Genomic DNA, 48,300 nt, shown 5'->3' with positions numbered 1-48,300 from the left:
GGCTCCCGCGACCGCGGAGACCGCCGAGGCCACTGAGACTGCTGAGACCGCTGAAACGGTCGTTCCGGCCACGACCGGCGCCGCTGCCGAGGCCCCCGAGGCCGCCGAGGAGCCCGCGCCCGCCGGCCGCACCCGCCGCCGGGCCACTCGGCGCGCGTCCGCGTCGACCGGGGCTCCCGCGACCGCGGAGACCGCCGAGGCCACTGAGACTGCTGAGACCGCTGAAACGGTCGTTCCGGCCACGACCGGCGCCGCTGCCGAGGCCCCTGAGGCCCCCAGGGCTGTCGAGGAGCCCGCGCCCGCCGGCCGTACCCGCCGCCGGGCCACCCGACGTGCGTCCGCGCCCGCCGGTGCCCCGGCCCAGGTCCCGGTGAAGGCCGAGGACGTCGCGGACGTCGAGGAGGAGACCGAGGAGACGGCCGAGACGGCTGCCGCGCAGGCCGAGGTCGTCGCCGAAGCCGTCGCCGAGGCACCGGCCCCGCGCCGCCGCGCCACCCGGCGCGCCTCCGCACCGGCCGGTGCGCCGAAGGCCGCCGAGGCCCCTGAGACCGCGCCCGCCGCGCCGGCAGCGACCGCCGCAGCGCCCCCGGTCGCCGAGGAAGCCGCCGCAGCCGCCCCCGCCGCCGAGGCGGAAGCCGCCGCTCCGGCCGGTCGTACCCGCCGCCGCGCCACCCGCCGCGCGTCCGCGCCCGCCGGTGCCCCGGCTGCCGCCGAGGCCGCCGAAACCGTCGCACCGGCTGCCGCCACGGCCGCGCCCATGGCCGAGGCCGTGGCGGAGCCCGAGCAGCCCACCGAGGCCGCCGAAGAAGCCGCGCCGCGCCGTACCCGCCGCCGCGCCACGCGCCGCGTGTCCGCGCCCGCCGGCGCCCCCGAGGCCGCCGAGAGCGTGAAGACCGCTCCGGCCGTCGAGACCCCCGAGACCGCCGAGGCCGAGGAGCAGACCGCTGTGACCGAGACCCCGGAACCCGCCGAGACCGCCCAGGCGCCGCAGGCCCCCGCTGCCGAGGCGCCCGCCGAGGCCGCCGCGCCGCGTCGCCGGCGCCGGGTGGCGCGCCAGGCCGCCACCTTCTCCGCGCCCGCGCAGCCCGCCGCCGCGCCGGCCGAGGACGACGAGGCCGAGTCGCCGCGCCGTCCGGCCCGCCCCGCCGTGGCCGTGTTCCAGCCGCCGGTGTTCGCCGAGCCGAAGTTCCAGTTCCAGACCCCGCAGCGGGCCGCTGCCGAGGCCGCCGCGGAGGCCGCCGAGGCGGAGGAGCCCGAGGCGGCCGAGGAGAGCGGGACGTACGCCGAGGAGCGCGCCGAGAGCGGCTCCCGCCGTCGCCGTCGCCGCCGGGGCGCCGCCGCCGAGGAGCCGCAGGCCGTCGAGACGGCCGTGACCGCCGAGGCCGAAGAGGCGTACGAGGACGAGGAGGACGCCGAGAACCTCGCCGAGGGCGAGGACGGCGAGGAGGCCGAGGGCTCGGAGGAGGCCGGCTCCCGCCGTCGCCGTCGCCGGGGCGGCCGTCGTCGCCGCCGGGGTGACGCCGCCGAGGGCGAGGCCGGTGAGGGCGTCGACGCCGAGGCCGACGAACTGGCCGCCGAGCAGGCCGAGCAGGACACCGAGGACACCGCCGAGCAGGACGAGGAAGACGCCGAGGACGCCCGTGACGAGGCCGGCGGTTCCGCCTCCAGCCGCCGTCGCCGGCGCCGTCGCCGCCGCGCCGGTGACACCTCCGTCGACACCGAGCCCGGTGAGGGCGACCCGGAGCGCACGGTCGTCAAGGTCCGCGAGCCCCGCAAGGCCAGCGAGCCGTCCGACGAGGTGCAGTCCATCAAGGGCTCGACCCGTCTGGAGGCGAAGAAGCAGCGCCGCCGCGAGGGCCGCGAGCAGGGCCGCCGACGCGTCCCGATCATCACCGAGGCCGAGTTCCTGGCCCGCCGCGAGGCCGTCGAGCGCGTGATGGTCGTGCGCCAGTACGGCGAGCGCACGCAGATCGGCGTGCTCGAGGACGGCGTGCTCGTCGAGCACTACGTCAACAAGGAGCAGGCCACCTCGTACGTCGGCAACGTCTACCTCGGCAAAGTGCAGAACGTGCTGCCGTCGATGGAGGCCGCCTTCATCGACATCGGCAAGGGCCGCAACGCCGTCCTGTACGCCGGCGAGGTCAACTTCGAGGCGCTGGGCCTGGCCAACGGGCCCCGTCGTATCGAGTCGGCGCTCAAGTCCGGCCAGTCCGTGCTCGTGCAGGTCACGAAGGACCCGATCGGGCACAAGGGTGCGCGTCTGACCAGCCAGGTCTCCCTGCCGGGCCGCTACCTCGTGTACGTCCCCGAGGGCTCGATGACCGGCATCAGCCGCAAGCTGCCCGACACCGAGCGCGCCCGGCTGAAGACCATCCTCAAGAAGATCGTCCCCGAGGACGCGGGCGTCATCGTGCGCACCGCCGCCGAGGGCGCGAGCGAGGACGAGCTGCGCCGCGACGTCGAGCGGCTCCAGGCGCAGTGGGAGGAGATCCAGAAGAAGTCCAAGAGCGGCAACGCGCCGACTCTGCTGTACGGCGAGCCGGACATGACCGTCCGCGTCGTGCGCGACATCTTCAACGAGGACTTCTCCAAGGTCGTCGTCAGCGGCGAGGACGCCTGGGACACGATCCACGGCTACGTCTCGCACGTGGCCCCCGACCTGGCCGACCGGCTGTCGAAGTGGACCCCCGAGGTCGACGTCTTCGCCACCTACCGGATCGACGAGCAGCTCGCCAAGGCGCTGGACCGCAAGGTCTGGCTGCCCAGCGGCGGTTCGCTGGTGATCGACCGGACCGAGGCGATGGTCGTCGTCGACGTCAACACCGGCAAGTTCACCGGCCAGGGCGGCAACCTCGAGGAGACCGTCACCAGGAACAACCTGGAGGCGGCCGAGGAGATCGTGCGCCAGCTGCGGCTGCGCGACCTCGGCGGCATCATCGTCATCGACTTCATCGACATGGTCCTGGAGTCCAACCGCGACCTGGTGCTGCGCCGCCTGCTGGAGTGCCTGGGCCGCGACCGGACGAAGCACCAGGTGGCCGAGGTGACCTCGCTGGGCCTCGTGCAGATGACCCGCAAGCGGGTCGGCCAGGGTCTGCTGGAGTCCTTCTCCGAGACCTGCGTGCACTGCAACGGCCGTGGCGTCATCGTCCACATGGAGCAGCCGACCGCCGTGGGCGGTGGTGGCGGCGGCAAGCGCAAGAAGCGCGGCCGTGGCGGTGACGGGCATGTGCACGAGCACGAGCACGAGACGGCCGCCGTGGCCGTGGAGACCGGTGAGGCCGTCGAGCCCGAGGCCGAGACGGTCGCCGAGGTGAGCGCCGAGGTCGCCGCGCCGGTCGCGCTGCCCGCGCCGGACTTCGCGCCCGACGAGGAGCTGTACAGCAGTGTCGCCGAGGCGGAGGCGGCGGCCGGCCGTGGCCGTTCGCGGCGCCGTGCGAGCCGCCGCGCGTCCGCGCCGGCCGGTGCGCCGAAGGCGGAGGGCCGCAGGGCCGCGCGGGGGTCGGACAAGGCCGTCGCCGAGGCGGAGCCGGTCGCGGAGACGGTCGCCGAGGTGAGTGCCGAGGTGAGTGCCGAGGTTGCCGCTCCGGTGGCCGAGACCGTGGCGGAGGCGGTGACGGCTCAGGCCGTCACGGCGCCGTCGACCGAGGCCGTCCCGGCTGCCGTCGAGGAGCCGGCCGCGCCCGCGCAGGCCGCCGTCGAGGAGGCCGCGCCCAAGGGCCGTACGCGCCGTCGTGCCACCCGGAAGGTGTCGGCTCCGGCCGGTTCCCCGGCAGGGGCCGAGGCGACCGTGGTGACCGTCGCGGAGAGCGCGCAGGTGGCCGAGGCGCCGGTGGCCCGGCCCGAGCCGGAGGCCGCGGCCCCGGCCGCGCAGGAGCCCGCCGAAAGCGCGGCGGCCCCGGCCCGCCCGCGCCGTCGCGTCGTGCGCTCGACCACCGCGCCGACCACGTCCGAGGAGACGGCCGTCCTGGTCGTCCCGGCGGTCGCGTCCGAGGAGGCCGCCGCCGAGGCACCCGCCGCCGAGGAGACGGCCGGGGAGACGGTCGAGGAGGCCGCGCCGGCCAAGAAGACCGCCCGCAAGGCGGCCAAGAAGGCCACGGCGAAGAAGGCGGCCACCAAGAAGACCGCGGCCAAGAAGACGGTCGCGAAGAAGACGACGGCCAAGAAGGCGGCCAAGACTGCCAAGACGGCCGCCGCCAAGTCGACGGCGAAGAAGACCACCACGGTCTCCACGGCCGCCGACGAGAGCTGAACCCTCCCGGCGAGAGCCGGAACCCTCCCGGCGGGTGAGCGCCCGGTCCGTACGACGGCCGTACGGCGGTCTTCGTAAGGCCGTACAACGGTCTTACGACGGTCGCACGACGGTCGCACGACGGTCGCACGACGGCCACCGCTCACCCGCCGGACCCTGCCCCTCACCGGACGGCTTTCGCGGTGCCCGTCACCTGCGGAGCCGTTCGTGTGACGGGCCGCACAGCCGCGGGGCGCGGCCCGGTTTGACCCCTTCGGCCACCGCCCCGTAACCTTGACCGTCGGCGTGTCCACTGAGCACGCCACATCCCCGTAAACCTCTTCCTCCCGGGCGCAGGGCTGGCCGGGAGAGGTCGTCCGTGTTCGTCCTGGACGGCTGGCCTTCGGGGGTGCCGTGAGTTCGAGCGAAAGAGAGATCCGCGTGTACGCCATCGTGCGCAGCGGTGGTCGCCAGCACAAGGTTGCTGTCGGCGACATCGTTGAGGTTGACAAGATTTCCACCGCCCAGGTTGGCGACACGGTCGAGCTCTCGACCCTGCTCGTTGTCGACGGCGACGCTGTGACCAGCGACCCGTGGGTGCTGGCCGGCATCAAGGTCCAGGCCGAGGTCGTGGACCACCACAAGGGCCAGAAGATCGACATTCTGCGCTACAAGAACAAGACCGGCTACCGCCGTCGCCAGGGCCACCGCCAGCAGTACACGGCGATCAAGGTCACCGCGATCCCCGCGGCTGCGAAGTAAGGACTGAGGAGACATGGCACACAAGAAGGGCGCATCGTCCACCCGGAACGGTCGCGACTCCAATGCCCAGCGGCTCGGCGTGAAGCGCTTCGGCGGTCAGGTCGTCAACGCTGGTGAGATCCTGGTCCGTCAGCGCGGCACCCACTTCCACCCCGGCTCCGGCGTCGGCCGTGGCGGCGACGACACGCTGTTCGCGCTGCAGGCCGGTGCGGTGGCGTTCGGCACCCACCGTGGCCGCAAGGTCGTGAACATCGTTCCGGTCGCCTGAATCACCTGATTCAGCACCGAACGCTTTCGCGAGGCGGACCTCACTTCCCGGTCGGGAAGGCGGGTCCGCCTTTCGCGCGTTAAGAAGAGAAACACCCGCACTTACTGGAGGCACACACCATGACCACCTTCGTGGACCGCGTCGATCTGCACGTCGCCGCGGGTAACGGAGGCCACGGCTGTGCCTCCGTCCACCGGGAGAAGTTCAAGCCGCTCGGCGGCCCGGACGGCGGCAACGGCGGCCGTGGCGGCGACATCATCCTGACCGTGGACCAGTCGGTCACCACGCTGCTCGACTACCACCACTCCCCGCACCGCAAGGCCACCAACGGCAAGCCCGGCGAGGGCGGCCACCGCTCCGGCAAGGACGGCCAGGACCTGGTCCTGCCGGTGCCGGACGGCACGGTCGTACTGGACAAGGCCGGCAACGTGCTCGCCGACCTGGTCGGCCACGGCACCTCGTACATCGCCGCGCAGGGCGGCCGGGGCGGCCTCGGCAACGCCTCGCTGGCGAGCGCCCGCCGCAAGGCGCCCGGCTTCGCGCTGCTCGGCGAGCCCGGTGACCTCCGGGACATCGTCCTGGAGCTGAAGACCGTCGCCGACGTGGCCCTGGTGGGCTACCCGAGCGCGGGCAAGTCCTCGCTGATCTCCGTGCTCAGCGCGGCCAAGCCGAAGATCGCGGACTACCCGTTCACCACCCTCGTGCCCAACCTGGGTGTGGTGACGGCCGGTTCGACCGTCTACACCATCGCCGACGTGCCGGGTCTGATCCCGGGCGCCAGCCAGGGCAAGGGCCTCGGCCTGGAGTTCCTGCGGCACGTGGAGCGGTGCAGCGTGCTGGTGCACGTGCTGGACACCGCGACCCTGGAGTCCGACCGCGACCCGGTCACCGACCTCGACATCATCGAGGAGGAGCTGCGGCAGTACGGCGGCCTCGGTGACCGCCCCCGCCTCGTCGTCCTGAACAAGGTCGACGTGCCGGACGGCAAGGACCTCGCCGAGATGGTCCGCCCCGACCTGGAGGCGCGCGGCTACCGCGTCTTCGAGGTGTCGGCCGTCGCCCACATCGGGCTGCGCGAGCTGTCGTTCGCGCTCGGCGATCTGGTCGGCCAGGCGCGCGCCGCCAAGCCGAAGGAGGAGGCGACGCGGATCGTCATCCGTCCCCAGGCCGTGGACGACACGGGCTTCACGGTCACCTGCGAGGAGATCGACGGCGAGCCGCTGTACCGGGTGCGCGGCGAGAAGCCGGAACGCTGGGTGCGCCAGACCGACTTCAACAACGACGAGGCCGTCGGCTACCTCGCCGACCGGCTCAACCGCCTCGGTGTCGAGGAGCAGTTGATGAAGGCGGGCGCTCGCTCCGGCGACGGCGTCGCCATCGGCCCCGACGAGAACGCGGTCGTCTTCGACTGGGAGCCGACGGTCATGGCCGGCGCGGAGATGCTCGGCCGGCGTGGCGAGGACCACCGCTTCGACGGGGAGCGGCCCGCGGCCCAGCGCCGCCGGGACAGGCAGGCGGAACGGGACGAGTCGCAGCGCGAGTTCGACGACTTCGAGCCCTTCTAGGAGTCGGCAGTGCCCCTCTGGGACATCCCGGAGGGGCACTGGCATTCCAAAATGGTACAGACGTCGTGTAGTGGCAAATTGGTGGCGTCGCGGGAGTCCGCCTTCTTTAGCTACGGGATTCGCGGGGCCATCAGAGGAATTCTCACCAACAGAGTCATCTGATAGCTTAAATGCGAACCCAAGGCTGGAACGGAGGTGCGAGGGACTGGTCCGACCTAACGCGGTCTAGGGCGCACCCTCGGAAGCGATGCTGCAACTGCACAAGCTCGAGCGTTACAAGGACGATCAGGGAAATGAGATCGTCTACGACGGAGAAATCCGTGAGGACAAGATCGATATCCGGTTCAAGGGGTCGAACAATACCCTTGTGATCAGCCCCGAGGCGGATATACGAGACCTTCTCATCACCTTCTCGGGAAACGACGGGAAGATCGAGATCGGTCCGACCACGAAGAAGCGCGCCGGTCTCCGCTTCGAATTGCGCTGCGGGCACGAGTCCCGGATTTGGATCGGCGAGAACGTGGGCTGCGCGGGTCGCACCTTCATCTCCGCCGTCGAAGGCGTATCGGTGACGATCGGTGACGACGTGATGTTCGCCAAGAACATCGAGGTGCGCGGCGACGACACCCACCCGATTTTCGACGTGCGCACCGAGAAGCGTATGAACCCGTCCCAGTCGATCGTCGTGGGCGAGCACGTCTGGATCGCGAAGCACGCGGTCGTGATGGGCGGCGTCACCATCGGCAACGGCTCGGTGATCGGTTTCCGTTCCATCGTGACCTCGGCCATTCCCAACAACTGCGTCGCGGTCGGGGCACCGGCGCGTGTGGTGCGGCGCGACATCGCCTGGGAGCGCCCCGAGGTCGTACCGCGCCGTCCGAACGAGCAGTATCCGCGCAAGGGTGAGAAGTCCCCGAAGTACTGGAACCTCACCGATGACGAGGCGGTCATGGCGGCGCCGACCGTGCGGCCGCAGGTCAAGACGGCACCGCGGCGGCTGGCCCGACGCCTGCCGGCACCGGTGCGGCGGCTGGCCCGGAAGCTTCTGCCCTCCCGGAAGGCCTGAGCCTGGCATCTGACAGCAGATCACCCTGGTACGGATGAAGGTCCGTACCGGGGTGATCTGCTGTCAGATGATGATTCCCGCTGGTGCGCGGAGAGCTACGCCTTCTCGGCGACCGACTCCAGATGGGTCACCATACGGTGCAGCCCCGCCGGAAGTTCGACCACCGGGCGCCAGCCCAGGCCCGCCAGCCGGGCGCTGTCCAGGCCCTGCTTCTTGGTCAGGCTGTAGGAGCGCTCGTCGGACTCGTTGCTGAACCGCAGTCGCAGCCCACGCTCCGGGTGCACCTGGGTGAACAGCTCCGCCAGGCGCCGGATGGAGACCAGACCGGCCGGGTCCGCCACGTTGTAGGCCACCTGGTCACCACGGAGCAGCGCGTAGAACATGCCCGCGATGGCGTCGGCCACGTACGTGTAGGTCCGCACGCCGGAACCGTCGCTGTTGAGCACGATGTCCTTGCCGGCCACCACGTTCGCCGCGAAGTCGGCCTGCACCCGCCCGTCGTCCAGCGCCATCCCCGGGCCGTAGATGTGGCCGAACCTGACGACGCGGCAGTCGATGCCGTACTGAGCCTGGTAGCTCACGCAGATCGTCTCCGCGGCCCGCTTGCCCTCGGCGTAGCAGGCCCGCGGGTTGAGGATGTCGAAGCCGCCGTAGCTCTGCTCGTCGATCAGCTCGGTCTCCGGGACCTGGGCGCCGTAGACCTCCGCCGAGGACATCAGCACGAATCCGCGGCTGGCCTTCGCCACACACAGGTCGAGCAGATTGAACGTGCCGACCAGATTGGCCTTGATCGTCATGACCGGCTGGCTGCCGTGCAGGGCGGGCCGCGCGGCGCTCGCCCCGTGGATCACGTAGTCGACGGGGCCGTCCAGCTCCAGCGGAGCCGACACGTCCTGGACGACGAGGTGGAAGTCCGGGCGGTCGAGCACGTCCGCGAGCAGACGCCTGGCCTTCTCCTCGTTGCGCACCAGACCGTGCACGGTGATGCCCAGCCCGTGCCGGTCGTTCAGCGCCAGCAGGGTGTAGACGGCGTACGACGGCAGCATGCCGCTGGCGCCGGTGACCAGCACGGAGCAGCCGGCCAGCTCACTCCACGGCAGGTCACGGTCGAGGATCTCGTCGAGGTCGTGCGCCACGACGGCGCTGGAGACGGTGGTCACGGGACTCACATCCCACCGATCTGCTGGTTCTCGATGATCTCGAAGAACGTCCGGCACAGATAGAAGTCCTCGGCCGTCGTGATCTTTATGTTCGAGCGGGGGCCCACCACGCGGTACAGCTTGTGGCCGTACCGGTGCATGAGGGAGCAGGAGTCGATGGTGTCGTGCTCGCCCTCGGAGACCGCGCGGTCGTACAGCGACAGGATCTGGTTGAGGCGGAAGCTCTGCGGGGCCTGCGCGGCGTAGATGTGGTCGCGCGGGATCACGTCGTCGATGTGCTCGTCCGCGCTCGACACGACGGTCTCGTTGAACTTGGTGCAGGTGATGGCGGAGCCGTGCTCCTGGACGGTCTCGATGTTGGCGCTGATGAGGTTCGCGTCGATCAGCGGCCGCACGCCGTCATGGATCAGTACGACGGTGTCCTCGGGGCAGTCCGCGGCGACCGCCTTGAGGGCGTTGTGCCGCGACTCCTGACCGGTCCTGCCGCCGTCGACGACCCACCGGACCTTCTCGATCTCGTACCGCTTGAGCATCTTCTCCATGAGCTCGCGGTATTCGGGAAGGATCGCTATGGCGATGCCGTCGATATCCGGGTGCGCCTCGAAGTGCTCAAGGGTGTGGATGATGATCGGCTTGCCGTGGATCTCCAGGAACTGCTTCGGGAGGGCGCGGGAGTTCATCCTCGACCCGATGCCGCCTGCGAAAAGCAATGCAATGTTCACGGTTCATGCCTCCGACTGGTCGCTGAGCGGTTGGTCGCCCACCGCCGTGTCGTCCGGGGCGAGATCGAGCCAGTGATGGTCGCTGCCCGTCTTACTGTCATGGGGATCGCCGACCACCAGCCAGTCGATCACCCGGTCCGCCGAATTGGTGTCGACGAAGTCGAAGTTCTCCCGCCGGAACTCCGCGACCTTCGACGTGTCGTAGTCCTCGTCCTGTATGGCCTTGAGGAGTTCGTCGAAGGTCACGCAGATCTTGCCGGGAGCAACGGCGTCGTAGTCGCGGTGGAATCCGCGGATCACCGAATAGGTGTCCTTGTCGTACGCGTAGAACAGGATCGGCCGGTCGAGGAGCGTGTACTCGTAGATGACCGAGGAGTAGTCGGTGACGAGTACGTCGGTGACCTGGAGCAGATCGTTGGTGTCCGGGAACGACGCGAAGTCCAGCAGTCGGTCCGAGAATTCCGCGGGGATCGGCACGGGCTCCGATATGAAGTGGTGCATCCGGAAGAGTACGACGTACTTGTCCCCGCAGACCTCGTGGAGTTTCGCGAAGTCGATGCGGTCGTAGTCGTAGTGCGCGTCGCCGATGCTCTTCCCGCGGAAGGTCGGCGCGAACAGCACGATCTTCTTGCCCTTGAGCTTCGGGTTGGCGGTGTAGAAGTCCTCGACGACCTTGCCCGTCCGCTCCTTGTCGAGGAACGTGTCTATTCGGGGCAGGCCCGTCGGTATGACCGCCGATTCCTCGATGCCGAACGCCTCGGCGTACACCGGCACAAGATGCTTGGAGCCGGTGATCACGTACGTGTACTTGCGGTGGGCGTTCGTCAGCTTCGGCGAACCGTAACGCCCGAACCGGCTGTAGCCGACCGACTTGAACCCGCTGCCGGCGTGCCAGAGCTGGATGATCTTGGTCTTGGGGGAGATGCCCAACTGGGCGATGAGCCCGAAGTAGTCGTCCATCAGCACGACGTCCGACGTCGCCAGCAGGTAGATGAGCCGCAGCGTGCTCCACTTGTTGGCGGTGGTCGGAATCCGGAACGAGTGGCGGAACGTGTACTGCTTGTCGAGGCCCCGCTCGATCATCCGGTCGTGGACGCGCGCCAGGTTGCCGCCGAGTCCGGTGCGCATCTCGGAGGCGAACAGAATCTTGTTGCCGCGCGGCGGATTCAGGCGGCGCGAGAGGGTGTAGACGCGATTGGCGAGCTTGCGGCGCCGGGCCCGCGGAAACACCTTCAGCCCAAGTCGCTTGCCCAGCGGCGCCTTCGGGCCCTTCGGCCCCTTCGAACCCTTGCTCGGCCCTGCGCTGCGGAACAGCTGGTACGTCCGCATGAGGAACTCGGGGTTCTCGTCGTCGTCCGAGATACCGAAGGCGATGACGTACGCGGTGCGGTTGCGGTCGTAGAGGAAGGTACGGGAGTCAACGTCCAGGCGGTCAATGGCAGTCAGGTCGAAGTCCGCGGCCGGCAGCCGCTCCTCGCCGATCACCGGGACGATCCGCCACGTACCGTTGGGCACCTGACGGCGGTCCTGGAAGTTGGTGACGTTGATCTCCAAGCGGTGCTGTTCGGCGTCCATTTGCCGAGAATTCACCAGGAACTCACGCTCACCATCGACGATCAGGAAGCGGAGGGCACTAGAATCCCCAGTGAAGTCCGACACGATCGCCGTGAGTGAAAGGTGAACACGTTCCCAGGAAATCGCCGCTATCGAGCAACGCGCCATCGTTGTCCTTCCGTCTGTGGAACCGCCGCGCAACTATGAGGCCTGCGCGACGGCGACGAGGCCTGCCTGCGCCAGGTAGGGCGGCTGTGGGAGCATAGCCTACTGGTCCAGGGCAGCCCTAAGTCGTGACGGGGGCCACTGCCGCGCTGCCCTTGCCGCCTCAAGGGACCGCGTTCCGCGGGCTAATGCCCGCATTGGACGCCGGCGGCCCGGCCCGACTTAGTCATAAACCCGCCTTCGTACAGGACACGGAGCATAGCGGTTTACCGCCGGTCGCCATTGTCACCGAGGTGTCACGCTGCGTACGGACGTGCTCGCCGACCTGCCCTTTCTTCTCACGCTCCGCTGCCGCGCTTCGGGCGTGCTCTTCGTCACTGTGCCGACTGCGCTTCCGTCGAGGCCGCCATCTCCCGCATGGATCAGGGCGCTTGGACGTTGATCGCGTATCGCCGATAACGTATCGCCGATCCCTTGCGAACCGCATTTGTCACAGAAGCTCTTGCGGTCCGACATGGTTTCAGTGACTGCACCGTTACACCACAATCCGTCCGCATTCCCCCCTCGCGCGGCACTCGCCGATCTTCTACGAGAGGGCATTCGACGCGTCATCAACTACGGAGGCGCCCTCCGTGACCACGGTGACGTCCTCGGCGGGCACCCTCCGCGCGAACGTGTCCGAGCGGCCGGACGAGTGCCGTCCGTGTGCTGGACGAATGCACGGTAACCACCCCGACTCACGTAGATTCGGCACGTGGACAAGGACGTGCAGTTGAACGGACGCGAAGAGGCCGGCGGCGAGGTGGCGGGGGCGAGGCGGGCCGTGCGCGAGGCACGCAGGATCGTCGTCAAGGTGGGCTCCTCGTCACTGACCACCGCCGCGGGAGGCCTGGACGCGGACCGCGTCGACGCGCTGGTCGATGTCCTGGCGAAGATCCGAAACGAGGGGGCGGCCCGAAGGGCCTCGGTTGAGGGTGGTGGCGGGAGACGGGTGGGCGGGGGAGAGCGGGAGATCGTCCTGGTCTCCTCCGGTGCCATCGCCGCCGGTCTCGCCCCGCTGGGACTGCGTCGCAGGCCGCGGGACCTGGCCCGCCAGCAGGCTGCCGCCAGCGTAGGCCAGGGCCTGCTCGTCGCCCGCTACACCGCCTCCTTCGCCCGCTACGGCGTCCGTGTCGGCCAGGTCCTGCTCACCAGCGACGACATGAGCCGCCGCGCCCACCACCGCAACGCCTCGCGCACCCTGGACAAGCTGCTCGCGATGGGCGCGTTCCCCATCGTCAACGAGAACGACACCGTCGCCACCGACGAGATCCGCTTCGGCGACAACGACCGCCTCGCCGCCCTCGTCGCCCACCTCGTCCACGCCGACCTGCTCGTCCTCCTCTCCGACATCGACGGCGTCTACGACGGCGACCCCAGCAGGCCGGGCACCTCGCGGATAGCGGAGGTCCGCGGGCCCGAAGACCTCGCCGAGGTCGAGATCGGCAGCGCGGGCAAGGCCGGCGTCGGCACCGGCGGCATGGTCACCAAGGTCGAGGCCGCCCGGATCGCCGCCGCCGCCGGCATCCCCGTGGTGCTGACGAGCGCCGTCCACGCGGCCGACGCGCTCTCCGGCGGCGACACCGGCACCTACTTCCACCCCACCGGCAAGCGCTCCGCCGACCGGCTGCTGTGGCTCCAGCACGCCTCCACCCCGCAGGGCTCCCTCACCCTCGACGACGGCGCCGTCCGTGCGGTCGTCGAGCGGCGCACCTCCCTGCTGCCCGCCGGGATCGCCGCCGTCGACGGCGAGTTCAGCGCCGGCGACCCCGTCGAGCTGCGCGACGGCACCGGGCGCGCGGTGGCGCGCGGGATCGTCAACTTCGACGCCAAGGAGATCCCCCAGCTGATCGGGCGTTCGACCCGGGAGCTGGCACGCGAACTGGGCCCGGCCTACGAGCGTGAGGTCGTCCACGCCGACGACCTGGTGCTTCTGCACGCCTGACCGGCGCGGATCCGGCCGGGAAGCGGGATGGAAGCGGTACGGAGGCGGCCGGGAAGCGGGACGGAACCGCTGTGGAAACCGCCCGTGGAGCGGGCCGTGAGGACCGCCCCAGTGGGGGACGTTCCGTAAAACCGCCCCACGGAGCCTGGAGGCCTGCTCAACTTTGTCTCGGGGACATGTTGAAGGGACACGTTCCGTCAAGGGGCCATGCGTGAAGGAGGCCGTCGTGAGACGAGTCCGTCCTGGGGCGGCGTCCCGCGGTGCTCTGACGAGCGTCGCGGCCGGAGACGCCTACGAGGAGCCCAAGGACCTGCCCCGCCTGTGGCACGTCACCCTCAGTGTCGCCGGGGAGCGCGTCCCCGTGCAGGACCTGCGGCGCGCTCTGGAACAGCTCGCCCACGACCACCCCTTCCTGCTGACCAGCAGATACGCCGACGACCACGCGGAGATCCGGTACTGGGAGGAAGCCCGCGACCTCCACGACGCGGCCGCCGTCGCCCTGCGCCTGTGGGGCGAGCACCGGCAGAGCGCAGGCCTGCCGCCCTGGGAGATCGTCGGCCTGGAGGTCATCGACCGCGAGACCTACCACCAGCGCATCTCCGAGGGCTACGGCCCCGCACCGGCGACCCCCGTGGGCGTGCACCCCTTCTGATCCGCGGGCGACGCACGGGGCGGGCGGAGGCGGGTCGGGGCGGGCCGGGGTGGGCCGAGACGCACTGAGGCGGGTCGGGGCGGGTCGGGGCGGACCGAGACGCGCTGAGGCGGGTCGGGGCGGGCCGGGGTGGACCGAGACGCACTGAGGCGGGTCGGGGCGGGTCGGGGTGGACCGAGACGCGCTGAGGCGGGTCGGGGCGGGCCGAGACGCACCGTGGCAGGCCGGGGCGGACCGAGGCGGGCCGCGTATTCACCCCTTTGATCCCGTCTCGGGGTGTGGAACAGCTGATGAGGCGGCGCACCGCGCGCACTACCCTTCCCTCATGACCACGCTCTCGCCGTACGACTCGATGTCCCCGGTCACCCAGGCCGCCTACCGGTCCAAGGCCGCCGCCGCCGACCTCGCGCCGCTCCCGCGCGCCGTGAAGGACGACGCGCTGCTCGCCATCGCCGACGCCCTGGAAGTCCGCACGGCCGAGATCGTCGAGGCCAACGCCAAGGACGTGGCCAAGGCCCGGGAGAACGGCACCAGCGAGGCCATCGTCGACCGGCTCACCCTCACCCCCGAGCGGATCCGCGCCATCGCCTCCGACGTCCGCGACGTCGCGAAGCTGCCCGACCCGGTCGGCGAGGTCGTCCGCGGCTCCACCCTCCCCAACGGCATCGACCTGCGTCAGGTCCGCGTGCCCCTCGGCGTCGTCGGCATCATCTACGAGGCCCGCCCGAACGTCACCGTGGACGCCGCCGCCCTCTGCCTGAAGTCCGGCAACGCCGTCCTGCTGCGCGGCTCCGCCTCCGCTTACGAGTCCAACACCGCCCTCGTCCGCGTGATCCGTGACGCCGTCGGCGGCTCCGGGCTGCCCGCCGACGCCGTCCAGCTGGTGCCGGGGGAGAGCCGCGAGTCCGTGCGCGAACTGATGCGCGCCCGGGGGCTCGTCGACGTCCTCATCCCGCGCGGCGGCGCCTCCCTGATCCAGACCGTGGTCAGCGAGTCCATCGTCCCCGTGATCGAGACCGGCACCGGCAACTGCCACGTCTACGTCGACGCCCACGCCGACATCGACATGGCCATCGACATCCTGATCAACTCCAAGGCCCACCGGGTCAGCGTGTGCAACGCCGCCGAGACCCTCCTGGTCCACCAGGACATCGCCGCCGAGTTCCTGCCGCGCGCCCTGGACGCGCTGGCCGAGGCCGGCGTCACCGTCCACGCCGACGAACGGGTCATGGCCTTCGCCGAGGACTCCAAGGCGACCGTCGTGGAGGCCGTGCCCGAGGACTGGGAGACCGAGTACCTCTCCCACGACATCGCCGCCGCCGTCGTGGACTCCCTCGACAAGGCCGTCGAGCACATCCGGCTGTGGACCTCGGGCCACACCGAGGCGATCGTCACCACCTCCCAGCCGGCCGCCCGCCGCTTCACCCAGCTGGTGGACTCCACCACCGTCGCCGTGAACGCCTCCACCCGCTTCACCGACGGCGGCCAGTTCGGCTTCGGCGCCGAGATCGGCATCTCCACCCAGAAGCTGCACGCCCGCGGCCCGATGGGCCTGCCGGAGCTGACCAGCACCAAGTACATCGTCACCGGCGACGGGCACGTCCGCCGCTGAGATTCACCCCCTCGGCCGCGGCCCCGGAACCGGTCCCGCGGCCGAAAGGCGTCTTTCCGGGCAGACGAATTTCCATACCGTCTGCCCAAATTGACCCCCCAGGTCTACTCTGGATCCGTGCCGGAGGACGTGGGGGGCACGCCGTTTCCCGACGGCTGGGACCCCGACGACGACCACGACCGCGGGGTGTCGGACGAAGAGTTCGCCTCCGTGGTCTTCGACGAGGCCTTCGTACGGGCGGCCGCGGTCCACGAGCCGACCGCCGTCGAACGCCTCCTCGCCGCCGCCCAGGCACGCGCCGAGGCCTCCGAGGCCGAGGCCCGCCGCGCCCACGCCAGAGGCGAGCGCCACGACGACGCGTACGGCCCCGAGGGACCCGATTTCGGTCATGATCGGGACGACGGCGAACCGGACGACGACGAGCTGTACGACGGCTACGTCCTCGGCGATCACGACGACTTCTCCGGCCCCTACGGCAAGCAGGTCCGCTGGCACCGTCCGGTCGCCTGGGTGCTCGCGCTCGTGATGGGCATCGGCATGGTCGCCCTGGCCTTCGCCGCGGTCTACCGGGGCGGCTCCTCGGGCACCCGCGACCAGGTCCCGCCTCCCGCCTCCACCGGCCTGGAGCAGGGCACCGCCGCGGCCCCGTCCGTCTCCGCCGACTCCGCCCAGCCGGCCTTCTCGGCCATCCCGCGCTCCCCCTGAGCGCCCCGCGCACTTTTGGTGAGCACCTGTCAGAAGTTGTCGCGTACCAGCGCGTTTACCCGAGGCCCGTGAGACCTACTCTGAAAGTATGAGCGGGCTTGGAGACCCACCGGAGGGGACCCCCGAGGGCGGCCCCGGAGGTGCGGACGACGAATACCGATCCGTCGTCTTCGACGAGTCGTTCGTCCGTGCTGCCCGTCTCCAGGAGTACTCCGCCGAGGAGCGGATGGCCGACCACGCGCCCGCCGTGCGCCGCCGCCCGCCCCTGCGCCGCGGACTGACCTGGCAGCTCCTCATCCTCGCCATGCTCATCGCCGTCGCCTTCGTCACCGCGATCTACATGGGCGTCCGTCACCCCTACGGCCCCCCGCAGACCGGCCCTTCCACCGAGCCCCTGCGGATGACGGTCATCCCGCTCGCCCCGCAGGGCAAGGTGTCCGGCGCCGCCGACGCCGGCACCCTCTACCGGCACAGCCCCGCCGCCCAGTTCGAGGTCGGTGCCGCCGGGATCCCGCTGCCCGCCGCCCGCAGCACCGCGCACTTCTCCGACAGCCAGGTCACGGCCGCGCTGAGCATCGCCAGGAACTACCTCGTGCGGTCCTCCCTCGACCCCGGCGTGCTCACCGGCCGCCAGGTCCGCCCGGCCCGAGCCCTCCTCGACGCCGGCCAGCTCGACCAGTTCGACCAGAGCTTCGACCACCCCACCGCAGACGGCCGACACGCCCCCACCGGCTGGCTGGTCCGGCTGGACCCCTCCCGAGCCGAACTCGCCGACGACCGGATCCGCGTCCTGGGCACTCTCCAGGCCACCGAGACCGACTCGGCCACCCTGGAGATCGGCTCCGACAGCACCTTCGTCTACGCCCTGCGCGCCGTCGGCGCCGGGGACCACTCCCCGGTGTCCCTGTTCACCGTCCGCCGCACGCTGACCTTCCGCTTCGACGAGGACGACCTGCGCGTGGGCCAGACCCAGCTGGTCTCCTCCTACGCCCAGGCGGGCCCGCTGTCCTGCGCGGAGGACTCCGTCTCCTACCTCCGCCCCCTCCTGTCCGGCCAGAGCGCCCGTTCGGGCGGCCCGGCCGGCACCAACCCCTACGCCACGGACAGCGCACCGTCCCTGTGCGGCACCCTGGCGAACGAGGCCCAGCCGAAGGGGTGAGCGGTCCGGGCGGCGGGTGTGCGGTTCGTCGGGTAGGGGTGTGCGGGCCGGCCGGCGGTGTGAGCGGTGCGGGCCGGGAGGCGGCTCAGGCCTCGCCGGGGGTCGGCGTGTCGCCCGGAGCGTCCTTCGGCGGAGCCGGGCTGCGGAAGCCGTCGAAGCCCCGGCGGACCCGGCCGCCCAGGTCACCGGCACCGCCCGCGAGATCCGACACCAGCTTCATCAGCGGGTCCTTGGAGTCCTTCACATCGCTGGCGTAGCTCGCCGCGGACTCCCGGAAGGAGTCGCTGACCTTGGTGTCCTTGTCCTCGCCGCGCCGCGGGTAGTGGCCGTCCATGATCCGCTGGTAGTCCCGGGTCCCGGCCCACTTCTTCAGCTCGGCGGCCCGCACCGTGGTGAAGGGATGCGAGCGGGGCAGCACGTTGAGGATCTTCAGCACGGAGTCGCGCAGATCGCCCCCGGACTCGTACTCCTCGGCCTGCTCGAGGAACGCGTCCACGTTCATCTCGTGAAGATGGTTGCCGCCCGCGATCTTCATCAGGCCGCGCATCGAGGCCCGCAGATCCTGCCCCACCAGCAGCCCCGCCCGGTCCGCCGACAGCTCCGACTTGCGGAACCACTCCCGCAGCGCCGTCACGATCGCCATGACCGCGAGGTTGCCCAGCGGGATCCAGGCGACCTTCAGCGCGATCGTCGTCAGGAACAGCAGGATCGTGCGGTACACCGCGTGCCCGGACAGGGCGTGCCCCACCTCGTGCCCGACGACCGCCCGCATCTCCTCCTCGTCGAGCAGCTCGACCAGGCCCGTGGTGACCACGATGATCGGCTCGTCCAGCCCGATGCACATCGCGTTCGGCTGCGGATCCTGGTTGACGTACATCGGCGGGACCTTCTCCAGGTCCAGGATGTAACAGGCGTCCAGCAGCATGTCGTGCAGATGTGAGAACTGCCGCTCGGAGACCCGCACCGAGTCGGACAGGAACAGCAGCCGCAGACTGCGCTCCGGCAGCAGCCCGCTGAGCGTCTTGAAGACGGTGTCGAACCCGCTCAGTTTGCGCAGCGCGACCAGAGCCGACCGGTCGGACGGATGCTCGTACGCACGCGAGGAGATCTCCGGGAACCGCCTGCGCTGCCTGCTCGGCACGCGCTCGTGTCCGGTCTGCTCGTGGCCGCCGTCGGTCATGTCATCCCCCATGTGCGTATGAGTTCCCGCTGTGCCTGTGCCCCCGGAGCAGTGCCCAGCCTAGGCGGGGATACCGTGGACGGGCAGTACAGCCGAAGGAGCCACGCCATGGAGCACCACCCCGCAGCCGCCTGGCTGACCGAGGCCGCCACGAGCGCCGTCCAGCAGCACGGGGCGGGGAATCTGCTCCGTATCGTCCTGATCGTGATGGTCCTGGGCTGCGCACTGACCGCCTGGTTCCTGCTGCGCGGCTACAAGCGCAAGGACGACTGACAGCGCGGGAAAGTTCCCCGGCGACGCCCCGGAGAGCACCTTGTGCCGGCGGCTGCCCGCCTGTGCCCTCCCCGATGGAGGAGTCGGCGTGATCGCCGCCGGGTCGCCCGCTTACGATGAGCCGACGTCTTTATCCCGCCCACACGCGATAGGTCCTGCCGAAGATGAGCTTCCACAGCGCCGCTGCCCAGCTGGTCACCCTCGCCGCCGAGGGCGAGCACGGTGGCAACCACAACAGCCTGAACCCGGCCATCACCGGCGGAGGTGCCCTGGTCATCCTGCTGCTTCTGCTGTGGATCACCACCCGCTTCAACCGCGACCGCTGACCTGGACCCGGTCCCCGGCCGGGAGCCACAGGACGGGCCGGTAGGGTCTGCACGCATGGGAGAGCAGGACATGCCTACCGGTCCGGCGGACGAGACGGCCGCGCATGCGGCCGACGACGCGGCTCAGTACGCCGACGCGGCTCATGACGCCGACACGGCGACCGGCACGGTGAAGACCCCGTCGTACCCACCGGGTCTCGGCTCTGCCCACACGGGCAAGCGCCGGCTCGGCGTCATGGGCGGAACGTTCGACCCGATCCACCACGGGCACCTCGTGGCGGCCAGCGAAGTCGCCGCGCAGTTCCACCTGGACGAGGTGGTGTTCGTGCCCACCGGCCAGCCGTGGCAGAAGTCCCACCGCAAGGTCTCCCCGGCCGAGGACCGCTATCTGATGACGGTCATCGCGACCGCCGAGAATCCCCAGTTCTCCGTGAGCCGTATCGACCTCGACCGCGGCGGCCCCACCTACACCGTGGACACCCTGCGCGACCTGCGGGCCCTCAACCCCGACACCGACCTCTTCTTCATCACCGGCGCAGACGCCCTTGCCCAACTGCTGACCTGGCGCGACTCGGAGGAGCTTTTCTCCCTGGCACACTTCATCGGCGTCACCCGCCCCGGCCACCATCTGACCGACCCCGGCCTCCCGGAGGGCGGTGTCTCGCTGGTCGAGGTCCCGGCGCTGGCCATCTCCTCCACGGACTGCCGTGCGAGAGTCGCCAAGGGCGACCCGATCTGGTACATGGTGCCGGACGGAGTCGTGCGCTACATCGACAAGCGCGAGCTGTACCGCGGCGAGTGAGCCGAGAGGGGCACCGGTGAACGACCGATACGAAGCTGGGTACGGCGGCGACCAGTACGAGATCGTCGGCTACGACGAGTACGGCCGGCCTGTCTACCAGCAGGTCCCCGCACAACAGACTCCGCAGCAGGGCTACGACCCGTACGGCCGGCAGGACTATGGCTACGGCGGCTACGACACCGGTCAACAGCCGCCCGCCGCCCCCTCGTACGACCCCTACGGCGACCAGACCCCGCACGACCCGCGCAACCCCTACGTCCCGTACGACCCCTACGGCACCGGAGCCCCCCAGGGGTCCGACCCGTACGACCCCTACGGTCAGGCGGCGACGAGCGGGCAGCAGCCCCGGGTCACCGGGCAGAGCGCGCACATCCCGCAGCAGCCCGGCCCGGCCCAGGAGGCGTGGCCGCAGCCGCAGGCGCCCCGGTCCCCGCAGCCGGCCGAGGACCACTCGTCCGGTGGCGAACCGGACTACCGCACCGAGCAGTTCGCGTTCGTCGAGGAGCCGGACGGTGACTCCGAGGACGTCATCGACTGGCTGAAGTTCACCGAGAACCGCACCGAGCGCCGCGAGGAGGCCCGCCGCCGCGCCCGCAGTCGTGTCATCGCCCTCCTCGTCGTCCTCGCCCTCGTCGCCGCCGGCGGTGTCGGCTACCTCTGGTACGCCGGGAAGCTGCCCGGCCTGTCCTCCTCCGGCACCAAGGCGGGCACGGCGACGGCGGCCGGCGCCCAGAAACGCGACGTGATCGTCGTCCACCTGCACAACACCGGCAAGGGCGGCACTTCCACGGCCCTGCTGGTCGACAACACCACCACCAAGCAGGGCACCACCGTCCTGCTGCCCAACTCCCTCGCGCTGACCGACGATTCGGGCTCCACCACGACCCTCGCCAAGTCGGTCGACGACGACGGCTCCTCCGGCACCCGCGACCAGCTCGACACCGTCCTCGGCACCAGCATCCAGGGCACCTGGCGACTGGACACCCCCTACCTGCAGAACCTCGTCGACCTGGTCGGCAACATCGAGATCGACACCGACACCGACGTGCCCGACCCGGATGCCAAGAAGAAGGGCGCCTCCCCGCTCGTCCACCGGGGCAAGGCCCAGACCCTCAGCGGCAAGATGGCCGTCGCCTACGCCACCTACCGCGCCCCCGGCGAGGCCCAGAACGCGCAGCTGGAGCGGTTCGGGCAGGTCATGCAGGGCGTGCTGCGTAAAATCTCCTCCGACCCGTCTGGCGCCACGGTCACCGTGCAGACCCTCGCGCAGATCCTCGACCCGCCCCTGACCGACAAGGACCTCGGCACCTTCCTCGCCAAGCTCGCCGATCTCGCCAAGGGCGGCGACTACAGGACGGCCCTGCTGCCCGTGCAGACCGACGGCACACTGAGCGCCCGGACCAGCGACAGCGTCGTCAAGGACATCCTCGGAGGCACCGCGAAGAGCCCCGACGCCGGTTCCGCGGTCCGGGTCTCCGTCCAGAACGCCACCGGGGTGAAGGACGACACCGAGAAGGCCCGCGTGGTCCTCCTCAACGGAGGCTTCACCTTCCTCGAAGGCGGTACCGCCTCCGGCGCCCAGCCCGCGTCCACGGTGACCTACGCCGACGCCGCCGACAAGGAGAGCGCCTCCGAGGTCGCCAAGACCCTGGGCCTGCCCGCCGGCTCGGTGCGCAAGGGAACGGTCTCCTCCGGTGCCGACGTCCTGGTCGTCCTCGGCCAGGACTACAAGCCCTCGTCCTGACCGGGACGCGAGCCGCGACACGGGCGAGGACGCCCTCGGCCACGACCCGGACGCCGACCGGGCACTCCACGTGAACCGATATTCACGTGGGGTGCGCCGGGTGGTCCGTGAGACCCTTGAGATCTGGTGACCCGCCGACGGGCTGTGCCATGTGGGGGCCGAGCCCCCACCCCAGCCGATCTCCGCCCCCGACCGAAAGCTACGTAGTGACCGCCACCGACCGTTCCCTTGAGCTCATCAACTCCGCCGCCCAGGCGGCGGCCGACAAGCTCGCCCACGACGTCATCGCCTACGACGTCAGCGACGTGCTGTCCATCACGGACGCCTTCCTGCTGGCCTCCGCTCCCAACGACCGCCAGGTCAGGGCGATCGTCGACGAGATCGAGGAGCGCCTGCAGAAGGAGTGCGGCGCCAAGCCGGTGCGCCGCGAGGGCGACCGCGAGTCCCGCTGGATCCTGCTGGACTACGTCGACATCGTCGTCCACGTCCAGCACAGCGAGGAGCGGGTCTTCTACGCCCTGGAGCGGCTGTGGAAGGACTGCCCCGAGATCGAGCTCCCCGACGACGCCAGGGCCACCCGCGGCAAGGCCAAGGAGCACGCCGAGCTGCAGGCCGCGGAGGCCGCCGACGAGCCGGGCGGGCAGTGGTGATGGGCGCCACGGGCGAGGTGAGCGACCGCAAGGACCGCGGGCGCCGCATCATCCTGTGGCGCCACGGCCAGACCGCCTGGAACGTGGAGCGCCGCTTCCAGGGCACCACGGACGTCGAGCTGACCGAGACCGGCATCGGCCAGGCCCGCCGCGCCGCCCGGCTGCTCGCCTCCCTGGGGCCCGACGCCATCGTCTCCTCGGACCTGCAGCGTGCCGCGAACACGGCCGCCGAACTGGCGGCCCTCACCAGCCTCGAGGTCACGCGCGAGGAGGACCTGCGCGAGACCTACGCGGGCGTGTGGCAGGGGCTCACGCATGAGGAGATCATCGCCAGCTACGGCGAGCAGTACGCCGCCTGGAAGCGCGGTGAGGCGGTCCGCCGCGGCGGCGGCGAACTGGAGAGCGAGGTCGCCGACCGCGCCGCCCCCGTCGTCCTGCGGCACGCGGAGAAGCTGCCCGAGGACGGCACGCTCGTGGTGGTCAGCCACGGCGGCACCATCCGCACCACCATCGGCCGGCTGCTGGGCCTTGAGGCGCAGCACTGGGAGAGCCTCGGCGGCCTCTCCAACTGCTGCTGGTCCGTGCTCGGCGAAGGCGCCCGCGGCTGGCGGCTCCTCGAGCACAACGCGGGCACCCTCCCGGAGCCCGTCCTCGGCGACGACACCTGAGCGGTCCGAATGGCCGCCGTTCCCCGCCCGGGGCCCGGATTTCGCTTTCCGGCAGGTCGCAGGCTAAAGTTCTTCTTGTTCGCCTCGCCGAGCGGGAAGAACGCAAGGGGCTATAGCTCAGTTGGTAGAGCGCCTGCATGGCATGCAGGAGGTCAGGAGTTCAATTCTCCTTAGCTCCACTGATCGACACTCTGTTGAGTTGTCAAAGATCGGTGATGAGGATCCCGTCCCTTCAGGGGGCGGGATTTTCTGTGTTCCACCGGTTCCACCGGCGAATACTCTCGGTGGCCTCCCCGTCCATCGGTGGCCGGTCCGGCTGCCTCCCTTCCCTCGGTCCTCTCAGCGACGCGACCTCGCGCGTGAGTCTTCGTCGGCCGGTGTGTAGACCACGATCCGGCACTCCGGCATCCCGTCGACGGACAGCGACTGCGAGGTCATCCGCATCACGCTCACCGCCTCGTGCCGGAAGGTCTTCACCCGGGGCCCCGGAGGCGTCACCGTGCCGCTCGCCCACAGCTCGGCGAAGTAGGGGCTCGCCGCCGACAGTCCGCGTATGTACTCCTCCCAGGCCCGCTCGCCCACGTGTCTGCCGTACGCCGAGCGCAGCGTCGCCACCATCACCGGCAGCTCGCGGTCCCGGTGCATCACCGGGCACGTCTCCTCCGGCACCGTGAACAGAGTCCACAGCACGTTCGGCACGCCGATCCGCAGGGTCTGCGGCACCACGAACAGGTCGCGGTAGACCGGGTTGGTGGCCAGGATGTCGTACCGCGAGTTGTAGACCACCGCCGGCAGCGGTTCGAGCGCGTCGATGATGCCCTGCACCTCGGGGTCGACCCGGCGGGTCAGGCCCTCCGGCGCCGGCTCGAAGGGCACCTCCGCCAGCCGGTACAGATGCTCCCGCTCGGGCGGGTCGAGCCGCAGCGTCCGCGCGACCGCGTCCAGCACCTGCGCCGACGCGTTGATCGGCCGGCCCTGCTCCAGCCACGTGTACCAGGTCACCCCCACGCCCGAGAGCTGGGCGACCTCCTCCCGGCGCAGCCCGGGGGTGCGCCGCCGCAGCCCCGGCGGCATGCCCACGTCGGCCGGGGTCACCCGGGCCCTCCTGACGCGCAGGAAGGAGGCCAGCTCCGGCCTGCGGCGTTGCGTCGTCGTCCCCATCGTCGTCTTTCCCCGTTCCCCGTCGTTGTGTCCCCGTCGTCGTTCCGTCCCCGCCATGCCGTCCCCGTCGTGCCGTCCCCATCGTCGGCGGCCGGCCCCGGTACTGCCAGGTGCTGCCAGTACCAGCATCAGCGGGCACTCGGCACCTGTACCGGCCCGTCGTCAGGCTCGACGCCATGACGACGACATCCCGTACCGGGTCGGACTTCCTGCCCGCCTCCAACCCTGCGAACAGTGAAGCACCCGCCACTGACAGTGAAGAACTCGCCACTGACAGTGAAGCATCCGCCGCTGACAGTGGAGCATGTGCCACTGGCGGTGGAGCACCTGCCGCTGGCGGCGGAGTACTCGCTACTGACAGTGAAGCACCCGTCACTGACAACCGGTCCCGGCTCCTGCTCGGAGCCCTGCTCACGGCCCTGTTCATGGCGGTCCTCGACGTGTTCATCGTGAACGTCGCGGCCCCCACCATCGGCTCCGAGCTGCGGGCCTCGGGCGCCGACCTGCAGCTGGTGGTCGCCGGCTACGCCATCACCTATTCCGTCCTGCTGATCACCGGCGCCCGGCTCGGCGACCGCCTCGGCCACGGCCGGGTCCATCTCGCCGGGCTCGCCCTGTTCACGGCGGCCTCGCTCGCCTGCGGTCTGGCGCAGGGTGCGACCCAGCTGATCGTGTTCCGGCTGGTGCAGGGCGCCGGCTCGGCCCTGATGATCCCGCAGGTCCTCAGCCTCATCCAGCGGACCTTCACCGGCGAGGCCCGGCTGAGGGCGCTCGGCGCCTACTCGGCGGTCCTGGCCGTCGGCGCGGCGGCGGGGCAGGTCGTGGGCGGCGTGCTGGTCAGCGCCGACCTCTTCGGGACCGGCTGGCGGCCGGTGTTCCTGGTCAACGTGCCGGTGGGCGCGCTCCTGCTGGTCCTGGGCAGGAAGGTCCTTCCGCTGGGTGGCGGAGCCGGGCGCGAGCGGGCCCGCGCTTTCGACGTACCCGGACTGCTCCTGCTTGCCGCGGCCGTGTCGCTGCTGACGGTGCCGCTGGTGCTCGGGCAGGAGGAGGACTGGCCGCTGTGGTCCTGGCTGTCGCTGGGCGCCGCCGTGCTCCTGTTCGCTCTGTTCTGCGCCTACGAGTCCCGGCTGGCGAGGAAGGGCGGGGCCCCGCTGATCGCACCCCGGGTCGTGCGTCACCCCGGCATGGGGCTGGCCGTGTTCCGGATCCTGGCCGTGATGGCCGTCAACGCGGGGTTCCTGTTCACGCTGACCCTGCACATACAGACCGGGCTGGGTTACAGCCCGCTGCGGGCCGGCCTGAGCTTCGCGCCGACCGCGGTCGTCTTCGGCGTGGTCAGCCTGACCTGGCGCCGGTGGCCCCGGCAGCGGGCGCTCACGACGGCCGGATTCGTGCTGGTCGCGGCGGGGGCGGCCGGCGTGGGCCTGGTCTTCCGCGGCGGGGGCGACGGGGGAGGGGTCGTGTACGCGGTCTACGCCGCGGTGGGCGTCGGGCTCGCGCTCGCCTTCAGCCCCACGTTCACCGGCGCCCTGGCGACCGTGAGGCCCGAGGACGCGGCGGACGCCAGTGGGTTTCTCGCCACGGTGAACCAGCTCGGCCAGCTGATCGGCGTCGCCGCGTTCGGCACACTGTTCCTCAACCGGCTTGAGCCACTCGGAGTCCCGACGGCGTATAACTCTGCGGAGGCGTTCGCGGTGTCCGCGTGGGCGCTGGCCGGGACGGCGGCTGTGGGAGCCGTGTCCGGACTGGTACTGAGGCGTCGCTGACCGTATTGGCCCGGCCGTGGCAGAATCAAACGGCCGGAAGGGGGCGCGACCCGACGGGAGGGAGAGCGATGCCTGCGAGCATCCTTGAGGAGGTCGGCCACCTCCTCGGTGCGGCGTTGATACGGGACACCAGTACTCGGCTCAGCTGCCCTTCCTGCGGTTCCGCGCACGTGGCCCACGTTCTCGGCGACAACGGCGGAATCTCCTCCGTGTGCACGGCCTGCGGCCACAGCTGGAGCTGATCGATGGGTGCACACAGGCGGAAGTGCGACTGGTGCGGCAGTGGTACGCCGATCGTCCGCGACATGGAGCCGATCAATCCCGACTACCAGTACTGGTGCGAGGAATGCGCACGGGCGCTGATCATAAAAGGCGACCCGATCGAGACCTACCGTGAACTCGAGGGCGAGCCGATCTACGGGCGGCTGCTCGAGGAACACTGCACGCTCAAGCGGTTCTACTCCTTTGTGACGGCCTGACCGGGGCCCGGTCGCGTCCGTGTCCCGGCAACGTTGTCCAGGCGGCCACGAGGAACAGCGCACCCGCGCATCCGTAGAGGGCCGACAGCATTAACTCGCCAAAGTTCTGGTGCAGTTCGGGCCGGCCTGTGCCGTGCGGCACCCACCAGGGGGCGTACGAACAGAAGACGATCGACGTCCCCAGGGCGGCCACCCGGAGCCGGGCCGTCCACAGCCGCAGCACCAGGGGCACGCACCACACCCAGTGGTGCGTCCACGACACCGGGCTGATCAGCAGTGCCGTGGCCGCGCAGGCGCACACCGCCCAGGCCCGCCGCCCGCGCAACTCCGCCCGGACGGCCACCGCGAGCCCCAAGGCCGCCGACATGGCCGCGCAGGCGATCCAGAGGGCTCCCGGATCACCCGTGTGCAGCAGGCGGGCCAGAACGCCGCGCAGGGCCTGGTTGGCTGTGTCCTCGGCATGACCCACCCGGTTCGTGCGGACGACCATGTCCGTCCAGAACCGCCACGAGTCGTACGGCAGGGCGACCGCCGCGACGAGGGTCGCGCCGGCGAACGCGGTGGCCGCCCCGCGCGCGTGGCGCAGCCAGGGTCCTCCGTCCCCGCCCCTCAGGTGCGCCACGACACCGGTGACGAGTAGGAGCACCGGGAACAGCGCCGGCGTCAGCTTGACCGCGGCGGCCAGTCCCAGACCCGCCCCGGTCCAGCGGTCGTACCCGCCGGCCGGGCGACGGGTCAGGTCCCACAGCACCAGGGCGGCCAGCAGCAGATTGACCTGGCCGTAGCGCAGGGTCGTCCACACCGGTTCGCACCACACGGCCGGCGCCGCGACCCACCAGGCGGTCTCCACGCGCGCGTGGCCGACGAGTTTCAGCGACAGCCGTACGAACACCACCAGGAGGGCGAGGTTCCCGGCCGTCGCCAGCATGCGCAGGAGTGCGGTGTCGAGCAGTGTCAGCGGTGTGAACAGCAGGGCCGCGAAGGGCGGGTAGGTGGTGGGCAGGTGGTCCGCCGTCGCCCGGAGCGCGTACAGGTCGCCTCCCGCGCGGACGGTGGCTCCCTCCGCCCGGTACACCATCAGGTCGATCATCGACACGTGCGCGGCCCGTTGCGCGGCCCAGAAGACCGTGAACGACAGCAGGCACGTGACCAGGGCGAACGGCACCCGGCGGCGGCCTGAGAGCGATGCGATCACGGACATGGAAACCGACATTAGTGGCCGTATCGGCGTGAACCCGAAACCGATTTGGTACTGCGCCCACCGGCCTGTAATGTTTAGCCCGTCGCCGGGGGAACCGGGCGAAACAACAGAACAAGGGGCTATAGCTCAGTTGGTAGAGCGCCTGCATGGCATGCAGGAGGTCAGGAGTTCAATTCTCCTTAGCTCCACAGGAATCGAAGGCGGATCATCCGAACGGATGGTCCGCCTTCGGCGTGTTGTGGACAACGGCGATGACGATGATGACGGCGGCGACGGCGAGCGAGTGAGCGGAAGGGGCGGGTCACCCGGGTCGGTGACCCGCCCCTCGCCGTGTGGTCAGCGGCCCAGCGCCCGCCGGCCGCGGCTCTGGGAGAGCACCGGCAGGTTGCGCGCCGGCGCCTGCGTGCGTGTGTCCTCCTCGATGCGCAGCGCGAGTGCCGGGCAGCGGCGCACCGCCCGCAGCGCCTTCGCCTCCGCGTAGCGCGGAACCTGCGCCTGGGCGACGGTCGGGAAGCCGTCGGCGCCCAGTTCGAAGACTTCCGGGAGGATGTCCGCGCACAGCCCGTGGCCCCGGCACAGCGTCCAGTCGACGTAGATCTTCTGACGGCTGGCGCCGCCCTCCTCGGCCTCCCCGCCGCCCGGGATGCCCGCGGGGCCGCTGCCTCCCTCGAAGAGCGGCAGAACGCCCGCCACGGGCCTTCCGCAGCCGATTCCGAGGACATGCGCGGCCAGGTCGTCGGTGAACGCCTTGACGGTCGACTCGAGGAACATCGCGGAGCCGTCCGGGTGCGAACACGCCCCGCGCCGCTTCACGTTCCTCGCGACCTGCTTCAACGCCTCCAGGGCGGCCGGCCCGCCGCCGTTGAGGATGTCCTCCATGCCCCGCGCGGCGGCGGGCAGGCCGAGGTAGCAGGGGCCGCACTGCCCGGCGCTCTCCTCGGCCAGCCACTGCGCGACCCGCAGCGACTCGCCCAGCGGGCACGTGTCCTGGCTGATCGGCAGGATCGCGCCCGCGCCCAGCGAACCGCCCACCGCGTCCAGGGAGTTGCGGGAGACGATCGTCTCGTCGACGGTGGCCGCGTCGATCCACTTGCCGTGGTAGCCGCCGGTCAGCACGCCCTGAGGCACCGGCGGGGCGCCGGCCAACTGCAGGACGTAGCGCAGCGGCACGCCCGTGGGGACCTCGATCACCATGGGGCGGGCGACGGCGCCGGAGACCGTGAGCATGACGGTGCCCGGCTCGTCGTACAGGCCCGTGTTGCCGTAGCGCTCCGGGCCGATGCGGGCGGCGACGGCCAGCTGGGCGAACGTCTCGGCGTTCGACAGCAGGGTGGGTGCCCCGCCGACGCCGCTCCTGGAGGCGCTGATCTTGCGGCCGGGCGGGATCGCCGGGCCGCCGTCGATGGAGCGGATGAGCGACGCGGCGGCGCCGGTGACCATGCGCACCGGGTTGCGCTGCACCCACGCGCGCAGGGCCGACCGGCGGCTGTTGCTGAGGCCGCGCTCGGCCAGCGCCGCCTCCATGGAGCGCTGGGTGGACTCCCGGGTGACCCCCACCACGAGCGTGCGGGCACCCAGGGCCTCGGCGCACAGCAGGGCGCCGTCCAGGATGAGGTGCGGGGCACGGTTGATGAGCACCGTGTCCTTGCGGCAGGCCGGTTCGTCCTCACTGCCGTTGATGACGACGACCGGCCGCACCCCGCGTCTGATCGCCGACTCGGCGACGGAACGCAGCTTCTTGTGGAAGGGGAAGCCCGCGCCGCCGCGGCCCTTGAGGTTGATGTTCTCTGCGAGCTGGGCGAGCTGTTCGCCGCCCAGGGGGTCGAGCGGGCCGTGCACCTTCAGGTGCATGGGCAGGTCGAGCCGCTCCACAAGGTCGAAGCCCGACGTGAGCTGGGGAAGCCCGACCACGCGGACCTCGGGGACGTCGGGCAGGGCCTCGTTCACCTGTAGCCTCCGGAGGGCATGTTCCAAGGTTCGCCCGAACCCGGCGTGCCGAACGGCGTGCCGGGGTTTGGTTCGGTGGCGGGACCGCTGTTGAACGTGTCGTCCCGGTTGTACGTGCCATAGGCGGTGTTCGACTCACCGGTGTCGTACACGTCACTTCCGGCGTAGCCGAAGGTGTCCGGACTGCCGTAGACCGGGACGGTGTGTCCGGTGTCCTGGAGCGGGTCGTACGCCGACGGCGGAGCCTCGCCGACCGGCGGCGGGGAGGGGACCGGCCAGGAACCCGAGGTGCTGGAGGGGCTCTCCGCGCGCGGGAACGCCTCCGTGGCCTGCGGGTCGAGCGGCATGCCGGTGCGCATGCTCCGGCCGGCCGCGTACGGCTGCTGCGGGCGGCCCGGCGTGCTGACCGCGCGGTAGGCGGCCGCGAAGCCGGACACGGGCTCCGCGGCCGGGACGGCGGGGGTCTCGTAGGGCGACGCGGAGGCGGCGCGGGTCTGGTACGGCGACGCGGAGGTGGCGCGGGTCTGGTACGGCGATGCGGAGGCCGGGACGTCAGCGCGGGGCGGCTGCGGGTCGCGGCGGCCCTCGAAGCCCGGCAGGGCGGACTCGGCGGCGCGGGAGCGGCTCGCGTCCAGGTCGTCGAGGTCCTGCCGCTCCGAGCTGCCCAGGAGCGCGACGAGTCGGTCGGCGACCTTCCGTTTGAACGGGCGCGGTGCGGAGCGCAGCGCGAGGGCGCCCATCACGCCCAGCAGGGACAGGCTGTAGAGGATCACGAAGACCGGCTTGGCCGGGCGGCCCGCGTAGAGCCCGTGGACCAGGGCCGCGCACCAGGCCGGGTACGCCAGCATGTGCATGGCCCGCCACCGGGCGGCGACGGGAGCCGGGGCGGCGAAGTTGCCGCGCAGGGCCCCGGTGACGCCCACGAAGATCATCAGGAGGCCCGCCAGGGAACCCAGTCCGATCAGGCCGGCGCTTCCGGTGAGGCCGAGGGAGAACGGGACGACCGCGGCGATCACCTGGGTGTGGTCCAGCGCGATCTTGGTGGTGATGTGCAGCAGCAGGAACGCGATCGAGGCGACCGCGGTCGTCCGGTGCACCGCCTGGCCGACGATCCGCTGGCGCGTGTTCAGGAAGATCCGGTCCTGGGCGAAGAGGCCCCAGATGACCGAACAGCTGAGCGCGACCAGGGACAGCACGCCCGCGCCGAAGTTCAGGAAGTCGCGGAACTGGCTGCCTCCGGCCTGTACGGCCAGGGGTATGAGCAGCAGGGCGACAGCGGTCGCCACCCCGTAGGCCGAGCGGCCCGGTCTGGGAAGCGAGCTGTTACTACGACGAGCGTTCATGGGGGCAACTCCGAGCAGTTTCGGGAAAGCGGTCCCGCCGCCGCACTCTAGGTGGCGCCATACCGATCAGTACGAGGTTTGAGTTATTGCGTTGTTATCAAAGGACAATGCGACCGAGTCGATGCCCTTTAGCGGGTGTTACGCGAAGTAATCCCTGACCTTCATTCAGCTCTGGTCGGGTCCGTGGCATGTCCACAAGGCATACGGAAGCGCGTCGCGGCTTGCTCAAGGGCTGCGGTACCCTAGGTGCCATGCGTGCCGTACGCCTTCTGCTTAGCGGGCCGCGCTGATCAGTACCGACCACCGGTGAAGCCGTGTGGTCGGCATCGGCGCGGCGTCCCCTCCTGTGCGAGGGGCTTTTTCATTTCCGCAGGCAGAGACGATCGATGGAGCTTTGAGGATCATGAGCGAGACGAACCCCGCTGCCACCGCCGAGGTGGTCGCGCCGCACCGCTACACGGCCGCCATGGCAGCCGACATCGAGGCACGCTGGCAGGACTTCTGGGACGCCGACGGCACGTACGCGGCGCCGAACCCCAAGGGTGACCTGGCCGGCGACGCCGCGCTGGTGGCCAAGCCCAAGAAGTTCATCATGGACATGTTCCCGTACCCCTCCGGTGCGGGTCTGCACGTCGGTCACCCCCTGGGGTACATCGCCACCGACGTCTACGCCCGGTTCCAGCGCATGACCGGCCACAACGTCCTGCACACCCTGGGCTTCGACGCCTTCGGCCTGCCCGCGGAGCAGTACGCCGTACAGACCGGCACGCACCCGCGCGTGTCGACCGAGGCCAACATCGAGAACATGAAGGCCCAGCTGCGCCGGCTGGGCCTGGGCCACGACAAGCGCCGGTCGTTCGCCACGATCGACCCGGACTACTACAAGTGGACCCAGTGGATCTTCCTGCAGATCTTCAACTCCTGGTACGACGAGGAGGCCGGGAAGGCCCGCCCGATCTCCGAGCTGATCGCCCAGTTCGAGTCCGGTGAGCGCACCGTACCGGGGCACACGCGCGCGTGGAACGAGCTGACCTCCGCCGAGCGCGCCGACGTCCTGAGCGACTTCCGCCTGGCCTACGCCTCCGACGCGCCCGTCAACTGGTGCCCCGGCCTGGGCACCGTGCTGGCCAACGAGGAGGTCACCGCGGACGGCCGCTCCGAGCGCGGCAACTTCCCCGTCTTCAAGGCCAAGCTGCGCCAGTGGAACATGCGCATCACCGCCTACGCGGACCGGCTGCTGGAGGACCTGGAGGAGCTGGACTGGCCCGAGGCCATCAAGCTGCAGCAGCGCAACTGGATCGGCCGCAGCGAGGGCGCCCGCGTCGACTTCCCGATCGACGGCGAGCACATCACGATCTTCACCACCCGCCAGGACACCCTGTTCGGCGCGACCTACATGGTGCTGGCCCCCGAGCACCCGCTGGTCGAGAAGTTCACCCCCGAGGCCTGGCCCGAGGGCACGCACGAGGTGTGGACCGGCGGCCACGCCACCCCGGCCGAGGCCGTCGCCGCCTACCGCGCGCAGGCCGCCTCCAAGTCCGACGTGGAGCGCCAGGCCGAGGCCAAGGACAAGACCGGCGTCTTCACCGGCGCGTTCGCGACCAACCCGGTCAACGGCGAGCAGATCCCCGTCTTCATCGCCGACTACGTCCTGATGGGCTACGGCACCGGCGCGATCATGGCCGTGCCGGCGCACGACACCCGTGACTTCGCCTTCGCGCGCGCCTTCGAGCTGCCGATGCGCTGCGTCGTCGAGCCGAGCGACGGCCGCTCCACCGACACCTCGACGTGGGACGACGCCTTCGCGTCGTACGACGCGAAGATCGTCAACTCCGCCGGTGACGACGTGAAGCTGGACGGCCTGGGAGTCACCGACGCCAAGGCCCGCATCACCGAGTGGCTGGCCCGCAAGGGCATCGGCGAGGGCACCGTCAACTTCCGCCTGCGCGACTGGCTGTTCAGCCGTCAGCGCTACTGGGGCGAGCCCTTCCCGATCGTCTACGACGAGGACGGCATCGCCCACGCGCTGCCCGAGTCGATGCTGCCGCTGGAGCTCCCGGAGGTCGAGGACTACAGCCCGCGCACCTTCGACCCGGACGACGCCGACACCCAGCCCGAGACGCCGCTGTCGCGCGACGAGGAATGGGTCAACGTCACCCTGGACCTGGGCGACGGGCCGAAGAAGTACCGCCGCGAGACCAACACCATGCCCAACTGGGCCGGTTCCTGCTGGTACGAGTTCCGCTACCTGGACCCGAACAACGAGCGGCAGCTGGTCGACCCCGAGATCGAGCAGTACTGGATGGGCCCGCGCGAGGGCCGGCCGCACGGCGGTGTCGACCTGTACGTCGGCGGCGCCGAGCACGCCGTGCTGCACCTGCTGTACGCGCGCTTCTGGTCCAAGGTCCTGTACGACCTGGGGTACGTCTCCTCCGCCGAGCCGTTCCACAAGCTGTTCAACCAGGGCATGATCCAGGCCTTCGTCTACCGCGACAGCCGTGGCATCGCGGTACCGGCCGCCGAGGTGGAGGAGCGCGACGGCGCCTACTACTTCGAGGGCGAGAAGGTCACCCGCCTGCTGGGCAAGATGGGCAAGTCCCTGAAGAACGCGGTGACCCCGGACGAGATCGCCGCCGAGTACGGCGCCGACACCCTGCGTCTGTACGAGATGGCCATGGGCCCGCTGGACGTCTCCCGCCCGTGGGACACGCGCGCGGTGGTCGGCCAGTTCCGGCTGCTGCAGCGGCTGTGGCGCAACATCGTCGACGAGAACACCGGCGAGGTCACCGTCACCGACGCCGAGCCCGACGAGGACACGCTGCGTGCCCTGCACAAGGCCGTCGACGGTGTCCGCCAGGACCTGGAGGGCCTGCGCTTCAACACGGCCATCGCCAAGGTCACCGAGCTGAACAACCACCTGACCAAGGCCGGTGGCGCCCTGCCGCGTTCCGTCGCCGAGCCGCTGGTGCTGATGGTCGCCCCGCTGGCCCCGCACATCGCCGAGGAGCTGTGGCGCCGGCTGGGCCGCACCGACTCGGTCGTCCACCAGGACTTCCCGGTCGCCGACCCGCAGTACGTGGTGGACGAGACCGTGACCTGCGTCGTGCAGATCAAGGGCAAGGTCAAGGCCCGCCTGGAGGTGCCGCCGACCATCTCCGAGGAGGAGCTGGAGAAGGTCGCGCTGTCCGACGAGAAGGTCGTCGCGGCGCTGGACGGCGCGGGCATCCGCAAGGTGATCGTGCGGGCGCCCAAGCTGGTCAACATCGTTCCCGCCTGATGACCGGGCACAGGCCGTGCCCGTCGTCGGGGTAGTCCCCTACGGGCAGGTTCGGGGTTTCTCCGGAACTCCGGACCTGCCTGCTGCGTTTACCGTGGAGAGCGCGGCGGCATGTGCCGTGACAGCCGAGGAGGAGCGTCATGGAAGTAGTGATCACCGTGTTCGCGCTCGTCTTCCTGCTCTTCGTCGGCCTCGGCGTCTACGCCACGGTCAAGGTCGTCGGCGCCGCCAAGCGCGGAGTGGACCGCACGATCACCCAGGCCCGCCGCACGGTCGAGGACCACACCCTGCGCGCCAAGTCCTTCGCCCAGCCCGGACCGGTAGGCGAGATCGCCCAACTCCGCCTCGCTTTGCGCACGTCGATGCGCGCCACGCAGGACGCGCTGCACGCGCGCGTGGCCGAGGACGAGTCGCTGAAGGAGTCCCTCGGCCTCTTCGAGCGGCTCAGCGCGCACGGGCTCGAACTGGACGCCGAGCTCAAGCGCATGGAGGCCGAGCCGGACCGCACCACCCTCGCCGCGCGGCTTCCCGAACTGCGTGCCCGCACCGAACGCATCACCAGGTCCGCGGACTCCCTGCGCTGGGCCGCCCGCGACCGTGCCCGCCGCTTCGCCGACGACGACCTGGACGCGCTCAGCGCGCAGATCGACGTCGAGGCGGGCGCCCTGCGCCACTGGACGGGCGCCGACACCTCGCCGGGCGCCCCGCCCTGGCCCGACGCCCCGGCAGCCGCCGGCGATCCGTCGGCCGGTCAGCAGACCTGGCCGGAAACGCCCGGGACCCGACCCGGCGAACAGCCCAGGACCCAGGCCATCACCCCGCCGCCCCGGCGCCCCGCCTATCCCTGGGAGAAGAAGCCCCGCCCCGAGAGCACCACATGATCCCGTGCCGCACGTTCCGGCAGGCAGGGGCCGGGCTGCCGTGCGGGCACTACGGCAGGTAACCTCCAGCTCATGTCCCGCCATGTCGCTATCGTCACCGATTCAACGGCCTATCTGCCGCCGCGGACGATGGAACGCCACGGCATCACAGCGGTGCCGCTGACCGTGGTCCTGGGCGGCGAGGCGCTCGAAGAGGGCACCGAGATCTCCACCCGCTCCCTGGCCCAGGCGCTGCAGAAGCGCCGCCCGGTCACCACCTCCCGGCCCAGCCCGCAGGAGTTCGCGGAGACCTACCGCACAGTCGCCGAGTCGGGGGCGAGCGGCATCGTCTCCCTGCACCTGTCCGCCGAACTGTCCGGCACGTACGACGCTGCGGTCCTGGCCGCGCGTGAGGCGCCGGTACCCGTGCGGGTCGTCGACACCGGAATGGTCGCGATGGCCCTGGGCTTCTGCGCGCTGGCCGCGGCCGAGACAGCGGAAGCTGGCGGCACGGTGGACGAAGCGGTGACGGCCGCCGAGAAGAGAGCCGCCGGCACGTCCGCCTTCTTCTACGTCGACACCCTCGACTACCTGCGCCGCGGTGGCCGGATCGGCGCCGCGCAGGCCCTGCTCGGCTCCGCGCTCGCCGTCAAACCACTGCTCCAGCTGGACGGCGGCCGCATCGAACTCCTCGAGAAGGTCCGTACGGCGTCCAGGGCGATCGCCCGTCTCGAGGAGATCGTCGCCGAGAAGGCGGGCGGCGCCGACGTCGACATCGCCGTGCACCACCTCGCCGCCCCCGAGCGCGCCTCCGCCCTCGCCGACCGCCTGGGCAAGCGTGTCCCCGGCCTGGCCGACCTGCATGTCAGCGAGGTCGGCGCGGTGATCGGGGCGCATACCGGGCCTGGACTTCTCGGCGTGGTCGTTTCGCCGCGCTGACGCGGCATTCGCCATTCGCCATTCGGCGTCTGGCGTCTGGCGTCCGGCATTCGGCTTCCGGCTCTCAACTTCCGGCTTCCGGGGGTGGGGGGTGGGGGGTGCGGGTGACTTCACTCGTTCGGGTGGCGGAGTTTTCCACAACTGCGCCGTGTTCCACGGGAATTGACCAAGATCATCGCGAAATGGCGAGATGTCCGATCCTCATCGCATGGCACTTCGATCACGTTCACGCACAGCAGCCCCGACCAGCGGTCCGGGCCGCGGCCCCGCCTCCGACGGCCGCACCCGCCACCGCCGGCCCATCGACCGCCGCCGGCCCACCGACCGCAGCCCCGTCCGCAACCGGCCACCCGCACAGGCGGGGGAACTGCGCCGCCGCGCGGAACTCATCTTCGGCGAACGGGCCGTGGTGTCGCGCGAGTTGGGCAAGGGGCCACCCGGCGGAGGGGAGATGCGGGCAAGGGCGGGTACGTCGTCCTGGACGGGGGCTGCGGTCGGGGTAGGTGTGCTGGGGCCTTCGCTGGAAGATTCGCCGGCTGCGGCGGCGAAGGCGTCGGATGTTGCCGCTCCCGAGGAGCAAGTCGCCGATCAGGCCGGTCGTCCGGAGGAAATGGAGCCGCCAGGACCGGGCTGGCGGGAGCGCGCCGGGCTTGCTCTGCGGGAGCGGGTGCCGGTGTGGGTCCAGGCGCGGTGCGGGGTGGAGCGCCGGGGAGTGATCGCGCTTGCCGTGGTGCTCGTGGCGGCCGGGGTGTTCGCGGCCCAGCACTTCTGGGCGGGACGCACCCAGACCGTGAGCGCGCCTCACGTCGTGCGCGCGGGGGCACCGTCCGCAGAGACGGTGGCCGGGGAGACGAAGCCCGGCGGCCCCGTGAGCGCTTCGAACTCTCCGGGTGGGCAGATCGTCGTGGACGTCAGCGGCAAGGTTCGCGAACCGGGGATCCGCCGTCTGCCGGCGGGTTCACGGGTGGTGGACGCGCTGAGAGCGGCGGGTGGGGTGCGGTCGGGTGTCAGTACGGACGGTCTCAACCGGGCTCGCTTCCTGGTGGACGGCGAACAGATCGTCGTCGGCGCGCCCGCGGCGGCGGCAGGCGTTCCGCCGGTACCCGGCAGCGCGGCAGGCGCCGGACCAGCGGGCGGTCCCGCGACCCCGGTCGCGCTCAACACGGCGACCTCCGACCAACTCGACGCACTGCCAGGCGTCGGCCCGGTGCTGGCCCAGCACATCATCGACTACCGCACCCGGCACGGCGGATTCCGCTCGGTGGACGAGTTGCGCCAGGTGAACGGCATCGGCGACCGCCGCTTCTCGGATCTGCGGCCCTTGGTGCGGCCATGAGCGAGCCGCAGAGCAGGGAGCGGTCGCGCAGGCGCGGGGCCCACCGGCAGCGAGCAGCGCCGGCCGTCGCCCGTGGGGAGGACACGCAGGAGGAGAGCGCGCGGGCACGGCCGGAAGCCCCGATGGACCTGCGGCTCGTGCCGCCCGCGCTCGCGGCCTGGGCGACCGCGGCGCTGGTCGTGGTCGCCCCATCGGGTCGGAGCACGGGTGTCGCGGTCGCTGCTCTGATCGCCGGGGTCGTGCTGGTGTTGCCTTGGCGGCTGGTGTGGCCGACGCGGTTGGGGTCGACACCGCTGCGGTCGACGCCGTTGGGGCAGTCGGCACAGTCGGGGCGGCCCGCGTCGCCTTCGCCGTCCACGTGGGCCCGTGCTCTGATCGCCGCCGTGCTGCTCTGTGTGGCCGCGGCTGCCGTCTCGGCCGGGCTGCACGGGGCGGATGTACGGCGTGGGCCGGTGCCGGAGCTGGCCCGGCGGTTCGCGAGCGTGACGGCTGAGGTGGAGCTGAGTGGCGACCCATGGATGAGCAGACCGCGAGTGCGGGGTGATCACGCGGCGCCGGTGGCGGTGCTGGTGCGGGCCGAGGTGCGCCAGGTCGAAGACGCTTCCGGGCCAAGGCCGGGAGTAGGGACAGGAACAGGGACCGGAACCGGAGCAGGAACAGGGACCGGAACAGGAACAGGCCTGCGGACGCGGAGTCCGGTGCTGTTGGTCGTCGACGCGGATGTTCCGGCGCCGGAAGGGGGTAGGGGTGCCGGGCCGCGGCTCGGGAGTGAAGGCTCGGCTGGGCCGCCCGGCCGCGGTACTGGCGAAGCGCGGGCGGGGCGGTCGGCCTGGCTCGGGCTGTTGCCTTCCACACGGTTGCGTGTCGGCGGGCAACTGGCGCCGGCCATGGCGGGCGGCGACAGGACCGCCGCCGTGCTGCGGGTGCGGGGGACGCCGAGTCCTGAGGTCGTGGCGGGGCCGAGCGGTTCCCAGCGTCTGGCGGGCCGGCTCCGGGCCGGGCTGCGTGAGGCGACCGAGGGGCTCCCGGCGGATGCGCGGGCGCTGCTTCCCGGGCTGGTCGTCGGCGACACCTCACGGATCACACCCGAACTGGACGACGCCTTCAAGGAGACGGACCTGGCCCACACCCTGGCCGTCTCCGGTAGCAACCTCACGATCCTGCTCGCCCTGCTCATCGGGCCACCCGGCCTGGCCCAGCAGGTCGAGCGTCGCGGAATCGCCCCGCGCCTCGGGCTCTCGCTGCGGGCCACCGCCCTGCTCGCGGGAGCGCTGACGCTGGGCTTCGTGATCGTGTGCCGGCCCGACCCGAGCGTGCTGCGGGCCGCGGCCTGCGGCTCGGTCGCCCTGCTGGCCCTGGCCACCGGGCGCCGCAGATCCCTGCTTCCCGCGCTGGCGACGGCCGTCCTCCTGCTCGTGTTGTACGACCCGTGGCTGGCCCGGAGCTACGGCTTCCTGCTCTCGGTGCTGGCCACCGGTGCGCTGCTCGTGCTGGCGCCCCGCTGGAGCGAGGGGCTGCGGCGGCGCAGGGTGCCCGCGCGGCTCGCGGAGGCGCTGGCAGCGGGCGCTGCCGCACAGGCCGTCTGCGCGCCGGTCGTGGTGGTGCTGTCGGCCCACGTGAGCCTGGTGGCGGTGCCCTGCAACCTGCTGGCCGAGCCGGCGGTGGCGCCGGCCACGGTACTGGGATTCGCGGCGCTCGCTGCGGCACCGTTGGCGATGCCCGGGGCCAAGGTGCTGGCCTGGTGCGCAGGTTGGCCGGCCGGATGGATCGCCGGGGTGGCCAGGACAGGGGCGGCGCTGCCAGGAGGGGGAGTGGACTGGCCCGGCAGTTGGGCGGGGGCGTCGCTGCTCGCCGCGGTCACCGTGGTCGTCGTCCTCGCGGGGCGACGGCTGTTGCGGCACTCCTGGTGGTGCGGTGCGCTCTGCGTGCTGCTGGTGCTGGTGGTGGTGCGGCCGGCCCCGTTGGCCCGGGTGGTCACGGGGTGGCCGCCGCCGGGCTGGCGGTTCGCGATGTGCGATGTCGGGCAGGGCGATGCCACCGTACTGGCGGCCGGAGAGGGGACGGGGGTGGTCGTGGACGCCGGCCCCGATCCGGAACTGGTCGACCACTGCCTGCGGGAGCTGGGCATCACGCGCATCCCGCTCGTCGTCCTGACCCACTTTCACGCCGACCACGTCGCGGGCCTGCCCGGAGTGCTGCGGGGGCGCTCGGTCGCCGCGATCGAGACCACCGGCTTCGAGGAGCCCGCGGACCAGGCCGAGTTCGTGAGGAGGGAGGCGGCCGAGCAGCACATCCCGCTCACCCGGGCCGTGGCGGGGGAGGAAGGGAGCACCGGGTCACTGGCGTGGCGGGTACTGTGGCCCTTGGAGGATCGGGCACAGGCCCCGGCGCCGGAGCCCGACGACCCGAACGACGCCAGTGTCGCGCTGCTCGTCCGCACTGGTGGACTGCGACTGCTGCTGCTCGGGGACCTCGAACCCCCGGCCCAGCAGGAGTTGTTGCGCTCACCGATGGCGGCCGAGCTGGCAGGGGTGGACGTGCTCAAGGTCGCCCATCATGGTTCCGTGTACCAGGACCCGGGACTGATACGGCTGGCGGCCCCGCGCATCGCCCTCATCTCGTGCGGTGCCGACAACCCTTATGGCCATCCGGCTCCGGCGACCGTGGCGGCGCTGCGGGCGGGCGGAGCGGTGGTGCTGCGTACGGACCGGGACGGGGCGCTCGCGGTCGGCGGGAGCGGAGGGGAGGAAGAGGCGATGCGCGTGGTCAGACAGGGCACGTGAACTCCGGCGAACCCAGCCGGTGCCAACTCCCGCGAACTCAGCCGGTGTCAACTCTTGCGGACCCAAGGTGCGTCCCAGGAATGGGCGGCCGGATGGGTCGGGAGCCGGGCCGGGCGGCGCGCCATGACCGCACACACTGCGAGAACGACGCCGGGCACGCAGAGCCGACGTCGGAGTGGATCATTCAACTCAGTTCAGGCGCAAGCGCTTGATTCCCATGATGTGGGCCCGTGTTGCTCGAAAGCCGCATCAGTGATCGAATGAATCTTCGGCAAAGGCGATATTGAGGCGTACAGGAGAGGCGTACATGTTCGGCCGCTGGTTGGGAAACCGAACGAACCGGGACATCCGGACGAGTCCCCTGGCGGCGATACAGACGCCACCCGACGCCGGAGTGCTGAGCTGCCGGGTGCTCGACCCGGTCAACCAGCCCGTGAGTCACGCGGAGTTCACGGTCAGCGACGTCAAGGGCCGCAAGGTGGTCTGCGGCGGCTCGGATCCGTACGGGACGTTCATGGCGACGGTGCCGGCGGGGGAGTACCGGCTCGCGGTGTCGGCCGAGGGGTTCACGCCCTACCGGGCGACCGCGCAGGTCGGGGAGAACTCCCTCGCCTCGCTGGGTGATGTGACCCTGCAGCTCGCGCACCCGCCGGAGCCACCGGCTCAGGGCGACTGGGAGATCGAGCCGACGCATTCCTCGATCGCCTTCACCGCGCGGCACATCGGACTGGCCCGGATCCACGGGCGGTTCAACTCCTTCGCGGGGGTGGTCCGCATCGCCGACCGGATGGAGCACTCGGCGATGCATGTGGTGATCGACGCGTCGACCATCGACACGGGCGTCCGGATGCGCGACGACCACCTGCGCTCGGCGGACTTCCTGGACGTGCAGAACTATCCGACGCTGGAGTTCTACAGCGAGCGGTTCGTGCACAAGGGCGGCACCAGGTGGGCGGTCACCGGTGCGCTGTCGCTGCACGGTGTGACCCGCACGATCACGCTCGACACCGAGTACCTCGGGATCGGCAACGGCATGGAGGGCGAGGTCCGGGCGGCCTGCCGGGCCACCACCGAACTCCACCGCGACGACTACACGGTCAGCTGGCAGACCATGCTGGCGCGGGGTATCGCGGTGGTCGGACCGAGCATCCGTGTGGATCTCGACGTGCAGATCGTTCCCAAGGGCTGAGCTGACGCCACTGAGCTGACGCCAAGGGCTGAGCCGGCGTCCACGGTCGACCTGGCGCCAAGAGCTGACCTGGCGCCAAGGGCCGACCTGCCGCTTCGGCTCCCGTGGGGTGCCGCGAGAATGGCCCGGTGAGCGAAGTGAGACACGTGCTGGTGCTGCCCGACCGCGATGCCGCCGAGGAGGCGGCCGAGGCGCTCGGTGAGCGGTTCGGCATCGACGAGGAACCCCAGCTCGTCCGGGACGCCCTCGCCGGCGAGGACGACGCGGAGGACGCCCAGTGGCTGATCGTCCTGCACGACGTGGGCGGGCGGCTGGACCCCGCCGAGCTGGACGCCTTCGCGGGCGAGTGGGACGGCTGGCGCGAGGAGCCGTGACCGCAGGAGCCCAACCCCTGACCACGGAGTCCTGGCCACGGAGTCCTGACCTCGGGCGCGCGCGGAGCCGTGCGCCCCTGAGACGGGGTCAGGGGTCGGTCGGGGGCAGGTCAGGGTGCGCGGGCGCTTCGATGTCAGTGCCGCGTGGGATGCTTTCAGTGATGGCCAGGAAGACTGCGAATGACGACCCTCTCGCCCCGGTGACGCTTGCCGTGGGCCAGGAGGACCTCCTGCTCGACCGTGCCGTGCAGGAGGTGGTGGCCGCCGCCAGGGCCGCCGACGCCGACACGGACGTACGAGACCTCACCCCGGACCAGCTGCAGCCCGGCACACTCGCCGAGCTGACCAGTCCGTCGCTCTTCGCCGAGCGCAAGGTCGTGGTCGTACGCAACGCGCAGGACCTGTCGGCCGACACGATCAAGGACGTCAAGGCGTACCTCGGGTCGCCCGCGGAGGAGATCACGCTCGTGCTGCTGCACGCGGGCGGTGCGAAGGGCAAGGGGCTGCTGGACGCCGCGCGCAAGGCGGGCGCGCGGGAGGTGGCCTGTCCGAAGATGACCAAGCCGGCGGACCGGCTGGCGTTCGTGAGAGGGGAGTTCCGGGGGCTCGGTCGGTCGGCCACGCCCGAGGCGTGCCAGGCGCTGTGCGACGCGATCGGCAGCGACCTGCGAGAGCTGGCCTCGGCGGTCTCGCAGTTGGTCGCCGACGTGGAGGGGACGATCGACGAGGCGGTCGTCGGGCGGTACTACACCGGCCGGGCCGAGGCCTCCAGCTTCACGGTCGCCGACCGGGCCGTGGAGGGACGTACGGCGGAGGCGCTGGAGGCGCTCCGGTGGTCGCTGGCGACGGGCGTGGCGCCGGTGATGATCACCAGCGCGCTGGCCCAGGGCGTGCGGGCGATCGGGAAGCTGTCGTCCGCCCGGGGCGGCAGGCCGGCCGATCTGGCGCGGGAGCTGGGGATGCCGCCGTGGAAGATCGACCGGGTGCGGCAGCAGATGCGGGGGTGGACGCCCGACGGGGTGGCCGTGGCGCTCAGAGCTGTCGCCGAGGCCGACGCGGGGGTGAAGGGCGGAGGCGATGATCCCGAGTACGCGCTGGAGAAGGCCGTCGTGGTGATCGCCCACGCCGCCCGGTCCCGCGGCCGCGGCTAACCGCACCGCACCACGGCCGGGGCCCCGACCCGAGGCCTCACCTGAAGTTCCGCGCCGCCACCGGGCCGTGGCCGAGGACACTGCCCACCCCACCACCCACCACCCAACTACCCCCACCCCGCTACCCGCCCGCTGTCCGCCCCGCGCACACACCGGCCCTGGTCATCGCCGCGCCTGGAGCCGTTCCCCAGCATGACGAAGGCCCCGACGCCACCGCCCCCGCCGGCCGAGGCGGAGGACGCCGCCCACCCCACCACCCGCCAACCGCTACCCACCACCCAGCTACCCCCACCCCACCCCGCACCCGCCCGGCTGCCCCCGCACACCCACCGCCCCCAGTCATCACCGCCCCCGGACCCGTTCCCCGGCATGACGAAGGCCCCGGTGCCCACCCTGGGGAAGGGGAGTGCCGGGGCCTTCGGTCAAAGATGCTGAGCCCGTACCCGCGTGGCGAACGCAGGCCGCGTACAGGCTCGGGGTGCCGGGCGGGAGCGGATGAGAGAGGGCCCGCTCTGGGTCCTTCCGGCGGTCAGATCAGAAGGGAGTTTCAGCCCTTGAGGGTCGCGACCTTGGAAGCAAGCGCCGACTTCTTGTTGGCGGCCTGGTTCTTGTGGATGACGCCCTTCGAGACGGCCTTGTCGAGCTGACGCGCGGCAGCGCGCTGGTACTCGGTGGCCTTCTCGACGTCACCCGCGGCAGCGGCCTCACGGGCCTTGCGGATCGCGGTCTTCAGGGAGGACTTGACGGCCTTGTTGCGCAGCCGGGCCTTCTCGTTGGTCTTGATCCGCTTGATCTGGGACTTGATGTTCGCCACGAAGGAGCCTTTTCAGGTTCTGGTGCGGGGCCGCTCGGGTCCCGTACCGGTGATCCAAAATTTCTCGGACGTGCCTCGCGCTGAGAGGGCATGAGGCACAGCCATCCACAGTACCAGTGGCCATGCGGGCGGCCCAAAACGGTCGCCGGTCCCGCCGCGTGGGACCATGGAGACTACGTAACGATCCGACCCGAGGCATAAGGCGCCTCAAGAGACAGGACCCTGCGTGCCCGCGACCCCTAACAATGTGCCCGAGCCGAGCCGTACCGACCCGGCTCTGATCCGCAATTTCTGCATCATCGCGCACATCGACCACGGCAAGTCCACGCTCGCCGACCGGATGCTCCAGCTGACCGGTGTGGTCGAGCAGCGGCAGATGCGTGCTCAGTACCTCGACCGGATGGACATCGAGCGCGAGCGCGGCATCACGATCAAGTCCCAGGCGGTGCGTCTGCCCTGGGCCCCGACCGAGGGCCCCGACGAGGGCACGGCGCACATCCTCAACATGATCGACACCCCGGGGCACGTCGACTTCACCTACGAGGTCTCGCGGTCGCTGGCCGCCTGTGAGGGGACCGTCCTCCTCGTCGACGCCGCCCAGGGCATCGAGGCGCAGACCCTCGCCAACCTGTACCTGGCGATGGAGAACGACCTCACGATCATCCCGGTGCTGAACAAGATCGACCTTCCCGCGGCCCAGCCCGAGAAGTTCGCCGAGGAGCTGGCGAACCTCGTCGGCTGCGACCCGTCCGACGTGCTCAAGGTCTCCGCCAAGACCGGCCTCGGGGTCGACGCGCTGCTGAACAAGGTCGTCAAGGAGATCCCGGCGCCGGTCGGTGTCGCCGATGCCCCCGCCCGCGCGATGATCTTCGACTCGGTCTACGACTCCTACCGCGGTGTCGTGACGTACGTCCGTGTCATCGACGGCCAGCTCAACAAGCGCGAGCGCATCAGGATGATGTCGACCGGCGCGACCCACGAGCTGCTGGAGATCGGTGTCAGCTCGCCCGAGATGCTGCCGGCCGACGGCCTCGGCGTCGGCGAGGTGGGCTACCTCATCACCGGTGTGAAGGACGTCCGCCAGTCCAAGGTCGGTGACACCGTCACCAGCCAGCACAAGGGCGCCACGGAGGCCCTCGGCGGGTACAAGGACCCGAAGCCGATGGTCTTCTCGGGTCTGTACCCCCTCGACGGCTCGGACTACCCCGAGCTGCGCGAGGCCCTCGACAAGCTGCAGCTCAACGACGCCGCGCTGGTCTACGAGCCGGAGACCTCCGCCGCCCTCGGCTTCGGCTTCCGCGTCGGCTTCCTCGGCCTGCTGCACCTGGACGTGATCCGGGAGCGGCTGGAGCGCGAGTTCGGCCTCGACCTGATCGCCACCGCCCCCAACGTGGTCTACCGCGTGGTCATGGAGGACGGCAGCGAGCACGTCGTCACCAACCCGAGCGAGTTCCCCGAGGGGAAGATCAGCGAGGTGTACGAGCCGGTCGTGCGCGCCACCATCCTGGCGCCCACCGAGTTCATCGGTTCGATCATGGAGCTGTGCCAGACCCGGCGCGGCACCCTGCTCGGCATGGACTACCTCTCCGAGGACCGCGTGGAGATCCGCTACACGCTGCCGCTCGCGGAGATCGTCTTCGACTTCTTCGACCAGCTGAAGTCCAAGACCCGCGGCTACGCGTCCCTGGACTACGAGCCCACGGGCGAGCAGACCAGCTCCCTGGTCAAGGTCGACATCCTGCTGCACGGCGACAAGGTGGACGCCTTCTCGGCGATCACCCACAAGGACGCCGCGTACGCGTACGGGGTACGGCTCGTCGCCAAGCTGCGCGAACTCATCCCGCGGCAGGCCTTCGAGGTGCCGATCCAGGCTGCCATCGGCTCCCGGGTCATCGCCCGCGAGACCATCCGCGCCATCCGCAAGGACGTCCTCGCCAAGTGCTACGGCGGTGACATCTCCCGTAAGCGGAAGCTGCTGGAGAAGCAGAAGGAGGGCAAGAAGCGGATGAAGATGGTGGGTTCCGTGGAGGTTCCCCAGGAGGCCTTCATCGCCGTCCTCTCCAGCGATGACAGCGCGGGGTCGGGCAAGGGCAAGAAGTAACCGCAGGTAACTTCGGCTCGCGCCGTAACCCGGGCACACGGGGGCTCGTCGTACGAAAGTGCGGCGGGCCCCTGTGCGTGCTTAGCGTTGCTCCCGGTGGAAAGTGACAGGCCGAAGCCTCTTACGCGGCGGCCGGTCGCCCCTTACTCTGATCCCTGCTCGATAGTTACTCGCGAGTTAAACAAGCCCGAACCGCACCGTGAGTTAACCCAGCCGCACCGTCAGCCGCACTGTTGCCAGCCGCACTGTTGCCAACCGCACCATCGCGGGCCCCGGAGGATGTCGTGAGCGACACACAGACCCTGATCGAGAACCGTCCGCCGTCTCTGGCGGCCCTCTTCCTGGAGCGCGTGGCGGCGACACCGGATGCCGAGGCCTACCGCTACCCGGTGGCGCCGGCCTCGGGTCAGGGCCCCGACGAATGGAAGTCGCTGAGCTGGGCCGAGGCGGCGCGGCGGGTGTACGCGATCGCGGCCGGCCTGATCGAGCTGGGCATCGAGCCCGAGCAGCGGGTGGCACTCGCCTCCTCCACCCGGGTCGAGTGGATCCTCGCCGACCTCGGCATCATGTGCGCGGGTGGCGCCACCACGACGATCTACCCGCAGACCAACGCGGACGAGTCGGCGTTCATCCTCTCCGACTCGGAGAGTCGGGTGCTGATCGCCGAGGACGCCGCCCAGGCCGCCAAGGCCGTCGAGAAGCGCGCCGAGCTGCCCGCGCTGACCAAGGTCGTCGTCATCGACCCGGCCGGCGTCGAGACCGACGACTTCGTCACCACCCTCGCCGAGGTGGAGGAGCGCGGCGCCGCCTACCTGGAGAAGCACCCCCAGCTGATCGAGGAGCGGGTCGCCGCGCTCACCAGCGACCAGCTCGCCACCCTCATCTACACCTCCGGCACCACCGGTCGCCCCAAGGGCGTGCGCCTGCCGCACGACAACTGGGCGTACATGGCGAAGGCCATCGCCGCGACCGGCCTCGTCACCGGCGACGACGTGCAGTACCTGTGGCTGCCGCTCGCGCACGTCTTCGGCAAGGTCCTCACCTCCGGGCAGATCGAGGTCGGGCACGTGACCGCCGTCGACGGCCGCGTCGACAAGATCATCGAGAACCTTCCGGTGGTGCAGCCGACCTACATGGCGGCCGTGCCGCGCATCTTCGAGAAGGTCTACAACGGCGTCGCGGCCAAGGCCCGTGAGGGCGCCGCGGCCAAGTACAAGATCTTCCAGTGGGCCGCGGAGGTCGCCCGCGAGTACGCCAAGGCCAGCCAGGACAACTTCCGCCGCACCGGCACCGCCTCCGTGCCCTTCGGCCTGGCCGCCAAGCACAAGGTCGCCGACGCCCTCGTCTACGCCAAGCTCCGTGAGGCCTTCGGCGGCCGGCTGCGCGCCTGTGTCTCCGGCTCCGCGGCGCTCGCCCCCGACATCGGCTTCTTCTTCGCCGGCGCCGGCGTGCACATCCTGGAGGGCTACGGCCTCACCGAGTCCTCCGCGGCCTCCTTCGTGAACCCCGGCGAGGCCTACCGCACCGGCACGGTCGGCAAGCCGCTGCCCGGCTGCGAGGTGCGCATCGCCGAGGACGGCGAGATCCTGCTGCGCGGCCCCGGCATCATGCAGGGCTACCACCGGCAGCCGGAGAAGACCGCGGAGGTGCTGGAGCCCGACGGCTGGTTCCACACCGGTGACATCGGCGAGCTGTCTCCCGACGGGTACCTGCGCATCACCGACCGCAAGAAGGACCTCATCAAGACGTCCGGTGGCAAGTACATCGCGCCGGCCGAGGTCGAGGGCCAGTTCAAGGCGGTCTGCCCGTACGTCTCCAACATCCTGGTGCACGGCGCGGACCGGAACTACTGCACCGCGCTCATCGCCCTGGACGAGGTCTCCATCCTCCAGTGGGCCAAGGAGAACGGCCTCGGCGGCAAGTCCTACGCCGAGGTGGTGGCCGCGCCGCGGACGGTCGAGCTCATCGACGGGTACGTCAAGGAGCTCAACGAGGGGCTGCAGCGCTGGCAGACCATCAAGAAGTTCCGCCTGCTGCCGCGGGACCTCGACGTGGAGCACGGTGAGATCACGCCGAGCCTCAAGCTGAAGCGGCCGGTGGTGGAGCGGGAGTACAAGCAGCTCATCGAGGAGATGTACGCGGGGGCTCGGGAGGCGTAGCGGGGCGCTCCGCGGGGCGCTCCGCGGGGCGCGCGGTGTGGAGACGGGGGCTGCGGGCGGTTTGTCGGCTGCGGGCCGTCCGTGGCCGATCGCGCAGTTCCCCGTGCCCCTTGGGGGTTGCCGCTCGGCCTCGTGGGTGGCGCATGGTCTCGCGCTCCCGGGGGGCCTACGT

The 48,300-nt window shown here is 70.9% G+C and carries 38 protein-coding genes and 2 tRNA genes; 31 read left to right on the top strand and 9 right to left on the bottom strand.

Annotation, left to right across the window (positions count from 1 at the left end; translation table 11 throughout):
• The 5 genes from ACGFYV_RS13950 to ACGFYV_RS13930 all read left to right on the top strand — a co-directional run.
• Positions 1-4,252, top strand: a 4,252-nt coding sequence (locus ACGFYV_RS13950; RefSeq protein WP_393878593.1) for an Rne/Rng family ribonuclease, incomplete at its 5' end; no start/stop codon positions are given.
• Positions 4,253-4,672: 420 nt separating this feature from the next.
• Complete coding sequence (rplU, locus tag ACGFYV_RS13945) at positions 4,673-4,993, top strand: 50S ribosomal protein L21 (RefSeq protein WP_133911667.1); 321 nt, start codon at positions 4,673-4,675, stop codon at positions 4,991-4,993.
• Positions 4,994-5,006: 13 nt separating this feature from the next.
• Positions 5,007-5,261, top strand: coding sequence for a 50S ribosomal protein L27 (gene rpmA / locus ACGFYV_RS13940; protein WP_393878592.1), 255 nt, complete (start codon positions 5,007-5,009; stop codon positions 5,259-5,261).
• A gap of 119 nt (positions 5,262-5,380) precedes the next feature.
• A complete protein-coding gene (gene obgE / locus ACGFYV_RS13935) occupies positions 5,381-6,826 on the top strand; it encodes a GTPase ObgE (RefSeq protein WP_393878591.1) in 1,446 nt (481 codons plus the stop codon).
• A 247-nt stretch (positions 6,827-7,073) separates the two neighbouring features.
• Positions 7,074-7,892 (top strand): acyltransferase, encoded by an 819-nt coding sequence (locus ACGFYV_RS13930; protein ID WP_393878590.1) that lies wholly within the window; start codon positions 7,074-7,076, stop codon positions 7,890-7,892.
• Positions 7,893-7,987: 95 nt separating this feature from the next.
• Here the strand turns inward: ACGFYV_RS13930 and ACGFYV_RS13925 are convergent, their stop codons facing one another.
• The 3 genes from ACGFYV_RS13925 to ACGFYV_RS13915 are packed head-to-tail and all read right to left on the bottom strand — an operon-like array spanning position 7,988 to position 11,349.
• Positions 7,988-9,052 (bottom strand): NAD-dependent epimerase/dehydratase family protein, encoded by a 1,065-nt coding sequence (locus tag ACGFYV_RS13925; RefSeq protein WP_393878589.1) that lies wholly within the window; start codon positions 9,050-9,052, stop codon positions 7,988-7,990.
• 5 nt (positions 9,053-9,057) lie between these two features.
• On the bottom strand, positions 9,058-9,774 hold the full coding sequence (locus ACGFYV_RS13920; protein WP_393878588.1) for a 2-C-methyl-D-erythritol 4-phosphate cytidylyltransferase: 717 nt from the start codon (positions 9,772-9,774) through the stop codon (positions 9,058-9,060).
• Between the two features lie 3 nt (positions 9,775-9,777).
• Positions 9,778-11,349 carry a CDP-glycerol glycerophosphotransferase family protein gene (locus tag ACGFYV_RS13915; protein ID WP_393878587.1) on the bottom strand — a complete coding sequence of 524 codons (1,572 nt, stop codon included), beginning with the start codon at positions 11,347-11,349 and terminating at the stop codon, positions 9,778-9,780.
• A 967-nt stretch (positions 11,350-12,316) separates the two neighbouring features.
• On the opposite strand from ACGFYV_RS13915, the gene proB reads away from it, so the two are divergent.
• The 5 genes from proB (at position 12,317) to ACGFYV_RS13890 (ending at position 17,605) form a co-directional block, all read left to right on the top strand.
• Positions 12,317-13,477 carry a glutamate 5-kinase gene (proB, locus tag ACGFYV_RS13910; RefSeq protein ID WP_393878640.1) on the top strand — a complete coding sequence of 387 codons (1,161 nt, stop codon included), beginning with the start codon at positions 12,317-12,319 and terminating at the stop codon, positions 13,475-13,477.
• 226 nt (positions 13,478-13,703) lie between these two features.
• Positions 13,704-14,129 carry a hypothetical protein gene (locus tag ACGFYV_RS13905; protein ID WP_393878586.1) on the top strand — a complete coding sequence of 142 codons (426 nt, stop codon included), beginning with the start codon at positions 13,704-13,706 and terminating at the stop codon, positions 14,127-14,129.
• Between the two features lie 325 nt (positions 14,130-14,454).
• On the top strand, positions 14,455-15,741 hold the full coding sequence (locus ACGFYV_RS13900) for a glutamate-5-semialdehyde dehydrogenase (RefSeq protein WP_393878585.1): 1,287 nt from the start codon (positions 14,455-14,457) through the stop codon (positions 15,739-15,741).
• 90 nt (positions 15,742-15,831) lie between these two features.
• Positions 15,832-16,446, top strand: a complete 615-nt coding sequence (locus ACGFYV_RS13895) for a hypothetical protein (RefSeq protein ID WP_393878584.1) — start codon at positions 15,832-15,834, stop codon at positions 16,444-16,446.
• An 88-nt stretch (positions 16,447-16,534) separates the two neighbouring features.
• Positions 16,535-17,605 carry a hypothetical protein gene (locus tag ACGFYV_RS13890; protein WP_393878583.1) on the top strand — a complete coding sequence of 357 codons (1,071 nt, stop codon included), beginning with the start codon at positions 16,535-16,537 and terminating at the stop codon, positions 17,603-17,605.
• Between the two features lie 85 nt (positions 17,606-17,690).
• Here ACGFYV_RS13890 and ACGFYV_RS13885 read toward each other — a convergent pair whose 3' ends face one another.
• Positions 17,691-18,785 carry a M48 family metallopeptidase gene (locus ACGFYV_RS13885; RefSeq protein WP_393878639.1) on the bottom strand — a complete coding sequence of 365 codons (1,095 nt, stop codon included), beginning with the start codon at positions 18,783-18,785 and terminating at the stop codon, positions 17,691-17,693.
• Positions 18,786-18,893: 108 nt separating this feature from the next.
• Between ACGFYV_RS13885 and ACGFYV_RS13880 the strand changes: the two genes are divergently transcribed.
• The 7 genes from ACGFYV_RS13880 (at position 18,894) to ACGFYV_RS13850 (ending at position 23,427) form a co-directional block, all read left to right on the top strand.
• On the top strand, positions 18,894-19,058 hold the full coding sequence (locus ACGFYV_RS13880) for a hypothetical protein (RefSeq protein ID WP_393878582.1): 165 nt from the start codon (positions 18,894-18,896) through the stop codon (positions 19,056-19,058).
• Between the two features lie 164 nt (positions 19,059-19,222).
• Positions 19,223-19,384 carry a hypothetical protein gene (locus ACGFYV_RS13875; RefSeq protein ID WP_393878581.1) on the top strand — a complete coding sequence of 54 codons (162 nt, stop codon included), beginning with the start codon at positions 19,223-19,225 and terminating at the stop codon, positions 19,382-19,384.
• A 55-nt stretch (positions 19,385-19,439) separates the two neighbouring features.
• The gene (gene nadD, locus ACGFYV_RS13870) at positions 19,440-20,186 is read left to right on the top strand and encodes a nicotinate-nucleotide adenylyltransferase (RefSeq protein WP_393878580.1); all 747 of its coding nucleotides are present in this window, start codon (positions 19,440-19,442) and stop codon (positions 20,184-20,186) included.
• Positions 20,187-20,202: 16 nt separating this feature from the next.
• Complete coding sequence (locus tag ACGFYV_RS13865) at positions 20,203-21,930, top strand: LytR C-terminal domain-containing protein (protein WP_393878579.1); 1,728 nt, start codon at positions 20,203-20,205, stop codon at positions 21,928-21,930.
• Between the two features lie 206 nt (positions 21,931-22,136).
• On the top strand, positions 22,137-22,580 hold the full coding sequence (rsfS, locus tag ACGFYV_RS13860; RefSeq protein WP_393878578.1) for a ribosome silencing factor: 444 nt from the start codon (positions 22,137-22,139) through the stop codon (positions 22,578-22,580).
• Positions 22,580-23,248 carry a histidine phosphatase family protein gene (locus tag ACGFYV_RS13855; RefSeq protein WP_393878577.1) on the top strand — a complete coding sequence of 223 codons (669 nt, stop codon included), beginning with the start codon at positions 22,580-22,582 and terminating at the stop codon, positions 23,246-23,248. The genes rsfS and ACGFYV_RS13855 overlap by 1 nt, the downstream gene beginning before the upstream one ends.
• Before the next feature lie 106 nt (positions 23,249-23,354).
• A tRNA-Ala gene (locus ACGFYV_RS13850) sits at positions 23,355-23,427 on the top strand.
• 160 nt (positions 23,428-23,587) lie between these two features.
• Here ACGFYV_RS13850 and ACGFYV_RS13845 read toward each other — a convergent pair.
• Entirely contained in the window at positions 23,588-24,409 is an 822-nt protein-coding gene (locus tag ACGFYV_RS13845) for a helix-turn-helix transcriptional regulator (protein WP_393878576.1), read from the bottom strand.
• 407 nt (positions 24,410-24,816) lie between these two features.
• On the opposite strand from ACGFYV_RS13845, the gene ACGFYV_RS13840 reads away from it, so the two are divergent.
• The 3 genes from ACGFYV_RS13840 (at position 24,817) to ACGFYV_RS13830 (ending at position 26,654) form a co-directional block, all read left to right on the top strand.
• Positions 24,817-26,175 (top strand): MFS transporter, encoded by a 1,359-nt coding sequence (locus ACGFYV_RS13840; RefSeq protein WP_393878638.1) that lies wholly within the window; start codon positions 24,817-24,819, stop codon positions 26,173-26,175.
• Positions 26,176-26,243: 68 nt separating this feature from the next.
• A complete protein-coding gene (locus ACGFYV_RS13835) occupies positions 26,244-26,417 on the top strand; it encodes a hypothetical protein (RefSeq protein WP_393878575.1) in 174 nt (57 codons plus the stop codon).
• 3 nt (positions 26,418-26,420) lie between these two features.
• Entirely contained in the window at positions 26,421-26,654 is a 234-nt protein-coding gene (locus ACGFYV_RS13830; RefSeq protein ID WP_006136074.1) for a hypothetical protein, read from the top strand.
• On the opposite strand, the gene ACGFYV_RS13825 is transcribed toward ACGFYV_RS13830, so the two are convergent.
• Positions 26,623-27,855: a glycosyltransferase 87 family protein gene (locus ACGFYV_RS13825; protein WP_393878574.1), complete on the bottom strand. Its 1,233-nt coding sequence runs from the start codon at positions 27,853-27,855 to the stop codon at positions 26,623-26,625. The genes ACGFYV_RS13830 and ACGFYV_RS13825 overlap by 32 nt on opposite strands.
• A 115-nt stretch (positions 27,856-27,970) precedes the next feature.
• On the opposite strand from ACGFYV_RS13825, the gene ACGFYV_RS13820 reads away from it, so the two are divergent.
• Positions 27,971-28,043, top strand: a tRNA-Ala gene (locus ACGFYV_RS13820).
• Positions 28,044-28,191: 148 nt separating this feature from the next.
• Here the strand turns inward: ACGFYV_RS13820 and ACGFYV_RS13815 are convergent.
• The gene (locus ACGFYV_RS13815; RefSeq protein WP_393878573.1) at positions 28,192-29,802 is read right to left on the bottom strand and encodes an NADH-ubiquinone oxidoreductase-F iron-sulfur binding region domain-containing protein; all 1,611 of its coding nucleotides are present in this window, start codon (positions 29,800-29,802) and stop codon (positions 28,192-28,194) included.
• Positions 29,799-31,145, bottom strand: a complete 1,347-nt coding sequence (locus ACGFYV_RS13810) for a cytochrome b/b6 domain-containing protein (protein ID WP_393878572.1) — start codon at positions 31,143-31,145, stop codon at positions 29,799-29,801. The genes ACGFYV_RS13815 and ACGFYV_RS13810 overlap by 4 nt, the downstream gene beginning before the upstream one ends.
• A 403-nt stretch (positions 31,146-31,548) precedes the next feature.
• Here ACGFYV_RS13810 and leuS point away from each other — a divergent pair, with 403 nt between their 5' ends.
• The 8 genes from leuS to holA all read left to right on the top strand — a co-directional run bounded on the left by leuS (position 31,549) and on the right by holA (position 43,054).
• Positions 31,549-34,422 (top strand): leucine--tRNA ligase, encoded by a 2,874-nt coding sequence (leuS, locus tag ACGFYV_RS13805; RefSeq protein ID WP_393878571.1) that lies wholly within the window; start codon positions 31,549-31,551, stop codon positions 34,420-34,422.
• Between the two features lie 140 nt (positions 34,423-34,562).
• A complete protein-coding gene (locus ACGFYV_RS13800; protein WP_393878570.1) occupies positions 34,563-35,303 on the top strand; it encodes a hypothetical protein in 741 nt (246 codons plus the stop codon).
• Positions 35,304-35,375: 72 nt separating this feature from the next.
• A complete protein-coding gene (locus ACGFYV_RS13795) occupies positions 35,376-36,221 on the top strand; it encodes a DegV family protein (RefSeq protein ID WP_393878569.1) in 846 nt (281 codons plus the stop codon).
• 208 nt (positions 36,222-36,429) lie between these two features.
• Positions 36,430-37,557, top strand: a complete 1,128-nt coding sequence (locus ACGFYV_RS13790) for a helix-hairpin-helix domain-containing protein (protein WP_393878568.1) — start codon at positions 36,430-36,432, stop codon at positions 37,555-37,557.
• A 122-nt stretch (positions 37,558-37,679) separates the two neighbouring features.
• Positions 37,680-40,340, top strand: a complete 2,661-nt coding sequence (locus ACGFYV_RS13785) for a ComEC/Rec2 family competence protein (protein ID WP_393878637.1) — start codon at positions 37,680-37,682, stop codon at positions 40,338-40,340.
• Between the two features lie 307 nt (positions 40,341-40,647).
• On the top strand, positions 40,648-41,529 hold the full coding sequence (locus tag ACGFYV_RS13780; protein ID WP_393878567.1) for a YceI family protein: 882 nt from the start codon (positions 40,648-40,650) through the stop codon (positions 41,527-41,529).
• Positions 41,530-41,657: 128 nt separating this feature from the next.
• The gene (locus ACGFYV_RS13775) at positions 41,658-41,903 is read left to right on the top strand and encodes a hypothetical protein (protein ID WP_393878566.1); all 246 of its coding nucleotides are present in this window, start codon (positions 41,658-41,660) and stop codon (positions 41,901-41,903) included.
• A 161-nt stretch (positions 41,904-42,064) separates the two neighbouring features.
• A complete protein-coding gene (gene holA, locus ACGFYV_RS13770; RefSeq protein WP_393878565.1) occupies positions 42,065-43,054 on the top strand; it encodes a DNA polymerase III subunit delta in 990 nt (329 codons plus the stop codon).
• 547 nt (positions 43,055-43,601) lie between these two features.
• On the opposite strand, the gene rpsT is transcribed toward holA, so the two are convergent.
• Positions 43,602-43,868 carry a 30S ribosomal protein S20 gene (rpsT, locus tag ACGFYV_RS13765; protein ID WP_053750780.1) on the bottom strand — a complete coding sequence of 89 codons (267 nt, stop codon included), beginning with the start codon at positions 43,866-43,868 and terminating at the stop codon, positions 43,602-43,604.
• A gap of 226 nt (positions 43,869-44,094) precedes the next feature.
• Between rpsT and lepA the strand changes: the two genes are divergently transcribed.
• Both lepA and ACGFYV_RS13755 read left to right on the top strand, forming a co-directional pair.
• Positions 44,095-45,969: a translation elongation factor 4 gene (gene lepA, locus ACGFYV_RS13760; protein ID WP_393878564.1), complete on the top strand. Its 1,875-nt coding sequence runs from the start codon at positions 44,095-44,097 to the stop codon at positions 45,967-45,969.
• Positions 45,970-46,253: 284 nt separating this feature from the next.
• Complete coding sequence (locus ACGFYV_RS13755; protein ID WP_393878563.1) at positions 46,254-48,128, top strand: AMP-dependent synthetase/ligase; 1,875 nt, start codon at positions 46,254-46,256, stop codon at positions 48,126-48,128.
• Positions 48,129-48,300 lie beyond the last annotated feature (172 nt).

Source organism: Streptomyces sp. NPDC048297 (assembly GCF_043201585.1).
Taxonomy (GTDB): domain Bacteria; phylum Actinomycetota; class Actinomycetes; order Streptomycetales; family Streptomycetaceae; genus Streptomyces.
Note: the sequence above shows the minus strand (reverse complement) of the source record. Positions and strands in the feature narration are given on the sequence as shown.

Coding starts and splice junctions, on each gene's coding strand:
- ACGFYV_RS13790 (WP_393878568.1), top strand. CDS start 36,430: ATGGCACTTCGATCACGTTCACGCACAGCAGCCCCGACCAGCGGTCCG.
- ACGFYV_RS13810 (WP_393878572.1), bottom strand. CDS start 31,145: ATGAACGCTCGTCGTAGTAACAGCTCGCTTCCCAGACCGGGCCGCTCG.
- obgE (WP_393878591.1), top strand. CDS start 5,381: ATGACCACCTTCGTGGACCGCGTCGATCTGCACGTCGCCGCGGGTAAC.
- ACGFYV_RS13830 (WP_006136074.1), top strand. CDS start 26,421: ATGGGTGCACACAGGCGGAAGTGCGACTGGTGCGGCAGTGGTACGCCG.
- holA (WP_393878565.1), top strand. CDS start 42,065: ATGGCCAGGAAGACTGCGAATGACGACCCTCTCGCCCCGGTGACGCTT.
- ACGFYV_RS13825 (WP_393878574.1), bottom strand. CDS start 27,855: ATGTCCGTGATCGCATCGCTCTCAGGCCGCCGCCGGGTGCCGTTCGCC.
- ACGFYV_RS13875 (WP_393878581.1), top strand. CDS start 19,223: ATGAGCTTCCACAGCGCCGCTGCCCAGCTGGTCACCCTCGCCGCCGAG.
- ACGFYV_RS13800 (WP_393878570.1), top strand. CDS start 34,563: ATGGAAGTAGTGATCACCGTGTTCGCGCTCGTCTTCCTGCTCTTCGTC.
- ACGFYV_RS13915 (WP_393878587.1), bottom strand. CDS start 11,349: ATGGACGCCGAACAGCACCGCTTGGAGATCAACGTCACCAACTTCCAG.
- ACGFYV_RS13900 (WP_393878585.1), top strand. CDS start 14,455: ATGACCACGCTCTCGCCGTACGACTCGATGTCCCCGGTCACCCAGGCC.
- ACGFYV_RS13890 (WP_393878583.1), top strand. CDS start 16,535: ATGAGCGGGCTTGGAGACCCACCGGAGGGGACCCCCGAGGGCGGCCCC.
- ACGFYV_RS13885 (WP_393878639.1), bottom strand. CDS start 18,785: ATGACCGACGGCGGCCACGAGCAGACCGGACACGAGCGCGTGCCGAGC.
- rpmA (WP_393878592.1), top strand. CDS start 5,007: ATGGCACACAAGAAGGGCGCATCGTCCACCCGGAACGGTCGCGACTCC.
- ACGFYV_RS13930 (WP_393878590.1), top strand. CDS start 7,074: ATGCTGCAACTGCACAAGCTCGAGCGTTACAAGGACGATCAGGGAAAT.
- leuS (WP_393878571.1), top strand. CDS start 31,549: ATGAGCGAGACGAACCCCGCTGCCACCGCCGAGGTGGTCGCGCCGCAC.
- ACGFYV_RS13880 (WP_393878582.1), top strand. CDS start 18,894: ATGGAGCACCACCCCGCAGCCGCCTGGCTGACCGAGGCCGCCACGAGC.
- nadD (WP_393878580.1), top strand. CDS start 19,440: ATGGGAGAGCAGGACATGCCTACCGGTCCGGCGGACGAGACGGCCGCG.
- ACGFYV_RS13845 (WP_393878576.1), bottom strand. CDS start 24,409: ATGGGGACGACGACGCAACGCCGCAGGCCGGAGCTGGCCTCCTTCCTG.
- ACGFYV_RS13780 (WP_393878567.1), top strand. CDS start 40,648: ATGTTCGGCCGCTGGTTGGGAAACCGAACGAACCGGGACATCCGGACG.
- ACGFYV_RS13795 (WP_393878569.1), top strand. CDS start 35,376: ATGTCCCGCCATGTCGCTATCGTCACCGATTCAACGGCCTATCTGCCG.
- ACGFYV_RS13785 (WP_393878637.1), top strand. CDS start 37,680: ATGGACCTGCGGCTCGTGCCGCCCGCGCTCGCGGCCTGGGCGACCGCG.
- ACGFYV_RS13835 (WP_393878575.1), top strand. CDS start 26,244: ATGCCTGCGAGCATCCTTGAGGAGGTCGGCCACCTCCTCGGTGCGGCG.
- ACGFYV_RS13855 (WP_393878577.1), top strand. CDS start 22,580: ATGGGCGCCACGGGCGAGGTGAGCGACCGCAAGGACCGCGGGCGCCGC.